Below are 57,671 nucleotides of genomic sequence, written 5' to 3'. Positions count from 1 at the left end.
ACGAGAACATACCAAGGATGCTTCCGGAGGGGTTGAGGGCAAAGGTTGATATTGGAACAATAGATACTCCTGCCATCTTCAGACTGATCCAGTCTTGGGGTAACATTGACGAGGAAGAGATGTACGGAACCTTCAATATGGGCGTAGGGATGGTTCTTGCAGCATCACCAGCTGAGACTGAAGGGATCATTGAATTTCTAAAAAGAAGAGGAGAGGAGTTCTATGTCCTCGGAGAGGTAATAAAAGGAGAGAAGGGTGTTGAACTATGGAGAAAAAGCGAATAGGAGTCCTGATCTCCGGAGGAGGCACCAACCTCCAGGCCTTGATAGATGCCTGTAAAGCTGGCGAGATAAACGGTGAGATCGCAGTAGTCCTTTCAAATAGGGAGGACGCCTTTGGTCTGGAACGGGCAAGAAAGGCTGGGATCCGTGCCGAATATGTCAGGTGGCTGGGAATGGCACCTGAAGAGTACGACGAGAAGCTGGCTGCAATCCTAAAGGATGAGGGAGTTCAGTTGGTTGTGCTTGCAGGATGGCTGAGGGTGCTTACCAGGTATTTTATCGAGCACTTCAGAAACAGGATCATAAATATCCATCCTTCGCTCATACCAAGCTTTTGCGGCAAGGGCTACTATGGAGAGAAGGTGCATCAGGCCGTCCTCAAAGCTGGCGTAAAGGTAACAGGGGCAACCATACACATGGTTGATGAGGGCACAGACACCGGGCCGATACTCTTTCAGGAGGCTGTTAACGTGCTTTCCGAGGATACGGTTGAGACACTTCAGAAAAGAGTTCTGGAGGTCGAGCATAGGCTGCTGGTAAAGGCAGTCTCTGATTTTTGTGAAAGGTAGGAGATTTAGATGAAGCGAGCTCTTATCAGCGTATATGATAAAACTGGGATCGTAGACTTTGCAAAGGGCCTTGAAAGCCTTGGCTGGGAAATCGTATCGACAGGAGGAACCTATAGACTGCTTAAGGAAAACGGAGTTGAAGCATTGGAAATAGACCAGGTAACCGGATTCCCCGAGATACTGGACGGAAGGGTCAAAACACTGAACCCGCTAATACACGGAGGGATACTGTTTAGAAGAGACCTGGAGTCCCATAAATCAGTAGTAGACTCAATGGGTATCGTTCCAATAGACATAGTGATAAATAACCTGTATCCTTTCGAGGAGACAGTTTCAAGAGCTGATGCAACTCCTATGGAGATAATAGAAAACATAGACATTGGCGGTCCATCAATGATAAGGGCTGCAGCAAAAAACTACAAGGATGTTACAGTAATAGTAGATCCGGCTGATTACGGCACTGTTCTCGAGGAGCTTAGAATTAATGGGATAACGACCCTAGAGACAAGAGCAGCTCTTGCCAGGAAGGCCTTTTCACTGACCGCATACTACGATGCCCTTATAGCAGGATATTTCAATAGCAGTCAGGAGGTTTCCTTCCCTGAATTATTGACTCTGCCCTACAGAAAGAGGGATAGCCTTAGGTATGGTGAGAATCCTCACCAAAGAGCTGCCTTTTATGTTGAGAGTTCAGGGACATTAGGAACCATAGCAGGGGCCAAGCAGCTCCATGGAAAGGCACTTTCGTTCAATAATATAAATGATGCAAATGGTGCGATAGCCTTGATAAAGGAGTTTGACGAGCCTGCTGCTGTTGCAATAAAGCATGCTAATCCTTGTGGAGTAGGCAGCGCCCTTACATTACTGGAGGCATTTGAAAAAGCATACTCAGCTGACCCGGAGTCAATATTTGGAGGAATAGTCGCTCTGAATGGTGAGGTTACAGAGCAGATCGCAGACAAGCTTAAGGATATATTCCTTGAGATAATAATCGCACCTTCCTTCAGCAATGAAGCCCTTGAAATACTGACAGCCAAAAAGAATTTAAGGCTGTTGGTCATTGAGGGATTAAATAATACTGAGCAGAAAAGACTCCAGCTGAAGCAGGTACAGGGTGGACTGCTATTACAAGACTCAAATCAACAGCTTCTTGGTGAGGAAATGCCATCTGTCACAAAGAGATTTCCCGAGAATGAAGAAATCGAGGATATGCTCTTTGCCTGGAAGGTTTCAAAGCATATCTCCTCAAATGGGGTAGTCCTTGCAAAGAACAAGATGACTGTAGGAATAGGTCTTGGTGAGGTGAACAGATTCTGGGCAGTTGAGGAGGCAATAAAAAGATCAGGAGACAGGGCCCCAGGCTCAGTTCTTGCATCTGATGGCTTCTTCCCATTCAGAGACTCCGTCAAGGCTCTGGCAGCGGCAGGAGTTACCGCAATTATTCAGCCTGGAGGATCCGTAAAGGATAATGAGGTCATCGAAGAAGCAGATGACAACGATGTTGCAATGCTTTTCACTGGAATAAGGCATTTCAGACACTAGGAGGTCGATCATGAGAATACTTGTTATTGGAAGTGGCGGCAGGGAGCATGCACTTTGCTGGAAGCTTTCACAATCTGAGCTAATTGAAGAGCTGTACTGTGCACCTGGTAATGGCGGGACCTCACTGGTTGCGACAAATGTTGGAATAGCAGCTAACGATATAGACAGGCTGCTGGATTTTGCCCAGGAGAATGAGATAGACCTTACTATAGTCGGACCCGAGGAACCATTGGTACTTGGCATAACCGATTCCTTTGAGGAGGCTGGACTTAATATATTCGGACCAAATGCATTCAGCGCTCAGCTGGAGGGGAGTAAGGATTTTGCCAAAAGATTCATGATGACCCACGGTATCCCCACTGCGAGATACAGAACCTTTACGGAGTTCAACGAAGCCCTGAAAGGGATAGAAGAGTTTTCCTATCCTCTAGTGGTAAAAGCAGATGGACTTTGCCTTGGAAAGGGAGTAACGATCTGCGAGGACAGACAATCAGCCGAGAAGGCACTTAGGGAAAGTCTCCAGGATAAGGTATTCGGCAAGGAGGGAGACAGGGTAGTGGTTGAGGAGTTCCTGTCTGGAACTGAGGCCTCCTTACTTTGCTTTGTATCACATAACAAGCTGTTCCCTATGGAAAGCGCCAAGGACTATAAGCAGATCTATAACGGTGACAAAGGACCAAATACTGGCGGAGTTGGCTGCTTTTCTCCAAGTCCACTGTTCACTGCTAAGATGAAGGACAGTATAAGAAAGACAGTTCTAGATCCAATTGAGAAGGGTCTGGGGGAAGATGGCCATGACTTTACAGGGATATTATTCATAGGCTTCATGATAGAAGGGGTTGATCCAAAGGTTCTGGAGTTCAACGTCCGCTTCGGAGACCCTGAGACCGAGGTAGTGCTTCCAAGATTAAAAAGTGATCTGGGAGAGATATTTTTCAAGGCCTTGTCGGGCGACCTTAAGGAAGAAGACATTCAATGGGAAGAGAGTTCGTGCGTCACGGTGGTGTTGACATCTGGAGGTTACCCTGGTTATTACAGAAAGGGGTATGAGATATCAGGAGTTGAAAAGCTGCCGGAGGATTTAATGCTGTTCCACAACGGGACAAGACTTGAAGCAGGTAAGCTGCTTACCAATGGCGGTAGAGTACTAAGTCTTACAGCAACAGGATCCTATGAGGATGCCAGAGCAAGGATCTACAACTCGATAGACCTGATAGAATTTAAGGATAAAGGTTACAGAACTGATATCGCAAAGCTGTGATTATTTAAACAGAATCAGCCTGTGACAAGGCATAGACAGGAAAGCCTTTGCCTCATAAAAGATATAATATTAACGATGTTTATGGTTGAAATGAGGCTCATATTTGGTATACTAGATACCAGTATGAGCTTTTATTGTGATTTAAATCGGGCGTAATTTGGGTATCAATAATCGAAATTACTTTGTTAGGAGGAGATTACTTGAAAACAGACGTGCAAATAGCTCAGGAAGCGAAAATGCTGCCAATCAAGGATGTTGCTGAAAAGCTGGGGATCTCAGAGGATGAGATCGTAAATTATGGTAAGTACAAAGCTAAGGTTTCTCTTGACGTATTCAAAAGACTTGAGGGTAAGCCAGACGGAAAGCTTATTTTGGTGACTGCCATCAACCCGACACCTGCAGGTGAAGGCAAGACCACTACAAACATTGGCCTTTCAATGGGGCTTAACAAAATAGGTAAAACTGCAATAACAGCTTTAAGAGAGCCTTCACTTGGGCCAAGCTTCGGTGTAAAGGGCGGAGCAGCAGGTGGTGGATATTCACAAGTAGTTCCAATGGAGGATATAAACCTTCACTTTACAGGAGACTTTCATGCAATAACTACATCCAACAACCTTATTTCAGCACTACTCGACAACCACATCCAACAAGGCAATGCACTTGGTATAGATCCAAGAAGGGTTGTCTGGAGGAGAGTTCTCGACATGAATGACAGAGCTCTGAGAAACATAGTTGTAGGCCTAGGAGGAAAGCCTGACGGAATGCCTAGACAAGATGGCTTCGATATTACAGTTGCCTCAGAAATCATGGCTATTTTCTGCCTTGCAAGCGATCTTGAGGATTTGAAGGAAAGAGTCGCCAACATAATAGTAGCATATAAATTTGACGGAAATCCTGTTTTCGTAAGAGATCTTAAAGCTCAGGGAGCAGTTGCATTGCTAATGAAGGATGCCATTGCACCAAACCTGGTACAAACTCTTGAGAATACACCAGCACTTATCCATGGTGGACCATTTGCAAACATCGCCCATGGCTGTAACTCAATGCTTGCTACTAAGCTAGCACTTAAGCTTGCAGACTATACCGTTACTGAAGCTGGTTTCGGAGCAGATCTTGGTGCAGAGAAATTCTTCGACATCAAGGCAAGATTTGGAAACCTCAAACCGGATGCAGCAGTTATCGTTGCAACAGTAAGAGCTCTTAAGCATCACGGCGGGGTCAAGAAAGAGGATTGGGGCAAGGAGAACTTTGAGCTTCTTGCAAAAGGCTTCGAGAATCTTGAAAAACACATAGAAAACGTAAATAAATTTGGCGTGCCAGCTGTAGTTGCATTCAATAAATTCCCAACTGACACCCAGGCTGAACTGGATTTCGTAATAGAAAAGTGCGAGGCTCTGGGCGCTACAGCCGTTATCTCCGAGGTCTGGAACAAAGGCGGAGAAGGCGGAGAGGAGCTTGCCAGAAAAGTAGTAGAGGTAGTAGAGAAGGGAGAAGCCAACTTCAAGCCTCTATATGACGTTGAGGATTCTATCAAGGCCAAGATCGAAAAGATTGCCAAGGAGATATACGGAGCAGACGGAGTAGACTTTACCAGCGCATGTTCAAAGACAATAGCAAATATAGAAAAAATGGGCTTTGACAAGATGCCGATCTGTATGGCTAAGACTCAATACTCAATGACAGACGACCCGACGATCGCTGGAAGACCAAGAAACTTCAGAATAACCGTAAGAGATATAAAGGTTTCAAGAGGTGCTGGATTCCTTGTTGCATTGACAGGAGAGATAATGACTATGCCAGGACTTCCAAAGGTTCCGGCAGCGGACAGCATTGATATACTTCCAAGCGGAGAAATAGTAGGCTTATTCTAATAGCAAAATGGCTGGGTTAAAAACCCAGCTTTTTATTTACAAGAACGCTTTTATACTGTAATATATAGTTAAATTAATCTATAAAAGATGGGAGAGGGTAAAATGGTCTACAATTCAAAGATCAAAAGCAAACAAGCGGATAGTTTGTTTGAGGCTGTCCTTCAGCTTGAGACTATGGACGAATGTTACAGATTCTTTGAAGACATTTGTACTATCAAGGAAGTACAGGCGATTGCCCAGCGACTTGAGGTTGCAAAGCTCCTTAAATCAAACAAGACCTACAATGAGATAGAGGAGCTTACAGGAGCTTCAACAGCAACTATCAGTCGGATCAACAGATCTCTCAACTATGGAGCCGATGGCTATAAAATAGTGTTCGAGAAGCTAGGCTTGATTGAAAAGGAATAGTACTGCAGAACGGGAAAAGGATTTCTCAAATCGAGTGAGAAATCCTTATTTTTTTGGAACGAATCCTTCAAAGATCTGAATATCAAAAAATGATCTGTTTTTATCGTATTCCTCCGGAGTCATGACTGTGTAAGCTGCCATACAGCACTTAAATAATCTCTTGGAAAGCCAGAGGGATATCCCCCTTCTGTCTTGGTGCCTGTAGGCAATAAAGCTTGGTTTGACGACGAAATTGAATAATAGGTTATTAAGTAGAATGTCCATTGCCAGTCCATGAGATCTTTCCTTAATATAGTCCAGAGACAGCTGTCCCCTAAGTATCTGGGGTCTATTCTTTCTATACCAGACCATTGCAAATGGGTGAAAGGACTCTACACAATAAAGCCCCTTATAATCGTCCAGGATGCCTTGTGCTCTACCGCACACACTCATATCGTCCCCATGGTGCACCTTCAACTCAATTATCAATGGGACTCTGCCGTTTACAGCTTCCAGAGCCTCCTCTAAGGTAGGTACGGCTTCATCGCTGTTAAAAAGCCTCAAGGTTTTTATCTCCTGCAGGGTCATTTCCTTAACTGGAGTGTCAAGTCCGCAAGCCCTTTCAAGTGTCCTGTCATGGAAGACTACCGGGACTCCATCTCTAGTCAGCTGAACATCCAGCTCGATTCCAAATCCACTTTCAATAGCCAGCAGGAAAGCCCTTAGACTGTTCTCAGGAGAATTGCTGGCGTTGTCCTTCAAGCCTCTGTGGGCATAATCTCTTCCCAGAAATTGACGCATGTGCTTTAACCCATTGATCCTGGGAGCGGTGGCATAGATATATAAAATTATTAAAAAGAGTAATAACTCGACAATCATTGCATTCACCTTAATCATCCACGTCATAATGCTCCAATGCACTCCTCTTTTTAGGTGGCCTTGAGTCTCCATGTTTTACCTGAAGCATCGTAATCAGCGACAATAGAGAAAATATAACTGAGTATGGAAACAAGGTCCTATAGCTGACATTCTCAAGCAGGAAGCCTGAAAATATGGGAGTCATGATCTGGGCCGACATTGAGAAGGTATAATAGAGTCCGGTGTATTTCCCAACATCTCCGCTTTTGCTCATCTCGACCACCATAGGGTAGGAGTTGACATTTATCGCTGCCCAGCCTATACCTGTGAATGCGAAGACCACATTGATCAAAGGAGAGTACTCTATAAACATAAACCCTGCAAGATAGCTAAGGCTCATAAGAGTGATACCAGCTAGTATGGTCTTTTTCCTGCCAATGTGACTTGCGATGATACCTATGGGGATAAAGCTTATTATTGCTGCACCCATGGCAACCATCAACGCATTTGCAAAGCTTCCTCCCTGAAGCCCCCATACTCTGGATGCATATCTTGAAAATGCTGTAGTTACGGCATTGTAGGCAGTGAACCAAAGAAAGATCGAAGCGAGGATGAAATTAAGACTACGTCTTACATCAGGAGGCATATCTTTCGAGCCCTCCTCGACCTCATCCACATCATCTTCAGGATATTCCTCCTTGACCTTTTGGCCCAGCTTCTTTTCCTTTATAGTCAATAAAAGTATCGCTACTGCAGATATCATTAATACTGCTATAACAATAAATACGGGCAGATAACTTGGGTTTGATTCCTTGGGGACAAGCAGACTGATCGAAATAAGGGTTATTATCCCTCCCACTGCTCCCATCAGGTTTATGATGGAATTTGCCTTGCTTCTCAGAGGCTTTGGAGTCAGGTCAGGCATAAGAGCAACGGCAGGAGATCTGTAGGTGCTCATAGCAAAAAGAACTGCTCCTAGGGAAATGAAGAAAAGCGGGAAGCTTTTCATATTATCCGAAACCGGTATAAGGATCATGAATATAACAGATGCTATAGTACCGAATACAATAAAGGGTGTCCTCTTTCCGAGCCTTGTATCAGTACGGTCTGAGAGCGCTCCAAAGAAAGGTAATAAAAAAAGCGCCAGCACATTATCCATGGCCATGACCGTGCCAGTCATGGTCTCTCCTATGCCAAAAGTATTCTGCAGCATAAGGGGGATAATATTGTCATAAAGCTGCCAAAATGCTGATACAGATAGAAATGCAAGTCCTAAGAAAAACGTTCTTTTATAATCCAGCTTCAAGGCGCACCTCCAGTGTTGTATTTTGCCCTAATTATACCATAATAGAAGGGTTATGTAATAATTTTACATCGCAACAGCTGTTGCAAAATGACTTGCCCGGGTATATAATTAACAGTGTTAATAATTAACTATGCTAATTAAAGGAGGTCAGCATGGAGGCTTTGATTCTTAAGGATAGAATGATAAAAGCGCTTGGAAGCATCTACTATATGGAGGCATTTCATCAGGTAGTTGAGTTTTTGCAAGGGGAGCTATATATACTTCATCATATGCTGGAGCACGAGAATGAAGGGATAAATCCATCGGGACTGAGTGATATGCTCCACATATCCAGGCCGAGAGTTACTACTGCCCTTGCAACCCTTAGAAGGAAGGGATATGTGGAAACGAGGATAGACGAGGATGACAGAAGACGCCTTACAGTTTACCTCACAGAGTCCGGCAGGGAATTTATAACTGGCCGGCAGAATCAGGTCGAGGAGTACTTTACAGACTTTATTGAAAAACTAGGCGAGGATAAGGCTGAGGAGCTTATAGGTCTGTTGGATGTTATCGTGGATATGTTAGGAAAGAACGATATTGAGATGGTTCAAGGAAAGGGATCAGTAAATGAATGATTTTGTGGTTTTTGAAAGGGTCAGTAAGTATTATCATATGGGGCATCATAAAATTGCAGCTGCAGACGATATAAGCTTCTCAATAGATAAAGGTGAATTCTGCGTAATAGTAGGACCCAGTGGTGCAGGGAAGACAACTGTGCTAAATATGCTTGGGGGCATGGACTCCTGTGACAATGGAACCATAATGCTTGACGGAGTCAAGATAAGTGGATTGGGTGAAAGGCAGCTGACTGAATACAGAAGATACGAAGTAGGCTTTGTTTTCCAATTTTACAACCTGGTGCAGAACCTGACGGCTCTTGAGAATGTGGAGCTTGCATCAGAGATATGCAGGGAACCCCTGGATCCCAAGGAGGTTCTCAAGCTGGTGGGACTAGAAGACAGAATGTTGAATTTCCCGGCACAGCTCTCAGGTGGAGAGCAACAAAGGGTATCTATTGCAAGAGCTCTTGCAAAGAATCCGAAGATACTTCTATGCGATGAACCTACCGGAGCTCTTGACTACAATACAGGAAAGAATATTCTCAAGCTTCTCCAGGACAGCTGCAGACTAACCGGTAAGACTGTCATTCTCATAACCCACAATCTTGCCATCACGCCAATGGCTGACAGAGTCATCCATATAAGGAACGGCAAGGTTGCTAAAGTGGAAAAGAATACTGATCCGACGCCCGTAGAAAGGATTGAGTGGTAGTGAAAAGGACCTATCTCAAGGTAATCTACAGAGAAATTAAGGGGAGTCTTGGAAGATTTGCTGCGATATTTGGGATCGTCGCCCTTGGAGTTGGTTTTCTATCAGGTCTACTGGTGACAACCCCAGACATGAACAACTCGGTTGATATCTACTATGATGAAAACAATATGGCTGATATATTCATAAAGGCGACCATGGGGTTGACCGAGGAGGATTTTGAGCTGCTGAATCAGGATGGATCCATAGAGGATATAATGCCCGCCTATGTCACAGACGTCCTTCTTGACAGTGAAAGCAGTGAAGTTCTTACAGCCAGGATCTACGGACTTCCGCTATTTAATAATAAGGCATCCATAAACAAGCTGGTATTGCTTGATGGAAGATTGCCTGAAAAACCTGGTGAGGCTCTTGCAGAAAGGGGAGGCTCTTTTCTTGCTGAGTTCAAGCTTGGCGACAAGCTGACTCTTTCAGCTGAAAATGAAGAATTTGAAGACCTGATGGAGAATTATTCGCAAAAAGAATTCACTATAGTAGGTATAGTTGGCAACACCTTCCATTTCTCAAAGGAAAGAGAGACTACAAATATAGGCAACGGAAGGCTTAACACTATCATATACGTAGATGAGTCAAGCTACGAGATGGATGTATACACTGATTTCTATATAACTCTCAAAGGGTTTAAGGATATGGATTCATTTTCAGATGAATACGAGATCCGAGCTGAGAGGATCGTCGACAGGCTGGAGATTTTGGGAGAGGAAAGATCGGTTATCAGATATAAAGAGATCTATAATGATGCCAGATCTGAGCTGGACGATGGCTGGAAGGACTACGAGGAAGGCAGACTTGAGGCAGAAATTGAGCTGGCTGATGCCCTAAAGGAGCTTAAGGATGGAGAGATCGAGCTGGAAGACGGGAGGAGAGAGCTCTTGGACGGCCAGAAGGATCTAGCTGAGGCCAAAGTTACACTTAGAACTGAAACTGAGGATGCTAAAAAGGAGATTGCAGATGGAAGGATCGAGCTTGCTGACGCTCTGATCGAGCTACAGGATGGTGAGAAGGAGCTTAAGGATGCAAAGTTTGAGCTTGAGGATGGCGAAAGGGAATACTATGAAGGCTACCTGGAGTTTCTTGATGGAGAGAAGGAGCTGAAGGAAGGACAGGAAGAGTTTGACAAGGGAGAACAAAAATACCTGGATGGAGTAAGAGAGCTTGCTGCAGGCAAGAGAGAGCTCCGAAGGGGTGAGGAGGAGCTGGAGGCAGCCAGGCAGAAGCTTCTGGCTGGGGGAGTCCAGTTGGAGTCCGGGAAGAAGGAGCTTGCGGAAAATAGAGATGCTCTTATAACAGCGAAGGCAGGCAGAGAGCAGCTTGAGGCAGAGGAAGACAAAATAGAGAGTTCGATCTTACAAATCGAACAAGGAATAGAAGCTTTAGAAATCCAGCTATCACAAGCAACAACCGATGAAGAAAAAATCTATATACAAAGTGAGATAGATAAGCTAGATGGTCAATTATTTGAAGCAAAGGAAGGACTGCAATACGTACAGAACCAATTATCCCAAATCCCCTCCTACGCTGAAATTGAGGGAGGTCTTCAGCAAATAGAACAGGCAGAAGCTCAGCTGCCTGCACAGGAAGCTGAGCTGGCAGCAGGCTGGGAGCAGTACTATGCAGGTCTTGAGAAGATCAAGGCAGGCTGGGAAGAACTTAATGAGGGTGAAGAGACCCTAAAGGATGCCAAAAGAGAGATCGAAAGGAATAGAATTAAGCTTGAGGATGCCTGGGAAGAGCTTGAAGAGGGGCGAATAGAGCTCCAGGACGGAAGAAAAGAACTTGATGATGGGTGGAAGGAATATAACGACGGAGTAATAGAGCTTCAGGACGGCTGGAAGGAGTACAACGACGGGCTGGTTGAGCTGGCCGATGCAGAAAAAACTCTTGAGGAAGAGATAGCTAAGGCTAATAAGGAAATACGGGATGCCGAGATTGAAATAGCTGACGGCTGGGTGGAATACAACGACGGAGTAATGGAGCTTGAGGATGGCTGGAAAGAATATGAGGAAGGAAAGCTTGAAGCTGAGCAGGAGTTAGCCGATGGACTTAACGAGCTTCTCGACGGAGAGAAGGAGCTTAGAGAGCTTGGACAGCCTGAGTGGTATGTACTTGATAGAAATTCCAATACCAGCTACGTAAGCTTCCAGATGAACGCAGAGAAGGTAGCTGCAATCTCCAAAGTGTTCCCGGTATTTTTCTATCTTGTTGCGGCACTTGTAGCCCTGACCACCATGACGAGAATGGTCGAGGAGGAAAGAACGCAGATCGGGACTCTTAAGGCACTTGGCTACAATAAGGGACTCATTATGCTTAAGTACCTTGTTTACTGTGGCCTAGCAAGTGTTTTAGGAAGTACTGCCGGTCTGGCTGTAGGATTCAAGCTGCTGCCCGCGATGATATACAATGCCTACGGAGTTATGTTCCACCTGCCTGAGCTTGTTTCTGACTACAACTTTACCATTGCCTCAGTGTCATCCGGACTTGCGATCCTAAGTACGGTCGGTGCGACTGTATATGCAGTCAACGAAGCTCTTAAGGAAAAACCGGCAACGCTTATGCTTCCCAGAGCTCCTAAGGCAGGTAAGAGGATACTTCTCGAGAGGGTAGATTTCATTTGGTCCAGAATGAGCTTTAACCATAAAGCTACAGCAAGAAATCTCTTCAGATACAAGAAGCACTTCTTTATGACAGTAATAGGTATTGCTGGCTGTACCGGACTTCTTGTTACCGGCTTTGGTATGAGAGATTCGATAAATATGCTTGCAGGTTCTCAGTTCACTGATTTGTTTAAATATGAACTTGAGCTTCAACTGGAGGAAGAAGACAATATTTCAAAAGAACTGCAGTCGCTGTTAAATGACAAGAGTCTGATAACAGGAGCAATAGGTGTATTAAGCGACAAAGGATTGATTTACTTTGGTGATGAGAATATTGAAGCTACGCTGATTGCACCAGAGTCACCAGAAGACGTTAATGATTTTATAGGCTTCAGAGATAGACTATCCGGCGAACCTGTTATCTTTGGAAGGAGCTCTGCTGTTATTACCGAGAAGCTTTCTGAGGAGCTGGGAATAAAAATTGGTGATACCATTATTTTTGAAAATAGCGATGATAAAAAGGGTGAAGTATTAGTAACAGGGATCACTGAGAACTACCTGGGGAATTACCTGTATCTGGATCGAGAAGTCTATAAAGAGGTTTTTGACAAGACTGAAGATAATAATCTGGTACTTGCAAAAACAGCTTTTAATACAGAACAGGAAAAGGATGAACTCGCTGAAAAGCTGCTTTCCACAGAGGGAGTAATGAATACTCAATTCATATCTCAGACAAAATCAGCCTTCGACAAGCTTCTTAGAAACATAGAATATATAATAGTGGTCATAATTGCAGCTTCGGGAATGCTTGCATTCATAGTGCTGTATAATCTGACGAATATTAACATAAATGAAAGGAAAAAGGAACTTGCGACACTAAAAGTGCTTGGCTTTTACAATGAAGAGGTCAACATGTATATCTTCCGGGAAATTGGAATATTGACAATGATAGGCATTCTTGTGGGGCTGTTCCTCGGAAAGCTTTTACATGTATTTATAATCAAAACCATCGAGAACCCGGATATGATGTTCGGACGAGAGATATTCTGGCAAAGCTATCTTATGGCTGCAGCTATTACGATCGTATTCTCCCTCCTTGTGAACCTTGTAATGACAAGAAAGCTTAGAGGCATTAAAATGGTAGACTCAATGAAAGCGCTTGATTAGAAGCAATTCACAGATCACAATTCACAGATCACAATGCACAATTGAAAATATTAAAAAGTAGAATACAAGAGCAAGATTCTTCGCTAAAGCTCAGAATGACCGTTTTGAATGTCATCCTGAACGACAGTGAAGGATCTTTCTTCTTGCTGCCAATGGTCGCCCCTACTAACGCCTATCGCCTAACGCGTATTATTTTTATTGACTAAGTTGATCTATCCTGGGTATAATATGACCAAAGAGTCATGTGACTATTAGGTCACAATGCAGGGGAGGTACTAAAATGCCAAAGGAGACCTTTTTCAATCTTCCTCAGAATAAGCGCGAAAGGATAGAAGCTTCTGCGATAAAGGAGTTCAGGGACAACTACTTTGATGCTTCCAGCGTAAACAGGATCGTGGAGGAGGCCGGTATCGCCAAGGGAAGCTTTTATCAGTACTTCGAGGACAAGAAGGACCTGTACAAGCATGTTATGAGCATAATAATACAAAAAAAACTGGAATATATGTCGCCAACCCTTATAAATCCGACGGGCTTGGATGTCTTTTCTCTCATCAGGGAGATGTATGTATCAGGTCTTAGCTTTGCACTCAATAATCCGGACCTTCTTGAGATATCGAATAAACTGCTAAGTGATCCAAATCATGAGCTGTACAAGGAAATAGTAGAAGAGAACAAGGAAAAATCTGATCAGGTATTTCACCAGCTTTTGAAAATGGCTGAAAAGAGAGGAGAAATAAGGCCCGGCCTTGACCTCTCGCTTGTAGCATACCTGTTGACAGCTCTTAATATATCTGTATCTGATTACTACATGAAAAGAAAAGACCTTAGAACCTATAGTGAGGATATGCTTGATGCGGTTGACAGCTTCATAGACGTTGTAAAATACGGGATAAAAAGTTGAAGGGAGACATTTATATGGATGGAATGGCACTTCTGGGAGTTTTTCTTGTACTCTACGCAGGATCAGTAGTATTTATCGCAGCAAAGAAGCCAGAAGGGATATGGAACATGGCTAAGATAAGGATGTTCAGGAAAATTTTAGGGGAAAGCGGGACAGTAATATTTTTCTATATCTTCGGAGTACTTTGTCTTGCGGTCGGAGTCTGGCTGCTTCTTAGGTAGATGAATGCCTGGACGTATGTGATATGTCCAGGCATTATCATTCTAATCATTGAAGCCTATCCATATAAAGGCTATAATATAGGAAAAGGAGGGATCTTATGTACGGCTATAATGGAAAGCTATTGTTTATCGACCTTACTACGGGTGCTATAGACATTGAACCCCTGGAACAAAAAATGGTTGAGGATTACATAGGAGGCTACGGCTTCGGCGCAAAGATTCTATACGATAAGATGCCTAAGGATGCAGACCCACTTGGGCCGGACAATATCCTGGGATTTATTACTGGTCTTAGCAATGCAACAGGAGCCATGTTTGGAGGAAGGTTCACCATGGTTCATAAATCACCTGTTACAGGTGGATGGAATGATTCCAACTCAGGAGGATACTTTGGGCCTGAGCTGAAAAAAGCTGGATTCGACGCTCTGTTTATATCAGGGATCTCTGAAAAACCCGTATACATATGGATAAATGACGGAGCCGTTGAAATTAAGGATGCAGCTCATATTTGGGGCATGGATACCAAGGATGTCTGGGAAAAACTTAAGGATGAACACAATGATGATAAGGCGAAGATAGTTGCAATAGGACCGTCCGGAGAAAGACAGTCGCTGCTTGCATGCCCGATAAATGACGGACACAGAGCACCCGGCCGAGGTGGTGGGGGAGCCGTTATGGGCTCTAAAAAACTAAAGGCGATCCTGGTCAGAGGCACAGGAACAGTTCCGGTAGCTGATATGGAGAGGCTCCAGGGAATAACCAGAGATGTGGTAAAAACTATTAAAGGGTCTCCCGCTTCACTGGCATTTGGAGATCACGGTACAGGACTTGGAACTGCAGCTTCAGCTCTCAGTGGTGACAGCCCGGTCAAAAACTGGGGAGGAGTTGGAATTCGTGACTATGGCGAGGAAAATGCCGTTGCCCTGTCAGCAAAGGTAATGGATAAGTATAAAACCAAGAAGTATGCCTGCGCCAGCTGCCCGCTTGGCTGTGGAGCAGAATACGAGGTAAATGACGGGAGATGGCCGGTAGGTCCTACTGAGAGGCCAGAGTATGAAACTGCATCTGCATTTGGCTCCACGCTTCTCTGCGGTGACATGGATGCTCTTATCAAGGTAAATGAGATATGCAACAGGTATGGAATAGACACGATCTCTACCGGCATGACAGTGGCTTGGGCGATGGAATGCTACAGCGAAGGAGTGCTTGATAGGGAGGAGCTTGATGGAATAGATCTTAAGTGGGGAGACGGTGAAGCGATCGTTTCGATCACTCAGAAAATTGCTGATGGTGATGGAGTTGGAGCCATCCTTGCAAATGGATCGCTATATGCTGCTAAGCACTTTGGCAAGGGTGAGGAATATCTCCAGACGGCATCGGGAATAGAGCTTCCAATGCACGATCCAAGGTTTGCCCCAGGTCTTGCAAGAACTTACCAATACGACCCAACCCCCGGAAGACACGTAAAGGGCGGGGTAGGTTCCATACAAATGGGTGGAAAGGAAACCAGGCCAAAATATATATACGAGGGCACAGGAGATCAGGATGTGGATCTTACGGCTGCCAGAGAAATACTTAACGTCGCTGGCTTTTGCCTTTTCAGCAGATTCGGTACACCACCGGGCGGAATGATAGACGACTATATTGAAGCAATTACCGGAATGGAGTTCAAGGGTGAAAGAAGCCGTACCACAGGATTAAGGATCTACACCATGAGGCATGCCTTTAACCTCAGGGAGGGGATCGCTCCCAAGGACATGTCCATAACCCAAAGGGCGGTTGGGAAACCACCTTTGACTGAAGGACCACTAAAGGATGTGGAGATAGACAATATACTTCTTGGTCAAAACTTCTTTAGGGAACTGGATTGGGATCCGGAAACAGGAATACCGTCTATAGACTTTCTGAAGAAGATCGGGGGGCTTGATGGATTGATCCAGGATCTGCACGGAGAGGATGAGTGATCCCCATGAAGCTTCCAAACCGCTATCTTAGAAACCATTCCCTGATCTCCGAGGATGAACAGGAGCTGCTAAGAACCAAGACGGCAGCAATAGTTGGAGGAGGAGGTCTTGGTGGTCATCTTGCCGAACAGCTTGCCAGACTTGGAATAGGAAGGATCATTGTCATAGACGGTGACGTTTTTGAGGAGAGCAATCTTAACAGGCAAAGATTTTCAACCGAATCAAGACTTGGCTTAGGCAAGGCAGAGTGTATAAAAAACGAGCTCTTAGATGTGAATTCAGAAGTCGAGGTGATTTCACACCAGATGAGGATAGATGGGTCGAACGGTCTCCAGCTTCTGAAGGATGCAGATATTGTAATGGATGGAACAGACAATATCCCTACAAGACTCCTGCTCCAAAGACTATGCGAAGAGCTTCGGATCCCTTTGATCCACGGAGCTATTGGAGGCTGGTATGGTCAGGTATGTGTCGTAATGCCTGGTGACAGGACCCTTTCAAGGCTCTATCCAAAGGAGGAGATGACCGGTGTGGAGAAGCACTTGGGCAACCCTCCCTTCATACCTGCGCTTATTGCATCACTTCAGGTGGCTGAATGCATAAAGCTGATTTTTGGAAAGGGAGAGCTTATTAGAAACTCGATTTTATACGTGGATACCCTCAATAATCAGACCATAAAAATTGATATTTAATGGAGAGCCTTCGGGCTCTTTATTATTGGGAAAAAAATCTTGACATGTTTTCCCGAGAGGTTTAATATAGTAGAGTGTTAAAATTTACTGAGGGAGTTGATAGGATATGAAAGAAATGTGTTACGTGATTCCACCGCTGAATCACAATCAAAAGGATCTAAGGGAGATATTGGATAATAATCCCCAGATCAGGTTCGTCTCCCTTGGTGGAGTGGATTTAATAGGACACGAGACAGAGGCAAAGATACCTGTAAAGCTGTTCCTCGAGGACTTGGATCTGTTTCTTGGCGGCATAGCTGTGCAGACGGATGGCTCATCAGTATATCTTCCCCGGATCGCCAGCCTCGACAATGCCAAGATCGACATGAAGGCTGACATCGACGTCAACTGGTTCGTAGATTATAACTACGACAACCTTTATGAAGACTCGGGAAAGCCAGTTGGCATGCTAAAGATCCCATGTTTTTTGCTCCATGACGGAATCCCTGTAGATTCAAGGCATATACTGAAAAATGCCCTCGATTTTTTTGAAGAAAATGTAGAAATAATGATAAAGAACGACCACGAATTTGCAAAGCTTCACGGAATAGAGCCAGAGCAGCTTAAGAAGGTCCATGTTACAGCAGCCACAGAGCTTGAATTCTGGGTAAGGTCTCCAAATGATCCAAGAGACATTGAAGAGCTTTCAACCTCCCAGGAGCTAAATGAGCAATATTGGGCTAAGACAAGGGGAAGCGTGAGAACAGCCCTTGAAACCAGCCTTGAGCTTATGGGCAGATATGGCATGGAGCCTGAGATGGGCCACAAGGAGGTTGGCGGAGTAAAGGCAAGACTCCAGCATGACGGATCCTTTTCAGGCATAATGGAGCAGCTAGAGATAGACTGGAAGTATTCAAATGCAATGCAGGCAGGCGATAATGAGCTTTTTGTTAAGACCATAATCAAGGAATCCTTCAGAAGGAATGGAATGGATGTGACCTTCCTTGCCAAGCCTATCCCCGGAGTAGCTGGAAGCGGCGAGCATACTCACATAGGTGTTGCTGCGGAGCTTAAGGATGGCAGACGAGTGAATCTATTCTATCCGTTGAGCAAAGACCATTTCATGAGTCCAATAGGCTATGCATCACTTATGGGAATACTTAAGAACTACGAAATAATGAATCCCTTCATTACATCCTCCAATGAAGCCTTCAAGAGACTAAAGAAGGGATTTGAGGCACCTATCTGCATAGTTACTTCCCTTGGAAGGACTGTTGAGATACCATCGAGAAACAGGACGATACTTATTGGGCTTATCAGGGATTTAAATAACCCGATGGCCACAAGGTTTGAGCTGAGAGCTCCTAACCCGCACACGAATACATTCCTATGCATGGCGACCATGCTTATGGCTATGGAGGACGGCATCAGCCATGTATTTGAAAATAAAAGAGATGAAGACAGTCTTCTCTCAGAGCTGTCAAAGAAACCGGAAGACGAAGGCATATACCTGGAAACCGGAAGGGCATACAGAAGCGAAAATAACGTCTTTGATGATTATTCAGATGATGAGAGAGACAAGTTCTTTGGAAAGGTACCGTCCACTGTATATGAAAACCTTATGTCTTTCAAAAATTACCCGGAAAAGCTTCAGGTGTTAAAGAACGGTGGAGTATTTAGAGATGCTATAATCGAAAGCTATGAAGCGGCTGCTATCAATAAGTGGACAACTGAAATAGAGCACAGGATCATACCTGATATGACAAGGGAGATCATAGGTTTTAAGGCCCTTCATGGTCCGGCAAATGCATCTGATCTTGACATATCGAATTGGCTGGCCATAAGAGACCTCAGGCTTGAATTGATGAAGGACAGCCTAAACAAAACAAGCTTGTTTACTCAGATCAAGGAAGCGCTGGACAGAGAAAATCTCCAGTTGGCATCCGAGCTTCAAAAAACCATATATCAAAAGATGGACAATCTTAGAATGCTATACACTCATTACAAGCGAAATTTGCTGGACATTTAGCAGTATAAACCGGTGCCTATAAGGGAAACTCCCATCAAGGTACCGGTTATTTTATAAATCGAAGTTTTTTATTTAACAAATTACATTGATTAACTATCAGATAGAAGCATTGATATATCGAAATTCGATTAAGACATATGTCAATAATGCTGATAAATGCACATTTTTGAGATGTGACCTATTGAAAGCGTTAGAGCGGTATGATATATTGATATTAGGTTAACAACAATATTTTAACAATATTATAAGGAGATGAGCATATTGAAAAAAGCGTTGGTATTGGTTTTATGCTTTTCAATGGTTTTAGGCCTTGCAGCATGCGCTCCGAAAGAAGAGCCTGCAACACCTGCTGAACAGAAAACTCTTACAGGAGTAGGCGAAGGCTTTGGCGGAGAGATCAAGGCTACAGTAGTAATGGAGGGCGACAAGATTATAAGCGTCGAGGTAGTTGGCGAGAAAGAGACTGATGGCGTTGGTACTCCAGCTCTTGAGCAGCTTCCTGCAAAAATTGTTGAAGCCAATTCTACTGAGGTAGACGTAATTTCAGGTGCTACATATACAAGCGAAGGTATCATCTATGCAGTAAACAATGCACTTGACCCGGTTAAATACCCTGCACCAGTTGCTGAGGTTCCTGAGGAAACTGGCGACATCACCGCAGCTGAAGCATACATGGGCTTTGGATTCTCTAAGCTTGGAAGAAAAGGACCTGGCAAAGATGATAAGGATGTTCAGGTTTGGAGCTTCAATCAGGTATTTACAAGTGCAATATTCGATGGAGACGGAAAAATTCTTGATCTTCACATAGATCAGCTCGAAGTAGCGACTCCTAACTATGATGGAGACGGAATGCCCCATCTAAGCGGTTTCCCAGGACAAGGCGGCTACAACTATGACGAGAATCATGATGAGAAAGTTGATAGTAAGACCCCGGATACTGAAGAGCAGTTCATAGCTGAGATCGAAGGATGGATGACCAAGAGAGAGCGTGGAGAAGGCTATGTAATGGGTAATGGCAAGACCTGGACAGAGCAAATTTCAGGCTTTGAAAAGACTTTCATCGGCATGACGGTTGAGGAGGTTGAGGAATGGTTCAATAAGTACACCTCCGACCTTAATGGAAGACCATTGAAGGATGGATCCGACAAGCCAGAAGACAAGGCAAAATATGATGCACTAACAGCAGAAGAAAAGGCAATGCTTGCTGATGTTACATCATCTGCAACTATGAGTCTTAATGATTCACACGGTAATATTGTTGAATCTATAAAGAATGCATACGAGAACAGAAAGCCTCTTACAATAGAAGAAGCTAAGGGCTTTGGATTTGGAGTAGTCAGCTCGCCAAGAAAGGGACCTGGCAAGGACGATCAGGATGTTCAGGTTTGGAGTATCAACGAAGTGTTTGTAACAGCTTTGTTCGATGCAGACGGAAAGATAGCTGACATCCATATAGACCAGCTTGAAATAGCCACTCCTAACTACGATGGCGACGGCATGCCTCATTTCAGCGGCTATCCGGGACAAGGCGGATACAACTACGATGAGAACCATGACGAGAAGGTAGATGGGAAGACAGCTGACACTGAAGAGAACTTCTTTGCAGAGATCGAAGGCTGGAAGACCAAAAGAGAGCGTGGAGAAGCTTATGTAATGGGTAACGGCAAGACCTGGACAGAGCAAATATCCGGTTTCGAGAAAGTATTCATAGGAAAGACGGTCGAAGAAGTTGAGGCTTGGTTTACAAAGTATACATCAGATCTTAACGGCAGACCACTAAAGGATGGCTCAGATAAGCCAGAAGATAAGGCTAAGTATGATGCACTGACAGCTGATGAGAAGGCAATGCTGGCTGATGTGACTTCATCTGCAACAATGAGTCTTAAGGATTCACACGGAGATATAATCGCAGCTATTAAAGCAGCATACGAGAACAGCAAGGACATTCAGCTGCAAATAGGCAAATAACGATTTTCCCCTTTACAGTGCCCGAGGCGTTCATTCGCCCGGGCACTATATATACAAACTTAATGTATTTCAATAAAAAACAAAAAATATTTCAAAACCTCTTTACAAATCATTTAGCAAGGTATATAATCAAAAAAATCAAATATGATTAACTAATAAGCGTTGATGAGGAAAGTAACATTAGGATGCTTTTACAGCGAGTCCCGGCAGGTGGAAGGGGACAAAGCGGATCAAGGTGAAGAGGACCTCAGAGCATTGCACCGAAAATTTGAGTAGGCTGCAACGGGATCACCCGTTATAGTGATAGAGTATCTTATATGATTTATAACGTACTTGATGAGGCCAATATTGTGAGATATTGGCGAATTAGGATGGTAACACGGAGATTTACCCCGTTCCTAGGAATATTTATTCCTTGGAACGGGGTTTTTTATTTACTAAAACAAATAGGAGGAGAAAAATGAAGATTGTAAACTCATGGAACGATTTTGACCCGTTAAAGCACGTTATAGTAGGTAGAGCAGACAATACCTGTATTCCGCCTTCCGAACCAGCATCGAAGGCGAAGGTGCCGTTGGACAGCCCAATGAGGGGGATGACGGGACCAAGACCTCTAGATACTGTTGAGAAGGCTAATGCCCAGCTTGACAACTTAGTTAAGGTACTTGAGGGTCTGGGGATCAAAGTAGACAGACCGGAGGCTCTCCAATGGAATCAGGCAGTAGTTACTCCACACTTCATGACTGGTAGCATGTTCGGCTGTATGCCCCCAAGAGACGTACTACTGACCATAGGCAGCGATATAATTTGCGCACCGATGTCATTTAGATCAAGATACTTTGAACACTATGCCTATTCAAAGAATTTAAGAGAATACTTCGACAAGGATCCTGAGTTCAAATGGTTCTATGCACCAAGACCTGAATTGGGAGAAAAGACCTATGACATGCATTACTACGACGGTGAAATAACTGAAGATATACTTCTTGAGAGAACAGCAAAACTGCACATGGTAACTACAGAGCACGAAATTCTGTTCGACGCAGCAGATGTAATGAGACTTGGAAAGGATCTGTTCGTACAACACGGGCTTACTACAAATAGAAAAGGCATGGAGTGGCTCAGAAGAACTTACCCGGATATGAGAGTGCATGCAGTCAACTTCCCTGGAGATCCGTATCCAATACACATCGATGCGACCTTTGTTCCCCTTAAGCCAGGGTTGATCTTGAACAATCCTCAAAGAAAGCTTCCTAAGGAGCAAAGAAAGATATTCGAGGCAAATGATTGGGAAATAGTCGAAGCCGCAGCCCCTGCACATAAAACTTCTCCACCACTTTGTTACTCAAGTGTATGGCTTTCAATGAACTGCCTCGTAATAGACCATAAAACTGTAATAGTAGAGGAAAGCGAGAAGGCTCAGCAGGAGCAGATGGATAAGCTGGGAATGAACGTCATCCCCGTACCTTTCAGAGATGCATATGCATTCGGAGGAGGACTACATTGTGCGACTGCTGACGTATACAGAGAAGGCGATTGCCTTGATTACTTCCCAAATCAAATTGAGGATGATCCAACACTAGTAAAATTTGTAGAAAAATAAGAAAAAGGAGCCGGAGGTTCCTCCGGCTCAAAGAAATTCATTGAAGAAGGGAGGATATTATGACTGAATCATGGGCAATAAACACATTTATTATCGGATGTATCATATTAATGGCAGTTCCCGTTTTCGTTTACTTATATCAGGAGGGCTCCATATTCAGAAGAGGTGATATAAGTGACGTTTAATTGGATAGTTATGATTTTGGCTTCAGCCTGTATGATAGGAGTTGGAATCTGGTCAAATAACAAGATAAAAAAGCAAGCTGCTTCAGGAGGGGAAGGATTCCTTCTGGGTGGGAAACAGATAGGGGAGTTCGTTGCAGCAGGAACATTAATGGCCACAGGCTATAGTGGCTGGGGATTTATAGGATCACCTGGAACGGCATATGCCTTCGGTGCTATCGAAGTCCTGGCAAATTTCTTTTTTGCACCGGCGATAGTATTCGGAACTCTTTTCTTTGCTGGATTTATGAGAAAACAGGCAGAAAAAAGTGGTGGTCTTACTGTTCCTGATTACCTTGCAAAGACCCACAGCGGAACCGATAAGCAGCGAAGAACAGTACACTTTTTTGCAGGACTTGCAACCTTTATATTTCTCTCGGTGTATATGATTGGGCAGATAAGAGCTGTAGGCCTGGTCGCCTCCGAGTGGCTCCAGATCCCTGAAATTTACGCATCTATGCTGCTTTTGGCTGTAGTTGCAATATTCACAATGCAGGGAGGACTGCTTGCAGTTGCCTTGACTGATACAATCATGTGCATCGGGATGCTTATAGCTGCGGTGATAGTGTTTGCAGTGATCCTAAAGGATATATCTCTTGCAGAAATGGTCAAAACCCTGGGAACAATAAATCAGGAGCTTATAAATCCGACCAGCTCTGCACCATATGGCAATTCAAAGTTCAGTGTATATCTGGTATTCGTATATGCATTGCTATTTACTACCACGTTGCCATATATGTCGGTTAGATTTCTTTCGTTGAAGGAGGATATCAAGATCCACAAGCTGGCCTTGTACATGGCTCCTATGGGAATAATACTTAGTTTGATTCCATTTGTAGGAATGTATATGCTCCTGAAAAATCCAGGACTTGTGAACCCTGACAGTGCAATGCCAGTCTTCCTTAACACCTATCTGTCGCCTGCAGTTGGCGGGGTCATTACCCTTTTCATACTCTTTGCAATGCTTTCTACAATAAGCTCGATCCTTCAGGCTCTGGCATCAGCTTTATCCTACGACATGTACGTATCGTTGGCTAAGAAGCATCCAGGTGGAAGCGATAAGCTGAACAGAATAGTTGTTGGCTTGGTGGCGGTCCTGGGATTATTCCTTACATTCTTCGCTCCACAGGGTATGCTCAACCAGATAGCTTATATAGGAACAGGCGGGCTGATATCGATGTTTGTAGGACCTATAATAATGAGAACTATAGTAGAGGCTGACCTTAAGGCATGTCTGGCTTCGATGCTGGTAGGCTTTCTAACAAACGTCCTACTCGTATTTGTAATAAAGGCGGGATGGGTCGAAGCTCCGATACTTGCGGGCATAGCAGGCTCAATAGTATATTTATTCATGGGATTTTCAGCAAATGGATGGAAAAGAAAACCTAAAGCAGCATAAAATAACACGTTGCCGGTACCTGACACGGGAAGCTTTCCGAAGGTACCGGCATCCTTATGCTCTAAATCCTCAGCATTTTTGTGGAAATATAAGTCTGCATACTATATAATTATCAGTAGATGATAGTTAGGATGGTGAGTAATGGACTACATTAGCGGCTTGAACGAAAGACAGAGACAAGCGGTTCTTCACACTGAAGGACCTTTACTTATTATGGCAGGTGCAGGCTCTGGAAAAACCAGGGTAGTTACACACAAGATAGCATATCTTATCGCTGATAAAGGGGTATCCCCATATGAGATCCTTGCAATAACCTTTACCAACAAGGCAGCAAATGAGATGAAGGAAAGGGTGTCAAGCCTTATAGACGTCGACGTGGATGCAATGTGGATGGGCACCTTCCACTCCATATGCGTCAGGATGCTAAGACGCCACATTGACCGAATAGGCTATGAAAGAAGCTTTACCATATACGATAGGGACGATCAGAAGACCCTTGTAAAGGAGTGCCTGAAGGAATTAAATCTTGACAAGGAGACCTACAAAGAGAACTCAATGCTTGCGATAATAAGTGAGCAGAAGAACCTTATGGTTCCTCCTGATGAATATATAACCATGAACTACGGCAGCTTCTATGAGAGGAATGCCGGAGAGGTCTATGCTCTATACGAAAAGAAGCTTAAGTTCTATAACGCCCTTGACTTCGATGACCTGCTCATTAAGGGAGTGGAGCTTTTAAGACAAAATCCAGCGATACTCAAGCAGTATCAGCAAAGATTCAGATACATTTTCGTGGACGAGTACCAGGACACCAACAAGATCCAATACCTGTTCGTAAAGATGCTGTCCGGATACCATAACAATATTTGCGTAGTTGGAGATTCAGACCAGGCGATATACTCTTGGAGATATGCTGATATATCTAATATCCTGGATTTTGAAAAGGACTTTCCGGGTGCTGAGGTTATTCTTCTTGAAAGAAACTACAGATCCACAGATGCGATATTAAGAACAGCAAATCAAGTCATAGCAAATAACACCCAAAGAAAGGACAAGAACCTTTGGACTGACAAAAAAGGCGGTCCACCCGTGACCCATATAGAGCTGGAATACTCCGAGGAGGAGGCGCAATTCGTTGCAACCAGGATACAGCAGCTGGTTTACAGAGGAGCAAGTTTATCTGACATAGCTGTGCTTTACAGGACCAACGTTCAGTCAAGACCCTTTGAGGAAGCTTTCATGGCAGAGGAGATCCCCTATAAGGTGGTTGGAGGCATTAAGTTCTATGACCGTAAGGAGGTCAAGGACATAATCGCTTACCTAAGGTTCATACAAAACCCGAACGACAATATTGCCTTGAAAAGGATAATCAACACGCCTAAAAGAGGTATTGGCAATACTACTATAGAAAAGCTGGAGGCCTATGCGCTTGAAAAAGAGGAATCTCTGTATTCTGCAGTTCTGGACTGCGAGATGGCTCCTGGTATAACCTCAAGAGCAAGGGGTCTGTTAAAGCCCTTTGCTGAATCCATGTCCCTTTTGATGGCAAAAAGGGAGCTTATGGGGATAAAGGATTTCATGGAGGAAGTAATGGAGTCCACCGGATATATCGCAGAGCTTGAGAGGGAGAGGACAATAGAGGCAAGGACAAGGATAGACAATATCAGGGACTTCCTTTCCGTTGCACTCCTATTCGAGCAAAAGGATCCCAATGCTACGCTTGAAGATTTTCTCGCGACAATAGCATTGCTGTCCGATGTTGATAAGACTCAGGAGGATTCAAGCGTTGTTTCTCTAATGACAGTCCACAGTGCTAAGGGACTTGAATTTCCCATTGTCTTCCTCGTTGGGATGGAGGAGGGATTATTTCCACTTTCCAGAGCTAAGGAGTCGCCTGAGGAACACGAGGAGGAAAGAAGACTTTGCTATGTAGCGGTTACCCGTGCTGCGGAGCAGTTATTTATAACCAGTGCAAGAAAAAGGACACTTTACGGAAATACAAGCTACACCATGCCCTCTACATTCCTTGAGGAAATGGGGGACACAATAGAGCATGAGTACAGCGAAGCAAGGAAGAGGATCATGAACCAGCCCGAAGCGACAAAGACGCAGAACCTTCTTTCGATGGACCACATGAGAGATAATTTGATGCCAAGAGTCCCGGAGAGAAGACCTATCACCAATGAAAATATAACTATAGGTACAAGGGTAAAGCACGAGAAATTCGGCAATGGAATGATCGTAGCCATAGAACAAAAAGAAGATGACAACAAGCTTACTATTGCCTTCGACAAGAATGGCATCAAGTTTCTGATGCAGTCGATGGCACCTCTTACAATAGTAGACTAGAGAACGGAGGGAGATCATGACTGACAGGGACAGGCTGGAGGAGCTTATTAAACTTATCGACGAACTGAACTACCAATATTATACTCTGGATGATCCCAGGGTCAGCGATGCTGAATACGATAAGCTCTATGACCAGTTGGTTGAGCTTGAGAATAGCCTTGGGTATCAGCCGGATTACTCTCCCACAAGAAGAGTTGGAGGAGAGCTGCTGGAGGGCTTCAAAAAGCATAACCACCTGGGTAGACTTTGGAGCCTGGATAAGGTCCAAAGCGAGGAGGAGCTTAAAGCCTGGGCTGTGAAGCTTGAGAAAGCAGTCTCAGACTACAACCTTAATGCTGATGAGAAGCTTCCAGACCCTGAATATATTCTGGAGCTGAAATTTGACGGACTTACTGTGAATCTTACCTATGAGGATGGTAATCTGGTACAGGGTGCAACGAGAGGAACTGGTGTGCAGGGAGAAGCGATACTTCCTCAGCTTAAGACCATCAGGTCCATACCATTGAGGATACCATTTAAGGGCAGGGTCGAGATACAGGGAGAGGGAGTAATGCCCCTATCCATCCTGGAGGAATACAACCGAACTGCAGATGAACCTCTTAAAAATGCCAGGAATGCTGCAGCAGGTGCCCTAAGGAACCTGGATCCAAGGCTTACTGAAAAAAGAAAGCTGTCAGCCTGCTTTTACAATGCAGGATATATCGAAGGGAAAGTCTTCCAGACTCATATGGAGATGGTAGAGTTTCTAAAGGATAACAGACTACCGGTATTTCCATATATAAAGAAGTTTTCAAACATAGACGATGTGATAGATGAAATCAGGTTAAGAAGCGCCGAGCGATCAAAGCTGGACATCCTTACTGACGGAATGGTGATCAAGATCAACCATATGGAAACGAGGGAAGTCCTAGGATACACAAGCAAATTCCCAAGATGGGCTATAGCCTTCAAGTTTGAGGCAGAGGAGACCACTACGAGGGTGATCGGAGTCCAGTGGAACGTAGGAAGGACTGCAAAGGTAACTCCCTCGGCTATACTAGAACCTGTGGACATTGGAGGAGTTACAGTCCAAAGGGCAACTTTGAATAATTATGACGACATACTTCGGAAAAAGGTCAGGCTGAACTGCAGAGTACTAATAAGGAGATCAAACGACGTTATACCTGAGATCCTTGGGAGCATCGAGGAAGAGGGAGTGGAGACATACGAGATCGAAAAACCAACCCACTGCCCATCCTGCGGAAGCGAGCTTATACAAAACGGAGTACACATATTCTGCCCCAATACACTGTCCTGTAAGCCCCAATTAGTGTCAAGGCTGGTGCACTTCGCCAGTAGGGATGCGATGAATATTGAGGGCTTCAGTGAGAAAACAGCAGCGCTCTTTGTGGAACAGCTGGATATAAAGGATCTTCCTGAGATATATGAACTTAAGTACGAAGACATAATAAACCTTGAAGGCTTTAAGGAGAAGAAGACGAACAACTTCCTGAAAGCGATAGAAAATAGTAAAAGACCAACTCTGCAGGCATTTATCTATGCCCTTGGAATATCAAATGTTGGAAGCAAGACTGCAAAAGATCTTGCAGACACATACAAGAGCCTGGAGGCTCTGAGGGGTGCGAAGTACGAGGAGCTGATAGGGATACCCGACATTGGAGATACAGTGGCAAGGAGCATTCTGGAATTCTTCCACGACGAAAGGATATCGCAGGCAATAGACAAGCTTCTCTCAGAGGGAGTAACTCCGGTCTATGAGGAGCAGTTGGTCTCTGACAACCCATTCAAAGGCAATACTGTAGTCATTACGGGGACCATAGAAGGATTGACACGTGGAGAAATTAAGGATAGGATTGAGAAAATGGGAGGTGTAGTCTCAGGCTCCGTCAGCAAAAAGACGAATGTGGTCATCGTCGGAGTTGAGGCAGGCAGCAAGCTTGATAAATCTAGAGAGCTTGGGATCCCTGTAATGGAGGAAAAGGAGCTTAAGGAAATATTCGATAGATATCCTGAATAGGGAAGGAGAGAGAGCAATGATAACAAAGGATCAGGTAGTCCACATCTCAAGCATTGCCAAGCTAAGCTTCAGTGATAAGGAATTGGATGGATTTACAGAAAAATTCGACCAAGTAATCGGCTTCGTTCAGAAAATCACGGAGGTAGACACTGAAAACGTAGAGCCAACCTTCGGTATAAACGACGATGACGGTTTTATGAAGGAAAATGGTGAAAGTCAGACTCTGACAAGAGACGAGGTATTAAAGAATGCCCACGAGACCCAGTACGGATACTTCAAAATACTTAAGGTAGTGGAATAGGGGGGATATGATGGAACTTACGCGACTTAGTGCGTGGGAGATGAAGGAGCTCCTGAAAAAAGGGGAGGTTTCCTCTGAGGAGCTTGTAAAAGCCCACCTGGATAGAATAGAAGCCATGGATAAGGATCTGAACGCATTCATTACAGTAAACGGTGAAAATGCTCTTCAATCAGCCAGGAAAGTGGACAAAAAGATAAAGAACAGTGAAGAGACAGGCCTCCTGGCAGGGATCCCGATCGGAATCAAAGACAACATTATGACTAAAGACCTTAGAACTACATGCGGATCAAGGATGCTGGAGGATTTTGTTCCACCATTTGATGCAACGGTTATCAGAAGGATACTAAACGAAGACGGAATAGTAATAGGGAAGACCAACATGGATGAGTTTGCCATGGGAGGATCAACTGAAACCTCCTATTTCGGCATAACAAGAAATCCCAGGAATCTCGAGGTAGTCCCGGGAGGAAGCTCAGGTGGTTCAGCTGCAGCTGTCGCCTCAGGCGAGGCAGCCCTTGCACTGGGAAGCGATACTGGAGGCTCGGTAAGACAACCTGCCAGCTACTGCGGAGTAGTCGGGATAAAGCCAACCTATGGAATGGTATCTCGCTACGGAGTAGTACCTATGTCCAACTCCCTCGATCAGGTCGGAACCTTCGGTAGAGACGTAAGCGATGCATATCTGCTGCTTAAGGCCATAGCGGGCTTTGATCCTCTGGATGCAACATCGTCAAAGAGGTCTGGAATTGAGTTTTCGCTGGATGACAAGGACTTTCTTAAGGGACTAAAGGTAGCACTTCCGATAGAATACAGAGACCTTAAATTCAGCAACTTCGAAGGTATCCAAAGGCTTTATGACGATGCCGTAAGAGTTTTCGAGAATGCCGGAGCAAAAATAGATTACGTATCGCTTCCATACTTGAAATATGCCCTTGAAACCTACTATATAATATCCACATCAGAGGTAAGCACTAACCTGTCAAGATTCGATGGTATAAGATATGGCCACAGAACAGACGATTACGAAACCCTCGATGAGCTGTACACCAGATCCAGGACTGAAGGCTTTGGAGAAGAGGCAAAGAGAAGGATCATGATGGGTACCTATGCCCTTAGTGCCGGCTATCAGGAGGAGCATTACAAAAAGGCTTTGAAGGTCAGAACTCTCATCAAACAGGATTATGAGAAGACCTATGAAAAATATGACGTAATACTTTCATTGGCATCACCTATACTACCATTCAAATTGAACTCTCTTGTGAATTCACCTGTGGAAATGTATATGTCTGACCTGTTCACAGTACCTATCAACCTAGCGGGATTAGTATCGATGTGCGTACCGATGGGAGATGTGGACGGACTTCCAGTAGGAATGCAGATAACAGGTAAGCGCTTTGGCGAGGAGACTGTGATAAAAGCAGGACTTGGCTATGAAAGGGCGGTGAAATAATGATCTGGAGAACACTTATAGGTCTTGAGATCCACGTTGAGCTGATGACGAAAAAGAAAATATATTGCAATTGCAAGAATGAATTCGGCGGAGAGGTCAACACTCACGTCTGCCCAGTATGTCTTGGATTGCCCGGAGCACTGCCTGTAATAGACAAGGAGTGCCTTGAGTTTGGTATCAAAGCAGGTCTTGCCTTCAACTCGGAGATCGCCGAAGTAGTAAGGATGGACAGGAAGAACTACTTCTATCCTGATCTTGTAAAAGGATACCAGATATCACAGTCTGACCTGCCATTGTGTGATGGAGGTTATCTTGAGATAGATCTTCCAGAAGGTCCAAAGAGGATTAACCTTGAGAGGATCCATATTGAGGAGGATACAGGTAAACAGATCCACAACGATGATGGAACGACTCTTCTTGACTTTAACCGATGTGGAGTCCCTTTGATCGAGATCGTATCAAAGCCTGATATTGCATCAGCTGAGGAGGCAAGATCATTCCTGGATAAACTTAGATCCACCATTAAATACATCGGGATCTCTGACGTGAGGATGGAAGAAGGATCGCTTCGCTGTGACGTAAATATAAATGTCGTCGACGATGAGCGAGGATTAAAATCCAAGATAACCGAGATAAAGAACCTCAACTCGTTCAAGTCAGTCGTTAGGACTATAGAATTTGAAGAGAAAAGGCATATAGAGCTTCTGGAAAAAGGGGATAACACAGACAAGGAAACAAGACGCTGGGATGAAGTAGCAGGCGAGACAATACTTATGAGAAGAAAGTATACCGCTGAGGACTACAGATTTTGCTACGATGGAGACCTTCCGCCGCTAAAGTTGGACAGAAGCTGGCTGGATGAAATAAAAGCAGCAATGCCTGAACTGCCGCATGCAAAGAAAGTAAGATTCATCAACGAGTACAGCTTAAGCGAGTACGACGCAGCAGTCCTTACACAATCCAGGGAGCTGGCAGAATTCTTTGAGGAGACTGTTAAGCATGTAGGTGACGGCAAGCTTGTTGCCAACTGGATGATGGGAGATGTCCTAAGAAGACTTAAGGAAGAAGAAAAGGAGATACAGGAGCTCCACCTTTCCTCAAAAGACCTTGCAGAGCTATTGATACTTGTTAGAGATGGCAAGATCAATAACAATACAGGCAAAAAGGTCCTGAGGGATATGTTTGAAACCGGAAAATCTCCTGAGACGATAGTTTCTGAGCAGGGACTGATACAAATAAGCGATGAGGGTGCCCTTGTTGAGGCAGTAGATAAGATCCTTGATGCCAACCCACAGTCTATTGAAGACTTTAAAAATGGGAAGGACAGAGCGGTAGGGTTTTTAATGGGGCAGATAATGAAGGAGACCAAGGGTAAGGCCAACCCACAGCTGGTCAGCACTATCCTGAACGAAAAGCTTAAAAACAGGTAATTACTAGACAGAGCCGGAGGCTCTGTCTTTTTCTATTTAATTGACAGTTGTCTATCGGTATAGTTATAATCTAGTAAAGAGCGTTTTCACAGGCTCTTAAACCAAACAAAGGAGGCGAATAAATGAAGCAGGGTAAAATGAGTCTCACAACAAAAGTACTTTTAGCGCTGGGAGTAGGTCTTGTAGTAGGGATCCTGGTGCATAACCTGCCTGCAGGAACCTTGAAGGATACCATCCTGATAAACGGGATATTCCAATTCCTCGGCCAGGTCTTCCTCAGAGGTATCATGATGCTGGTAGTTCCATTGGTTTTTATTTCACTGGTAAATGGTGCAGCAAATATGGGCGATGTAAAAAAATTAAGCAGGGTCGGCTCAAAGACAATAATCTTCTACATGTCTACAACCGCGGTGGCAGTTATTATTTCTTTAATTCTTGGTGTAGTTCTTAAGCCTGGGGTAGGTCTCGACATGGGAGCCATACAAACCGTTGAGACTACTATCAACCAAAAGGCACCTCTTGTGCAGATATTGTACGAAATGGTTCCAAACAACATAATAAGCGCAATGGCAAATGGAAGTATGCTTCAGATCATTGTTTTTGCACTGCTAACTGGCGTCGGGCTCTCTCTGTTAGGAGAGAAGGGCGAGTATCTTACTAATCTTTTCCAAAAGCTGAATGACCTTATCATGAAGCTGGTCGAGATCGTAATGCTTTTCGCTCCGATAGGAGTATTTGGTCTTATAGCAAAGACCTTCGCCACTGTGGGTTATTCCGCACTCATTCCACTGATGAAGTATGTTGGTATAGTCTATCTCGGTCTGCTGATCCATGCAACGGTGGTATACGGATCACTATTTAAGGTATTCGCCGGTCTGAGTCTTAGAAAATTCTACAAGAAATTCTCCCCGGCAATGTTCGTTGCGTTCTCAACAGCCAGCAGCAACGCAACAATTCCCTTCTCCCTTGACATATGTGAGAAGGAGCTTGGGATATCAAAGGAAATATCTTCCTTTACAATTCCTTTGGGAGCTACGATCAACATGGACGGTACAGCAATAATGCAGGGAGTTGCATCGTTATTCATAGCTCAGGCATACGGGATAGAAATGACTCTGCCGATGATGCTCACAATTATTCTTACAGCGACATTGGCATCAATAGGTACGGCAGGAGTCCCTGGAGCAGGTGCAATAATGCTTTCGATGGTACTTCAATCTGTTGGTCTTCCACTTGAGGGTCTTGGGCTTATCATGGGTATCGACAGACTTGTTGATATGGGAAGGACCTCAATCAACGTTACAGGTGATGCTGTATGTACATCGATCATTGCAAAAATGGAGAATGCAATGGATCTGGATTTATTCAATAAATAAAGTTATCTCTATCTACCCCCTTTCCAATTGGTCAGGGGGTTTTCTTATGTCCTTCAATCTGGTAGGATATATCTTGGGAGGTTGATGGAATTGGAAATTGGAAAGGTACCTAATGAGCTTCTGGAAAAGCTTGTTTTCAGCAATATTACATATAAAAGAGATGAGGTGCTTGCACGGCCGGGAATAGGTGAAGACACGGGAGTTATGGACCTAGGGGGAGAGCTTTGTGTGGTAAGCACAGATCCTATCACGGGAGCTACAAAAGGACTTGGTGCCCTGGCTATACACGTATCCTGCAATGACGCAGCGACAAGGGGAGCAGAGCCGATTGGGATACTCCTAACCATATTATGCCCTCCTGGGACAACAGAGGAGGAACTTGAGCTGATAATGAAAGATGCTGGAAGAGCAGCAGGAGGAGCAAGAGTCGAAATAATCGGAGGACACACAGAAGTAACCGACGCAGTCACAAGGATAGTGATAAACTCAACCGTAATCGCTAGAATGAAAAGGGAGCATTTTAAGGGTTATAAGGGTATAAGCTCAGGAGACAAGGTCGTACTAACTAAATGGATCGGTCTGGAAGGAACCCACATCCTGGCATCAGAACTGGGAGTTAAGTTAAAAGAGCACATGACTGAAGAGGAACTAGAGGAAGCTAGAGGGCTATCCCAGCATCTAAGTGTGGTCAGAGAGGGATTATTAGGAAGAAATCATGGAGTACTGTATATGCATGATGTGACAGAGGGCGGCATATACGGAGCTATCTGGGAGACAGGAGAAGCGACGGGGAAGGGAGTTACTCTTTATGAGGATATACTGCCAATAAAAGACGTAACAAAAAAGCTATGCGATGTACTTAAAATAGATCCAAGGAAGCTGATATCAAGCGGCAGCATGATAATGGTCGTTCCGGAGAGAAATGCAGATGCTCTTCTTAGTGACCTTGAGAGTAATGGTATAAAGGCGACTATAGTGGGAGAAATCACCCACAGGGGGGTCGAATCGATAATTAGAGATAGGATTACACTGATTCCACCACCCGGAAGCGACGAGCTTTACAGAGCTCTTCAACAATAATTTCACATATTACATTATGGTTACATTATCCGCCCTTTCGTTGAAAGGGCGGTGATATTTTGATATAAATATGCTAATAGGACACGATGTGTTTTGAAAGGAGGGCCCTATGAAGCGAAGCTTGATTTTACTGACGCTATTCATGATTGTTATTGCATCCTTTAATATATCCTTTGGAAGTTCGAATATACCTCAGGTGGACGTTAAGGTCGACGGAAAGACGATGAAGGTTCCGAAGGTTTCTCTATTGCTTGATGGCAGCAGTTTATCCACTGTTGTCCCGCCGGTTATAATGGGCGACAGGACTCTTGTGCCCATAAGGTTCATGGAGAGTCTGGGAGCTAAGATCGGGTGGGATAATGCGACCCAAACTGCCACAGTTGTACATAACTCGGCAGTAGTCAGCATGAGCATAAATAGCGATAAGGTACTGGTGAATGGTCAACCAATGCAACTTGATCAGGGTTCAATTCCAAAACTTGTGACCTTTACAACCATGAACAACGACTCCAGGACGATGGTTCCTGTAAGATTCGTATCCCAGGTGCTTGGATATAATGTGAACTGGGATCCTAACAGCTATACAGCTATTATTGATTCACCAAAGTCTGAGGCACCTCAAACAGCAGGCACTGCAACAATCACTGCGATATCCTCGGTAAAAGGAAGTACTGGAAAGCATAGGATAAAAATAACCAGCGATAAGCCGCTGCAGTACGATTCTATGTATCTTGAAGAATCTGGCAAGCTGGTACTGGATTTCAAGGATGCCAAGCTTAATATCCCAGGAAGAGTCGATGCCCCCGGAGACTTTACTCTGGAGGACGACCTTATAAAAAGGGTACAGTACTCACAGTTTACTATTCCACCGAATCCTTACACTACGAGACTTGTGCTGACCTTAGGAGAAAAAGCCGAGTTCAGTTTTGTAACGTCAGAGGATGGTACATCCTCTGTCATAGCCTTTGACGACAATCAAATCATGGGGATCTACGAAGATGAGGAAGACAACAGAGATTTTATACTTGTTGAGGGAGTAACGATACCTGAGTACAATGTAATTGAATTAGCAAATCCAACCAGAGTAGTTATAGATATCATGGACGCAACGCTTCTTGGCGAGCAATACCAGACCTTTGATTACAGTCTGGGAATAATAAAGCAAGTTAGAGCCTCACAATTTGTAGCTGACAAAAACTACAGCTCCAATGACAGAATAGTAAGGGTAGTTCTGGATATTAAGGATGGGGTAGACAACCCAAAGGTCCTTATAGTCCCAACTGAGGAGGGATTGAGGATATACCCTGAGGAAAACATATGGGAGGATTTCGCCTATGAGAACCTGGGTAGAGAAGCAAAACTTCTGTTCAGGCATCTTGAAAGGGTTGAGGCAGACTTCGAATACGATGAAGTAACTAAGGAGCTTCTTATAGAGATCCCTTCCGATTCGACCAATCTACCGGAAGGTAGCTTCGTCATAAAGGACAACCTGGTTAACCAGGTCGTGGTCTCAAGAGGAAGATCCACGACTGAAATTACCGTGGGCTTTAGGAGAAGTGTAAACATAGAGCTTATATCCAGAGAAAGAGATTATACCCTTGAGCTTCTTGCTGCCAGAAATGAGAATATCGATCCAAATGCTAGAACCATCGTAATCGATGCAGGCCATGGTGGCAAGGATCCCGGGGCGATTTCAATCACCGGCCTTCATGAGAAAGCAATAAACCTTACAATGGCTCTTCAGCTAGAGGAGGTACTTAAGGCACAAGGCTACAATGTCATCCTCACTAGAAATCAGGATTCCTTCGTTGATCTGTATGATAGAGCCAGGATAGCGAATAGTCTTAATGCAGACCTCTTCATAAGCATGCATGCGAACTCAAACATAAAGAGCAGCATAACGGGTCTTGAGGTCCTGTACTGCCCTGCCACATCCAGTGAGTTCAAGCTTGAAGATCAGTATCCATTTGCAGACAACGTATATTCAAGCATTATCAGAAATACTGGAATTACAGGAAGAGGCGTGATCAAGAGACCGGAGCTTGTGGTTCTAAGAGAGACTATTATGCCGGCGATCCTGATAGAAATAGGTTACTTGTCAAATCCACAGGATGAAGCTCTGGTAAGAGATCCTGTATATCAAATGAGAGTAGTGCAGGGTATTTCAGAGGGGATAGCACAGTATTTTCAAATGTATTAATGCTGGTATGGACTAAATTTTATTGATAGAGTATATTAAAATAAGAGTATTTATCGGGGGAAGGCTAGCCTTCCCTTGTATATATTGAAAGGAGATAGTATATGGAGGCACTTATAGGCTACGCGCTGATATTTATGGCAAGGGTTGTTGACGTATCTATGGCAACTACACGGACACTCATGGTGGTCCAGGGCAGAAGGCTGCAGGCTGCTGCCATAGGTTTTTTCGAAGTAGGTATATATGTCACGGCACTTGGGAAGGTCGTAAGCTCTTTGGATAACCCGCTTAACCTATTGGCTTACTGCGCGGGCTTTGCAGCAGGAAATTTTGTAGGTATAACAATAGAAAACAAGATAGCAATGGGAAACCTGTCTGCTCAGATCATATTGAAAAGCTCCAATGAAAGCGATCTTGTGGATGCGCTTAGATGTAACGGTTTTGGTGTAACGATCCTTGAAGCCCAGGGTATCGAGGGGCCAAGAGAGATACTAAACGTTGTCCTGAACAGGAAGGATATGCAGAAGTTGAAATCAGTCGTTGACTCAATAGACACTAATGCTTTTATAACCATAAACAATATCACTCCTGTCAGAGGCGGCTATTTTGCGCCTATGAAGAAATAACAAATCCCCGTAAGGGGTTTTTTGCTGTCTTTTAACATAAGAGGACAAATTTTTGATAGAATGTAGATATCAATCTATCTAAGGAGAGAAAACAAATGAGAATAGACAACAGAAGCAATGATCAGCTCAGACCGATAAAAATCACCAGAAATTACCTTTTGCATCCATATGGCTCTGTATTGATAGAAATGGGGAATACCAAGGTGATCTGTACAGCTATGGTCGAGGAAAAGGTACCTCCATTTCTTAAGGGAACAGGACAGGGATGGGTAACCTCTGAATACTCTATGCTGCCGGGAAGTACTATGCAAAGAAAGATAAGGGATTCAACAAAAGGCAGGATAGATGGAAGAAATCAGGAGATCCAGAGGCTGATCGGAAGGTCATTAAGATCAGTAGTAGATATGTCAAAGCTGGGTGAGAGGACGATCTGGATAGACTGTGACGTCATCCAGGCCGATGGGGGAACCAGGACAGCATCTATCACAGGAGCATATATAGCCCTTGTAGATGCCGTATGCAAGCTGAGAGATGAAAAACTTCTCCATAAGTTTCCAATAACAGGATTTCTTTCAGCAATAAGCGTAGGGATATCTGAAGAGGGACCGATACTCGACCTATGCTACGAGGAAGATCATGTTGCTTTGGTCGACATGAATATAGTAATGGGAGATGGAGGAAACTTCGTCGAGGTACAGGGAACTGCAGAGGGAGCTGTTTATACAAGAACACAGCTTGACCAACTTCTGGACCTTGCTGAAAAAGGAAACAAAGAGCTTATCGCCCTTCAAAAGGAAATGCTTGGAACTGAGATCACTGTGCTTATCCAGGAGGCTTAGTATGAGAAAGCTTGTAATTTCAACCAGCAATATGAACAAGGTAAACGAGATAAGAGAGATCCTCAAGGAACTTCCGGTAGTAATACTATCTAAGGAGGAAGCCGGGCTAGGTCATCTGGAGGTAGTAGAAGACGGAGATACACTTGAGCTTAACAGCCTAAAGAAGGCCAGAGCTCTTAAGGAATTGACCCCTTACATGGTCATGGCTGACGATTCTGGCCTTTTCGTAGATGCTCTGGATGGTGAACCGGGGGTTTATTCATCCAGATATGGGGGCGAAGACGGCAATGATAAGCTTAACAACGAGACCCTGTTGAGGAATCTAAAAAGCAAAGATAGGGCCGCAGCATTTCGTTCTGTGATCGCTCTAATAGATGAAAATGGTAACGAATACGTTATGGAAGGTGTTTGCAGAGGCAGACTCCTTGAGGAAGAAAAGGGCTCAAACGGTTTTGGATATGATCCTCTCTTTGTTCCTGAAGGCTACGATAAAAGCTTTGCAGAAATGCCTTACGAAGTCAAGAATTCCATCAGTCATAGAAGAAGAGCAATAGACGGTCTACGAGAAGTATTGACAAGGTTATTGGGTGATGAGAATGAGAATACTGGTCGTTAGCGATACACACAGCCATATTCAGGGGATACTTAAAAAAATTAAAGAGGAAAAAGAGTTCGACATGTTGGTATTCCTTGGAGACTTTGCATCTGATGGTGAGAGGATCAAGGAGGCTCTTAAGATACCTTCGCACATTATAGCCGGAAACGGAGACTGGCAGACCAACTACCCCAGAGAGCAGCATATAACTGTGGAGGGAAAGAAAATCCTCCTTACCCACGGACATAAGTATAATGTGAAAAATGACCTAAACAGACTCTATTATCACGCTCTTGAATCAGGAGCAAACGTCGTTCTTTTTGGACACACTCATATTCCTATGAGAAGGATCGACGAGAATCTAATAATGATGAATCCAGGAAGCCCTTCACTCCCCAGAGGAGGACTTACCACAGGCAGCTATGGGATTCTGGAGATCGGGACGAAGATCGACGCAAAGATTTGCTACATGAGGTAGGGATAATAAATGGAAGCACCACTTAATTTTCTACACCTTGATATGGATGCTTTTTTTGCTTCTGTCGAGGAGGCAGACGACCCTTCGCTAGGAGGCAAGCCTGTTATCGTTGGAGGCAGAAGCCAGAGGGGGATCGTGACCACCTGTAATTACGAGGCGAGGAAATATGGCATCCACTCAGCAATGCCGATTTTTATGGCCAGAGAAAGATGCCCCCATGGGATTTACCTACCTGGAAGGATGAGTAGATATCAGGAGGTCTCCAGGAAGGTATTCTCGATACTTAGAGAGATTACACTGCGGATAGAGCCCTTATCCATCGATGAAGCATATATGGATATCTCCGACATCGACATGAAGCCGGAAGAGCTGGCAGCTATGATAAAGGAGAGGGTACTGGAGGAAACCGGACTGACCTTATCAGTAGGGGTATCCTATAATAAGTTCCTTGCTAAGCTAGCCTCGGACTGGAACAAGCCCAATGGCTTTATGAAGATAACCCAGGACATGATGCCTCAGATACTATTTCCACTGTCTGTGGGCAAGGTCTATGGTATAGGTGCAAAATCAAGAAAGAAGCTTGAAGATATAGGGATCTATACAATAGAGGATCTATACGGGCTCAGCGAGGAGTTCCTGATCGACTTCTTTGGCAAATGGGGCAAGGAGATCTATGACAGGATAAGAGGGATAGATCCAAGAGATATCGAGACAACAAGAGAGCGTAAGTCCATAGGCGTTGAGAGGACCTTCAGGCCAACAAGGGATAAAAAGCTTCTCGATAAGTTTCTGATGGATTATGCAGAGGAGCTCGAGGGTGATCTTATGAAGAGAAATCTCCATGGACGCACGCTTACAGTAAAGATAAAGGACGAAGACTTCGAAAGCCATACAAAATCCAGGACCTACCATAGATACATCAGCGAAAAGGATGAGCTTTACAAGCTTTCCAAGTCACTCTTCGATGAAATGGAATGGGACAAGAGCCTGAGACTTTTGGGGATATCTCTCAGCAATCTGATGGATAAAAACCTCCATCAGCTGTCATTTCTTGAGGATGAAAATTTCCAATGAACCATAAAGGTTATATTGACATCACAAATCAACCCTGCTATAATCATATAAGTCAGCACAAAAAGTGCTGGGAGTGCGGCAGTAAATTGGGATCGGCAGCAAAGATTTTTTCATTGTTGCGGGTGTAGCTCAGTGGTAGAGCACTGGCTTCCCAAGCCAAGTGCGAGGGTTCGATTCCCTTCACCCGCTCCATAATTATATGGTGGATATGGCCTAGCTGGTTAGGGCGCCAGATTGTGGCTCTGGAGGTCGTGGGTTCGAGTCCCATTATCCACCCCATTTACCAGATCCATTAGCTCAGTCGGTAGAGCACCTGACTTTTAATCAGGGTGTCCCGCGTTCGAGTCGCGGATGGATCACCATTTTTTTACGGTTCATTAGCTCAGTTGGTAGAGCACCTGACTCTTAATCAGGGTGTCCAGGGTTCGAGTCCCTGATGAACCACCACCTGCGGGAATGGCGGAATTGGCAGACGCGCTAGACTTAGGATCTAGTGTCAACGACGTGGGGGTTCAAGTCCTCTTTCCCGCACCAAAATCAAGATGCTCCGAAGGCTTCAAAGAAGGCCATCGGAGCATTTTTTTGCTTATATTAAAAAGAGTAAGGAAAGATTTTTTATTGTGGAGATTTCGCTAGATTGGACAGTACAAAACTGACATCAAATAATTACGAGACGGTCACAATGTTCAATAAGTTCGAATTACAAAATATCCCCTAATTGATTTGTCTAGCTTAATTATCTTAGTTTTTTGTGATATAATCACACAGTAGATCAAGAATTGCGATAGCAGGTGATAAGATGAAAAGGTTAAAGGTATTGATATTGCTCTTGGCAATGATTTTATTGTCATTTTTATATATAGATGATCAGATTTCTAATTTTAAGATAAACAAAGTAGAGCTCCAGACTGAAAAGCTGGAAGATGAGATAAGAATAACCCAGATAACTGACTTTCACTCAAATAGTAAAGTAGACTTGAGTGAAATAGTAGAAAGCGTAAAACTCTTTGACCCTAATTTCATTGTACTGACAGGAGATATCATAGATTTTAAGACGGTTGATTTTTCGCTTTCCTTTGAGCTTGTTGAAAGACTTGTAGAAATTGGGAAGCCTGTTTATTTTGTCTATGGAAACCACGAGCATGGCAATCAAAACTTCAGAGAATTCATTCATGGAGTTGAAGATAGGGGAGTAGAGTTACTGGATGAAATGTCAGCTGAGCTTCCACTGGGGAACAACAGTATAATGATCTACGGCTCAGACTTCTATACGACAAGTGATGATTATGCAAAGCTATTTTCTGGTGTTGATGCCAAATATTATAATATTCTTCTTGCTCATTCACCTAACAGACCAATACCATACCTGCATGAAGACATCGATCTACAGCTATCAGGCCATACCCATGGCGGGCAGGTAAGACTACCTATTGTTGGCGGGGTAATTTCGCCAGGAGAGGGATTCTTCCCAGATTATGATAAAGGTTTGATGAATGTTGGGGATACAATACTATATATTGACAGCGGTCTTGGAAACAGCGTATTGCCGATCAGGATTTTCAATCCAGTGCAAATTTCAGAGATAACAATAAAATAAAGGGAAGGTCTACAAATCAGACCTTTCCTTTATTTTTTCCTGTATCCGGTTATACCATTATTATCCATCCAAAGCTTTTTACTTTGTATCAAAAGATCCAGGTCTGGATCTCTTTGACCTTTTAACCTGAGCAGATCATCCTGGACGTTTAATAGATCATTGTATGTCAAGTAATCGTAGTCCTTAAAACCCATTTCACCATTTTGTAAATATGCATACTCAAGATTACCATCCTGTTTTACCCACATTGAGGTGGTATTTTTTATACCTTGAAGCATCTTATCCGCAAATTCGAGGAATCTTTCATCCTTTTCATCCTCATATAGCATATAAAAGGCATGTATGGCTTGAAGTTGATGGTTTAAGGATATATGCGTAGGCTCTCCATCTAAACCATAGTAATCCTCGACCAACCAGCCCTCATTTTCAAATTCGTCATAGTTAACAAGCTTTCTTGTCGTCCCATGCATTAAATAGTACTCAGCGAGCTTAAGGCTTGAATCTCTAAATACTGGGTCACCAAACTTCCTATGGGCAACTATATTCGTCTCAAGTGTGTCCGCATTGAACCTTGTGTCGAAAAATCCACTATCGATACCATAGTCATTATACAGCCAAAGACTTCTAGGAAGGGTTGGAAGGTAGCCATCATCGTTGATATTAGAATGTGCTGATCTTAACAAAGCATTACCAAGGATATCAGATGCTAAGCTGCCTCCAGTTTTAATCAATGAATTAGTTAAATAATCGCTTGGGATCCTCCAAAAAGATCCTGGAGAGTAGGGGAAATATGAAGGGGGGCTCTCATAATGATAGCCATCGTAAAGAAGTCTGGCAGCCTCGTCCAGGTCGTAATTTGACCAGGTGTTATGATGTCCATTTTTATCAAAATCAACCAAAGTACTAGTTGAACCAACTCCCCACATTATCCCAAAGCCACCAGGAAGAAGATTAAATCTCTGCGTTACGAGCCATTTCCCATCTCTCTTTGATACAGAGATCGTATTAGCACCGAGGCTTTGAACAGTACCAGATCCTAGGTCTTTGTACGAGTAGGGCTGACCAAGGATATAATTGTACCTTTCTGTGGATATAAAAAGCAAGCTCCCGCCTGGTAACACTCCATCCGTAAGGTCGCTTTCTATCAAGTTCTTGCTTGAATCGAAATATCTAAGAATCCCATTGTCCCCAGGGATTTCAAAGCTTGTAAAATAGATACCATCAGCAGAACTATCTATTTTTCTTATAAAAAACCAGCCTTTGTCATCCAGCCTGAATTCCTTCTGAGAATATGAAAAACTATCATTCACCCGCACTTTGCGTTCGGTCATTCCTGATGAAGCATTAGCAGGAGATAAAGGTAGTATGATAAAAAGCATAAGTGTTAAAAATATCAGTCTGAAAAATTTCATATTGCCTCCTTTAGTACTGACCTCAAATGAGTTGATACCCCATGTTTTAACTTTGACACTGCTTATTACTGAATGTAATCTTATTGTAACCTAAAGAAATTTGTCTTAAAACGTTTAGTCAGGGTAAATACAAAAAAATATGCAGTGGAATGCAATAAAAATAATGCATTAATCATTATCTTATCAAAGGGGAAAGAAATATGCTGATGTTTACATTCGTGTACGATGAACAGGTTCCTGCGCCTGAAAAAAACAATTATATAGATATAGATGAAACATTGCTCAATAGAATCGGGCAGGACGACATGGATGCCTTCGACAAGCTATATAGGTTGACCGAAAGATCAATGTACGCGTTTTGCCTGTCATTGACCAGAGACCATCAGGTTGGCCTTGACCTTATGCAGGAAACCTATGTCAAGGTATTGTCCGCTGCACATCTTTATAAGCCTATGGGCAAGCCCCTTGCCTGGATGTTCACCATAGCCAAGAATCTATACTATACATCAGTTAGAAGAGAATCCAAAACAACCCATCTTGAACCCGAGAAGATCCAGGATGACAGCAGATTCTCGTACGTCACGGATATGGATGACAGAGTCGTGCTTCAGGCGGTGTTGGACAAACTCACTGAAGAGGAGAGAGAAATAGTGCTGCTATATGCAGTGACAGGTCTAAAGCATAAGGAGATAGCTGATTCCATTGGATTAACCCTATCAACGACGCTATCCAAGTATCACAGAGCCCTTAAGAAGCTTAGGGGATATCTTGAGGAGAAGGAGGTAAGGACATGAAGGATAATGATATACTCCAAAGTATAAAAAATTCAATAGAGAAAGCACCTATCGATCTTCTCGAGGATATCAAAGCCAATCCAAGGTCAAAGATGTCAAAGCACGATGATATAACGGCGCAGAGCAGCACTTTGGGAAGAATCAAAAGTCTTGTTCCTTATGCTTCGATCGCAGCGGTATTCTTTGCAGTATTCATCAACTGGCAATTAGCAAATATAAGGGTCGACAGTCAGATATACTTTGATGTAAATCCAAGCATTGCTATTGAAACCAACAGCAGAGACAATGTTATCTCTTTGTCAGCAGGGAACGAAGACGGAGAAAGGATAATCGAAGGTATCGATTTTAAGGATGGATCGATTCTCGCTGTTTCAGAAGAGATACTGGAACGACTTCTTGATGAAGGCTATATAGGCAAAGATAAAGAGTTCCTTCTACTTTCAGTTTATAACAAGGACAAGATAAAGGCTGAAGAAAAGAAAAAAATGTTGGACCAATCGATACGTGAGTTCCTTAATAAAAATGCAGTCGAGCCAATCGTTTTGACCCAAAGCCTGGAGAAAACCTCCACATTGATGGAGTATGCAACGGAGTATGGAGTTTCTGTTAGCAGGATGACCTTTATCCGGAATTTAATGGTCCTTGATCCCAAACTGAAGATAGAGGATTTGACGGCTCTTACGATTGAAGAACTCGTTAGATTAAGCCAGGGTATTGGACTTGACCTCGAAAAAATAATAGAGACAAAAGATATGGATAAAATTAAGAAGGAAATACCTTTGACTCAGCCAATGATCGATGAAGACGATGACTATGATGATGATGACGATGATGATTATGATGATGACTACGATGATTATTATGATGACGACGACTATGATGATAATGACTTAGAGTATGACGATAAATCTGAAGTCGAGGAGTATGATGATATAGACGGTATCGACGAAAAATCCGAAGATGACAATGAACCTGATGACGACTCAGACTATGACGATGGCAATGAAGAATCAGAAGATGAAGAATCAGAAGATGAAGAAACTGACGAGGACTAGTATGTGGGCTGAAAGAATTTAATTGATCAATGCAATAATTTCGACCTCTGGAGAGTTATAGTATCAAACAAGACTAGGAGGGATAAAGATGTCAAAGCTAAGAAAAAACTTGGTTTATATATTACCCATAATAATGATTGGCGTTATATTTGGTGGATTCACCTTAATTCAACCAGCAAACAGCATAAGGTTGGATGTCAATCCAAGCATAGAGATCATCACAAATCGTCTCAATCGAGTGGTTGAAATCAAACCACTTAATATTGATGCAGAGAGATTGCTGGAAAACTTCGATCTTGAGGATAAATCACTTGAAGGCACTGTAAATGATTTGGTAGATTTAATGATTTTAACAGGATATATTTCTGGCGGAAAGGATAATACGGTAACTTTAACGGTAAAAGACGAGAATACAGATTCAAAGCTGGTAGATAAAGTGAACGAGGCCATCAAGGCTATGCTGGAAAACAAACAAATTGAAGCAAAGATAATCAAACAGACGATAGATGATTCCTTGACTGAGAGATCTTTTGAAGATGAAGATAATGATGACGACGCTTCAGAGGACAGAATGCCAATAGATATTATTAGTAAAGAGCAGGCTGAGAGAATTGCACTATCTAAAGTAGATGGTCAGTTAATTGAAACTGAGTTAGATGATGATGATCTGGAATACGAGATTCATATAGTTAAAGATGGGTTAGAATATGAGTTGAAAATTAATGCAGAAACCGGAGCAGTTACAAAGCAGGAAGTTGAAGATAAGGATGACGAACAAGAGATCGATATTGAGGATGATATCGACGTAGTGTCAATGTCCACTCCAAAACAGCCTAAACAAGATTCCAGACCATCAGAACAGGACACAAAACAACCTATAAGCGATTCAAAAGCTAAAGAAATAGCATTGAATCTTGTAAGCGGCCAAATAGTTGAATTGGACTTCGATGATGATGACAAGGAGTATGAGGTAAAAATTGTTGGCAATGGTATAGAATATGAGATAAAAATCAATGCATTTACAGGTGAGGTTATCGAGTTTGAATCAGATGATGCAGATGATGATTATGAAGAGTGGCTCGATGATGACAGGGATGATTCTGTAGACTACGATGATAACGATGACGAAGATGACGAAGATGACGAAGATGACGATGATGAATACGATGATGAATACGACGATGAAGATGATGACGATGACGATGAAGATGAGAGAGATTAATGTATGATATAATGCCAATATCATATTGTTTATAACAATAAGTACCGGGAAGGAAATAATGTCCTTCCCGGTTTCTCTTTGCCTTTAATAGTGCTGAGAAGAACTTAGGGTTTCTAAATATCAAGCTAAAGTGATATAATATTAAACATAATATTCCTAATAGGGATCGGGGAGGAATACATATGAATTACAGCGAAGTAAGGGAAAAAGCAAAGGAGATAATGTCTCCAAACTGCCTTGTGTGTAAGGAATGCAATGGTGTTGCCTGCAGGGGATGGGTACCTGGAGTTGGAGCAAAGTGGACAGGAAATTCATTTATCAGGAGCTTCAACTACATTAATGAAGTAAAAGTGGTAATGGATACCATCTATGAAGGTAAAGGTCAGGATATATCCATAGAGCTTTTCGATAAAAAGTTTTCAGCTCCAATTTTTGTAGCTCCGATAGGCGGAATGGACATAAACTACGGTGGGAAGCTGTCGGAGGAGGAATACCACAGAAGAACCTTAACGGGAGCAAAAGCCGCAGGAATAGCTGCATTTACAGGAGACGGAGCTAATGACGACTATTTCAATTCACCATTGAAGCCTTTGAAGGAGGTAGGTGGATGGGGTATACCTACTCTTAAACCTTGGTCTCAGGAAAAGATATTTGAGAAAATAAAAATAGTTGAAGATCTTAATGTACTTGCTCTTGCTATGGATATAGATTCTGCAGGCTTAGTCCATCTGGCAGCATCAGGCAAACCTGTTTATTCAAAGACTGTAGACGATCTAAAGGCAATAGTTGATTCAACAAAGCTGCCCTTTATAATAAAAGGTATAATGAGCAGCAAAGGCGCTGAAAAGGCTGTCCAGTCAGGAGCATACGGGATAGTTGTGTCAAATCATGGAGGCAGGGTTCTGGACAATACTCCTGCTACAACTGAAATGCTGCCTGAAATTAGAAAGGCTGTTGGAAATAGGATAAAGATATTTGTAGACGGCGGTATCCGAACCGGAGCTGACATATTTAAATCTCTTGCTCTAGGCGCAGATGCCGTTTTGATTGGCAGGACCTTTACCATATCAGCTTTCGGCGGAGGAGCAGATGGAGTTCAGCTCTACACCGAAAAGCTTATGACGGAACTAAGAGATACCATGCTAATGACAGGATGCTCTACTCTTGAGGATATATCCATAGATAAGATAAGATTCTAAAAAAGGCGGGCCACTGTAAACGGCCTGTCTGACTACACTACCTGGAGAAATATAATGACCTATTTCAGTTATCTGTTTATCAACGTTATATTGCCAATTTTCTTGATCATAACTGCCGGTGCAGTTGTAAACACAATATTCCACATAGATATAAAGTCTTTGACTAAGCTTCAGTTTTATATACTGATACCATGCATGCTGTTCGTCAAGGTTTACGAAAGTGAGCTTAGCAGCGAGATAATTTTGACCACTGCAATCGTCACAGTAAGTGCATTGCTTGTTCTTGTAACTTTTTCAACGATTATTGCTAGAATAAGAAAATACTCAAAGTCAGAATCAAGCGTATTTATCAATTCATCAACCTATTATAATGCGGGGAATTTCAGTCTGCCATTGGTCCAGCTTCTATTTAACGATCCAGTTGCAGTTTCAGTCCAAGCTATCGTAATGATGGCTCATAACATAGTTTTTTTTACAGTTGGGATTTTTACAGCCGGATCAGGCAACAGGGGAGCAAAGGACGCATTTTTATATGTTCTTAAGATGCCTCTGATATATGTTATATCAGGAGCGTTTGCAATGAAGTCTTCAGGAATAATAATACCTTCCCCAATATGGGGTTCCATAAACATATTGGCGTCTGGGTATATGGCAATTGCTCTTCTAACATTAGGAGCACAGCTTTCGGAAACAAAATTTGCAATAAGCAACGTTAGGCTTTATCTTTCAAACTTCATAAGACTTCTCATATCACCAGTCGTGGGTTATCTTATAGTTACACTTTTAGGTGTACAAGGGATGCTGGCGCGAATACTTGTGATCGGGCTTGGAGCGCCTACTGCAGTAAATGTCGTACTATCATCCATTGAACTTGATAATGAGCCAGAGTTCGCGTCACAGGCGGTTTTCACATCGACTATACTAAGTATGATAACAATAAACCTGGTCATTATGGCAGCCTTCGCTTTAATACCAGCTTAGTTACCCAGTTGAAAAATGAGAAGCGCGGTAGTACAATCCCATTATAGGTATATCCTAAAGGAGGTGAGAGGATGGAAAGAATCAAATACATACAAAGGGATCCAAACAGTTCTATCATGCTTGATGCAAGTAATATCGGCAATGATTCAGCCGTGAAGCACACGGAGTATATTTTGACTGAAGAAAATGGGAAGCTGATTCTCACTCCATCCATCCATTCGCTTTCGAGACTTTATATAGAACCAACATCGGCATGTAACCTTAACTGCGTTACCTGCATAAGGAGGACATGGAGCGAAACACCAGGCTTCATGGAAATGTCGATCTTTAATGCATTGGTTAGCCAGCTTAAGGAGTTTTCATCAGTTGAATCGATAATGTTTGGTGGATTCGGTGAGCCGATGCATCATCCTGAGATATACAATATGATAGCTGCCTTAAAGTCTCATGGACTTAAGGTGGAGATGACCACTAATGGTACTATGCTGAATAGAGAAAGCTTCGAAAAGCTATTTGCATCAGGATTGGATACCCTATGGGTCTCTATTGACAGCACTGAGACCTCGACCTTCAATGCTATTAGAGAAGGAGCTGATTTTGGCGGCATCCATGACAGCCTTAAGCTGTTCAAAAGAATGAACCAGGACAGTGACAGAAAAATGACCCTTGGTATAGCTTTTGTTGCAACGAAGGATAATGTAAATGAGCTATCAAATTTAAGAAGCTTTGCAGCAAGCATCTGGGCAGAAAAAATATCTGTGAGCAATGTTATTCCTTATGACAGAGAGATGGAAAGCAAGATGCTTTGCAGAAAGGTACTCTTCAAGCCGTTGGCTTACACAAAGGCAGAAGAGGAAAGGATAGGCTTCAAAGAGATAATAATCCCTGAGATAAGCCTCCCAAGGATAGATTATAATGAGACTACAAAAGATGCCCTACACGATATCAGAGGATCAATGATGAAGGTAAAACTTCTAAACGAGAGCTTTAAAGCATATGATGACCACTGCCGATTCATCAACGACCGGATATCCTTTATAAGATGGGATGGAATGGTCTCTCCATGTATGGGGTTGCTTCATTCATACACCACATTCTTGAATGGCAATGAACGCAGAATGAATGAATACACACTAGGAAACATAAAAGAAAAAACTCTGAAGAATATTTGGGATAGCAGTGGGTACAGAGAGTTTAGAGAAAACGTGTATAGATTTGAGTTTTCACCCTGTGTCTTATGTGGAGGGTGCAAGGATATAAATTCAAACGAAACAGACTGCAGAACTGACGGTTCACCAGTTTGCGGAGGATGTCTCTGGGCTCAGGGAGTAATACAATGTCCGTAGTAACAGTTGCTGGTGTGGCTCAGAGGTAGAGCAGCGCACTCGTAATGCGCAGGTCTGTGGTTGTTGATAAGGTAGTATAAAGTTAATATAATAAATACGAGGGTGGAAACCCCGCCCTCGCATACATGCTGGCATAGCTCAGTCGGTAGAGCAGCTGATTCGTAATCAGCAGGTCGGGTGTTCAAGTCACCTTGCCAGCTCCATTTAAGAGAAAATCCTTAGAATCATGATGGTTCTAAGGATTTTTTACTGTTTACTTTTTTACAGTGAAAACCTCATTTTTGAATGGCAGTTTCGGACATTCATACAGTTCCTGCGGAATTGCGCTTGTGACAATCAGGCCGCGCATTTTAAGGTATTTCAAAAGCTCAGTTTCGGACAGGCTTGATATGCCATCAGATATAAGGCTTCCTATGACTAAGTCCTCAAAAGTGTCGTAAAGGCTATCATTAGGGACAATTAAGCCTCTTTGATAACGCCGATCACGAATCTGCGGCGATATGATACGAAAACCCGTATCGTATTCAGTGATTATAGACTCCAAAAGGAAGCCATTCCATTTGTATGAGCACTTCGGGAACGATTCATAATCGAATATACTGTTGAAAGCAAAATACCCTGATTTACTGACAAGTCCATGCAGCAAGTCTGAAATTGAATTAATCAGCGATTGCGACACGCCGAAATAAGTCTTTCGTACATAATCATTTTCTGATACTCGAATAAAATCTTTTTCTAATTCGGAGAAGATGGAATATACCGTACCTCCTGCCCATCCAAGCGCGACGGCAAGACGGTTGTATTTTTCGTAATTTAAATCGGTTTCACAATGGAGCAGAACCTGTGCAATATTGGCCGCCGATATTTCCTGCACCGGGAAGTCCTTAGAAAGGATATGTGGTCTTTTGAATCGGTAATCACCTTCAAAGAGACATGATGCTACATAGTACAAATTTTGAGGATTGGCTATATTGTTTCTCGAAAGAAATTCTTTACAGGTGTCTTTTACTGCCGTGAATAGCAGGGCATCACTCGAATAACCGCTATGTAATTCATTTTGAGTCTTTATCGCGTCAGAGAGTATCGCTCGTTCTTCATCTGTTATTTTTATATTGTCTATGTGATTAAATTCATTATAGTCCCATTGAATAACCTCTGGCAGCCGCATCACGGAAAATGCGATAACAAAATCATTTATGCCGGGAATTGATTGCTTAATCTCTGCTTTGGTCATAGCACGGCCATTTTCAAGAAGGAGCTGACTCAAACGGTCATCGATATCCTGCCTGAGCTCGCCGGCTTTGGACATTAAGTCTCTTTCGTATGCAAATTCATTCGGATACAGACATTTAAGCATCCCATGCAGAAAATTCGGGTTATCAATATTCGTCTCTGCCAGGAAACGTCCTTGGAAATGTGAAAACAGTTCAGAATAATAAAACGAAGTCTGAGGGCTGTTTTTGATAAATCTGTAAATCTCCTCAAATAAAGAAACGCTGTATATAGCTTTCTCAATAGGACAATATCGCCCGCGGCCTGAGAGAATTAATTTTGAAGCATCACGAGTCATCCCGGCAGTTAATGCCCTATTATTAGGAGGCAGGGGTACTCCGTGATAATGTTTGGCTATGACCTGCCTAAGCAAGCGCATATCCTCATTATCTTCATCAGAATCTAGTTTGATATCAAGCCTGAAGAATTTACGAACAGCATCGTGACAGACAATTGCATACGGCTGAGCACCCTTCGTGACATAATCGCCGTAAAAACGGTATTTGTTATGTACAAGGAAATTCATAATATCTGAAGCATCAAAATAATCCAGATTATGCTTTTTAAGCTCAGATTCAATTAGTTCGAGATTATCATAAAAATTAATGCCTTCTCCGATGATTTCATCCGTATATTCTTTGAGCCTGCCCTTGATGTCAGCGCCGCATACAGAAGCCTTTATGAAGCTGTCGGAAAACTTGATATAGCGAACATATTCAGACTCCTGCAGAACAAGTTTACAATACATGGCTGACTCTTCAGAGCGGAAAAGGTTAATGAGATCTGTAAAGGAAAAGGCAGCCTTATCTGTTGAAAGCAGAACGCCTGCAGCTAATTCGGCAATGCCTGTAAGCTTACGGCACGTTTTAGCAAGGATTTGCCGCACTCTTTCGCGAGTTACCTGCAATTCTTTTCCGATTTCCTCCAACGTCGCTCCAGTACAACGCTTTGCCAAACTAATCTTCGCGCTGTCTTTAAGAGCTTCAACAGCGTCAGTAAAATGCTGAGTTACCGGAATAGAAAAGTAACTGTCAATCATACGGGCGAAAGAATATTCCTGCGGGGTCAGCTTCCGGTCACAAAGGTCACCGACAATAAAAAGATTGTTTCTTTGGAATAAATCAAGCCCTTGTTCAGACAGACCGATATTATGAAGCAAGGGAATAGGAATCGGCTTATTTTCAGAAGCGATGTTTTCAAGATAATACAGTTTGGATGAATCTGTTTCCGGCAATGATACTGTTTCTCGGAAAGCCAGAATCTCATGGAAGGTTTTCGCTCCCATGTTTCTGATGCGCATTAAATCCTCCTCGCCCAAGGATAATAGCTCCTCGAGTGAAGTGATTCCAGAGCGCATCAAACAGTTCCGCGCTCTTACAGATAGCGGAAGATGGTCTATCGAGTTTGAAAAATAAACTGCTTCACCAGTATTGGAGTTGACCGCTGAAGAAGGAGAGCTGATAAAATCATGATACACTTTTCTGAGATTCTCAGCCGAAACGATACCAAGCCCTTTTAGATTTGCAGCGTTATCAAAATCTGCCTCTGTAAGCTGGCTCATGAGTGATTTTCCGTCGGCAGAGCATTTTACAATAAAGGGTGCGCTTCGCGGCACGCTGAAATAGACATCGGTTATTAAGGCATCTTTTATTTTAACAGCTTGCTGTGACAGGTTATCGTTCTCATCAACATGCGTATCAGCATCGCCGATATCAGTATTTCCAACGGATTCTATCACATCTTCAAAAACGGGTGCTGCAGTGCTTGAGGTTTCTTCGGCAGTTAAAGAAGTCACATAGCAGAGAGAAAAAAGCTGCTTAGCTTCTAAAATCAGGGCTTCTGAAACTCCAGGCACAAACAGCAATTCATCGAAATCAAAGCGCGCTAAAGCGTCAAGAGTGAAAAAGCCTCGCTCTTTAAGGTAATACAGTATTTTCTCGAACCGTTCATCACTGTAAAGAGTTAAGATCGACTCTAACATCAGACGCCAATTTCCTTTCGGCTAAGAAGCCTTCATGCTTCTTGCTTTCTCAAGTATTTTATCATGGATTTTCGATTCCGGCAGACAATCCAAAATATATGTTCCGCCGAGGAGATTAAGATATTTTGATAATTCTCCGACAGTATCGGTATTGATGAGGCATCCTTCCTCTCTGGCTGTTAAGAGTGCAGATAAAAATGCCTTCGTAATAATGGGACTGTTTGACGTATTGCGTTCAAGTATGTGCATGATATAGTCAGCGTTTTCACAGACAAAACGAGTAAGCTCATAAGGGTCTTTCCGGGACGGGTCATGCGTCAGACGTCCTATCCACCATAAACGCGCAATAGCATTTCTTGTTAGAGAACGTCTTGCGCCGAAACCAAAGAAAAAATGCTGCTTTACGCTATCAATAGTGCAGTTTGAAACCATATCCCATCTGTACTGAGTATATTTCCAGAAATGGTTTATGCACAATCCTGCCCAAAGCCGTTCGTCTGAAGCTTGAGAGCCTGACAGAAAACTAAGACTGTTATAAACACGCTGCACATTTTCAAACTCAGTCAAGAACGGCTTATCTTGAGACATATCAAGAGAGAAATCGTCAACAGAGTACTTGGTTTCAATAAAAGGAGAACGGCCAAAATATTCTGTAATCCATTCTGCATCAGGCAACGAGAACTTGGTATATAGCTTGCTTAGATTGCTTTTAAGCGCAAACAGGCTGTCATCTTCTAAGAAAGTAAGTTTCATTCATCTTCCTCCTCGCTGGTATTTCCGTATCCGCTCGATAGCGTCTGCAGGGCATCTGAAAGAGGGACATTTATTAATTTCTGTGCTGTTTCAAGCATGTTGCGTTCAGAAAACTGTTCACTTTCGATGTCACAGCTGAATTTGCTGGCCAATGACTTTTTTACAGCCCGATACCATGCGTATGAACTATATTCATATCTTTCGGAGGGCTCCCTTTTTGATACCTCTTCAAGCACATATGTAAGTGCTGGTATTACTACTAAAGAATTAAGAACCGATTGGATCAGCGGCTGGCCTTTTAAGCTTTTGAAGTTGAAAAACTCCCGTTCCGGCAATTTGATAACTATTTTTTTATAGTTAAAGTCAACAACCATACCTAATGCCAATTCATCGTCATTTTTAATTATGCTGAAAACTGACGGAGTGTTTGATAAATCGCTGATATCCTTATCAACATTGATATTTACCTGTTTTCCAACAGCCATTACGCAGCCTTCTTCAATTGCAAACTTAAAGCCACGGTAGTCTTCGTGAAAATTTGGATTTACATATTCCGAAATCTCTGTTTCGGCGACAATGAACGGACAGACCTGCAGTCTGCCGCTGATCATTTTATTGACGATACCGTATGAAAGCTCGTTCTTCTCAGTTGATACTGCCACTCGGTATCCTGTCTGGGCACATTCTAGATGATAGACAATTTTCGCTTTTCCGGAAGACAGTAAATCTGATATTCCTGAATTATTTACTTCCGCAAGGAAGTCCAGGCGGATGTTATAGCCATCTCTTACCGGGGTAACAACCGTATCAAAATTACTGTCTACATAATCATCAGAATAGTATGACAGCACTGGGTAAGGATAAAGCTTAGGCCTTATTTCCATATGCTTTTACCTCCATAGAGCAGTAATCATGATAATCAATAGTAACTTTAAGGCGAACGGGAGTATTGGCGGTAAACGACAACCCTGAAATGCGGTTCTCATCTACGGTTAACGGCGGCTGCCCCATGCCTATAGCCGAGATAATCGGTGCGTTATAATCTTGTGATTCTGCGGAAAGAAATAAATCAAACCGTCCGTTTTCCGCAGAAGAAGTAGGTACAAATGTTATGGAATACTCACCGGCATCTTTGTTAAGGCAGACGACCCTGATTTTTGAGGTAGTGATGCCTACAAGTGATTTGTGGTGTTCTTTTGGGTTTTCGCCGTGCCCCTCGCCGTCAGATGAACCGCCGCCGGAGCCGCCGGAACTATCGTTGCCATCATTGTGTCCGGCACCCGAATCAGTGTCTTCTTCGACGATATCTCCCTGTTCATCATCTGTCGTGGTTTCATCTCCATCAGTAAACACGCTCGTCTTGGTGTTGCTGCGCGGTGGAATGGTCACCTCAATCGCCTTAATGGTATCAGGAAGCGACTCAGTTTCGTGTGCATCTTCACCGGAATCCATGTCGCCTTCATCAGGCAGATATTCCCCCACATCTGGGTCAATCTCATCAACATCGCTGTCCTGCTTCAATTTTTCCAGACAATCTTTTATGTAGTCAACTAATTCCTTGATGTAGGCGCGTGCATAGGGGACTTGGCTCTTAGGCTCCATGCGCTCAGGTTCCCATTTTGTATGCTGAGGATTTTCGAGATTGCGTAGGAAGTCATTTATCTTTTCGCCTTCAATAAGCATTACTCCGGCAAAAGGAATAATGCCGGAAATGTTGCCGCGATCCATGATTTTCATTCCGGTTTTTCTAATCATAGCGACTTTTCGGTGCATTTCGACCTGATGCTTGTCCGATTGAATTATAAGACCTAAGCGCACAGTCCCGTGATTTTTGAAGTCGACCTCATACCAAACGGTATCGTCAGAAGTTAAAACTGTATAGTATTTATCCGCATTTTCCGAAAGTGAGGTTTGGTATTCTGCAATCAGCGCTGAGAGCGTATCTTTATCTATTACGACATCGGAGACCCTTACTACAAGTTTGCCGGTATAGATGGCATATAAAAATCCATCAAGCACGGAAGTGATAATGCTGTCTTTCCAATCTGTTGAATAAAAACGAAACCCAGCTATAAATATATCTGTTCCTGTCTGATTCTTTTCGCGTCTGAAATGAGGGTCGAGTTTAAGCTGCGAATATACAGGCTGATTATTGTCATCGCCATAGTAACCAACACCTACTGTAATATCATCGTCATCTGTGCGAAAACTGGTTATTCTCGATATGCCTTGAAAAGCTGTAACATTTTCTATATCCAGCGTACTATAAAAAACGGTTCGAAATTCAGAACAGGCATAAGGGGCAAATTTGCCTATACCAAATGACCCGCCTGATGTTCCTGCTTTATCTGATGCTCCTGATGATTTGGTTAAATTGCACCAGGGGGTATTGTATTCGCTTTTTGAACCCTTGAGCCCTGTAGTGTTAAAATCACTTATTCTAAGGAATGGAATGCTCCCTGATTCCAGCATCTTAATAGCACGCTCAAAAAAGTCAGTAGCTTTCTTTACTGATTGGACACTCCAAAAGTCCAAGGAAGCCCTAAATGCTTTTTCAAGTGATTCCGCATCAGGGAATTCGCCGATATCAAGGGCAAAGGGCATAAGCTCCACTTCCACAGTTTTTCCTTCGAGTGCCGCATCAAGGGAGTTCTGACATATTTCACGAGCCAGCGATTTCAGGGGAGTTCCTTGAAAAGTTTCGACACCTGAATTACCGATACCGTTAATATCACCTTTGTTATTCGATGGAAACGACCATCTCATTGCACTACCTCCTATTCAAGCGTAAAACGGGTACTTTTCTTGCTCTCAATTTTGTTGAATTTTTTACGAGCCTCTTTAAGCTCATTTTCAATTGCAGAAAAAATCTTATCGATATCCCCGGAGGTATACTCATAAGCGGAGGCGTTGGAGCAGTTTCCGAGCAGCTGAATCATATCGATGATTTTGTTTGTGCGAGCCTCAACAATTCTAACGAATTTCTCGCGCTTTGTTTCCTGAGTCCCCATTTTATTCACTCCTTTCCAAGTGTAAAAATATTCTATCGCAAAATGGCGCACTCTGTCAATGATAATTTGTAATATACGAAAAATACAGATAACATTTTCAAAATGTTATCTGTATTTTTGAAATGTACGTGCCGTATTATTCTCTATTTATCGTCCAATGGCAAATATTTTAAAACATTTTCAGCGATAGCTTTTGCCATTAGTGGAGGAACGGCGTTGCCAACCTGTTGATACTGTGAATCCTTTGTGCCTTCAAAAATAAAACGATCTGGGAAAGATTGCAGCCGGGCAGCTTCTCTTACAGTAATTGCTCTGTCCAGTTTCGGATGAATCCACATGGATTTTCTTACATTAACAACAGTGCCAGAGTATTTTTTGCTGTCTAACCTTAAATAAATAGTGTTTTGTGTGCGTTCCGGCTTCTCATATGAACCGATGAGATTTTTCGGAAGTTTATGAAAGTTCTCGCCCTCTTTTAGCGCTTTGAAACGTTCTAAGGCTTCGGGTGTTGTTTCTGTGGCTATATTATTAAACAGCAAACCGTTATGTCTTAATGAACGAGCGTATTCTGAAATGGGCAAATCAGCTTCCGCATAATCAATACCGTGCTCTTCTCTGCTGTATGAAACATCGCAATTCTGAAGATCGGAAATTGCATCTTCAACTGTGATAAAAGGTATGTCAGCGGACTCCGATAGCAACGAAATCTCGTGTTCCCCAGCAATATCAGAACGAATTCCAATTCTTATATAGCGAAGCCTTTCCTGAGGAACACCAAACCAGCGTGCATTTACTGTTGTCCCTGTTTGTTTATAGTCATCTCCTAATACGGCATTTATATAATCAAGGACTGAATAGGAATGAACATGGGCAATTGTATGCTGGGTGTTTGCTTTGTGCTCAAATCTGTGCAATATACTATTGCAATAAATTTCCTGTGCGGTTAGCAAGGCTTTCTGGTATTCAATAAGCTCTGATAACTGTTCTGAATATGAAGAAATGCCCTGTGTACGGGTAAGAGAATCTTGTATGACTCTTAAGCGCACGGCATT

Annotated in this window: 47 protein-coding genes, 6 tRNA genes and 1 other annotated feature (2 of these 54 cut by a window edge); of the genes, 44 read left to right on the top strand and 9 right to left on the bottom strand. The window is 43.1% G+C overall.

The window, feature by feature from the left end; all coding sequences use genetic code 11:
- The 6 genes from purM to AC4PHB_RS08105 all read left to right on the top strand — a co-directional run.
- Positions 1 to 284, top strand: the 3' portion of a protein-coding gene (gene purM, locus AC4PHB_RS08130) for a phosphoribosylformylglycinamidine cyclo-ligase (RefSeq protein ID WP_492135948.1). 757 nt of this gene lie to the left of the window's left edge; the window shows 284 of its 1,041 coding nt (coding positions 758-1,041); its start codon lies off the left edge, out of view; its stop codon occupies positions 282 to 284.
- Complete coding sequence (gene purN / locus AC4PHB_RS08125; RefSeq protein ID WP_492135947.1) at positions 266 to 850, top strand: phosphoribosylglycinamide formyltransferase; 585 nt, start codon at positions 266 to 268, stop codon at positions 848 to 850. The genes purM and purN overlap by 19 nt, the downstream gene beginning before the upstream one ends.
- 9 nt (positions 851 to 859) lie before the next feature.
- The gene (purH, locus tag AC4PHB_RS08120; protein ID WP_492135946.1) at positions 860 to 2,392 is read left to right on the top strand and encodes a bifunctional phosphoribosylaminoimidazolecarboxamide formyltransferase/IMP cyclohydrolase; all 1,533 of its coding nucleotides are present in this window, start codon (positions 860 to 862) and stop codon (positions 2,390 to 2,392) included.
- A gap of 10 nt (positions 2,393 to 2,402) precedes the next feature.
- On the top strand, positions 2,403 to 3,653 hold the full coding sequence (gene purD, locus AC4PHB_RS08115; RefSeq protein ID WP_492135945.1) for a phosphoribosylamine--glycine ligase: 1,251 nt from the start codon (positions 2,403 to 2,405) through the stop codon (positions 3,651 to 3,653).
- 200 nt (positions 3,654 to 3,853) lie between these two features.
- Positions 3,854 to 5,524 carry a formate--tetrahydrofolate ligase gene (locus tag AC4PHB_RS08110; protein ID WP_492135944.1) on the top strand — a complete coding sequence of 557 codons (1,671 nt, stop codon included), beginning with the start codon at positions 3,854 to 3,856 and terminating at the stop codon, positions 5,522 to 5,524.
- Between the two features lie 102 nt (positions 5,525 to 5,626).
- The gene (locus AC4PHB_RS08105; RefSeq protein WP_128425352.1) at positions 5,627 to 5,932 is read left to right on the top strand and encodes a YerC/YecD family TrpR-related protein; all 306 of its coding nucleotides are present in this window, start codon (positions 5,627 to 5,629) and stop codon (positions 5,930 to 5,932) included.
- 45 nt (positions 5,933 to 5,977) lie between these two features.
- On the opposite strand, the gene AC4PHB_RS08100 is transcribed toward AC4PHB_RS08105, so the two are convergent.
- Entirely contained in the window at positions 5,978 to 6,808 is an 831-nt protein-coding gene (locus AC4PHB_RS08100; protein ID WP_492135943.1) for a glycerophosphodiester phosphodiesterase family protein, read from the bottom strand.
- On the bottom strand, positions 6,801 to 8,075 hold the full coding sequence (locus tag AC4PHB_RS08095) for an MFS transporter (RefSeq protein WP_492135942.1): 1,275 nt from the start codon (positions 8,073 to 8,075) through the stop codon (positions 6,801 to 6,803). The genes AC4PHB_RS08100 and AC4PHB_RS08095 overlap by 8 nt, the downstream gene beginning before the upstream one ends.
- 152 nt (positions 8,076 to 8,227) lie before the next feature.
- Between AC4PHB_RS08095 and AC4PHB_RS08090 the strand changes: the two genes are divergently transcribed.
- The 31 genes from AC4PHB_RS08090 to AC4PHB_RS07940 all read left to right on the top strand — a co-directional run bounded on the left by AC4PHB_RS08090 (position 8,228) and on the right by AC4PHB_RS07940 (position 41,593).
- Entirely contained in the window at positions 8,228 to 8,692 is a 465-nt protein-coding gene (locus AC4PHB_RS08090) for a MarR family winged helix-turn-helix transcriptional regulator (protein WP_492135941.1), read from the top strand.
- On the top strand, positions 8,685 to 9,389 hold the full coding sequence (locus AC4PHB_RS08085) for an ABC transporter ATP-binding protein (protein ID WP_492135940.1): 705 nt from the start codon (positions 8,685 to 8,687) through the stop codon (positions 9,387 to 9,389). The genes AC4PHB_RS08090 and AC4PHB_RS08085 overlap by 8 nt, the downstream gene beginning before the upstream one ends.
- Positions 9,389 to 13,207, top strand: a complete 3,819-nt coding sequence (locus AC4PHB_RS08080) for an ABC transporter permease (RefSeq protein ID WP_492135939.1) — start codon at positions 9,389 to 9,391, stop codon at positions 13,205 to 13,207. The genes AC4PHB_RS08085 and AC4PHB_RS08080 overlap by 1 nt, the downstream gene beginning before the upstream one ends.
- A gap of 280 nt (positions 13,208 to 13,487) precedes the next feature.
- Complete coding sequence (locus tag AC4PHB_RS08075; RefSeq protein WP_492135938.1) at positions 13,488 to 14,108, top strand: TetR/AcrR family transcriptional regulator; 621 nt, start codon at positions 13,488 to 13,490, stop codon at positions 14,106 to 14,108.
- A gap of 14 nt (positions 14,109 to 14,122) precedes the next feature.
- On the top strand, positions 14,123 to 14,329 hold the full coding sequence (locus AC4PHB_RS08070; RefSeq protein WP_492135937.1) for a hypothetical protein: 207 nt from the start codon (positions 14,123 to 14,125) through the stop codon (positions 14,327 to 14,329).
- A 98-nt stretch (positions 14,330 to 14,427) separates the two neighbouring features.
- Entirely contained in the window at positions 14,428 to 16,293 is a 1,866-nt protein-coding gene (locus AC4PHB_RS08065; protein ID WP_492135936.1) for an aldehyde ferredoxin oxidoreductase family protein, read from the top strand.
- A 5-nt stretch (positions 16,294 to 16,298) separates the two neighbouring features.
- Positions 16,299 to 16,985, top strand: coding sequence for a HesA/MoeB/ThiF family protein (locus tag AC4PHB_RS08060; RefSeq protein ID WP_492135935.1), 687 nt, complete (start codon positions 16,299 to 16,301; stop codon positions 16,983 to 16,985).
- Positions 16,986 to 17,091: 106 nt separating this feature from the next.
- Positions 17,092 to 18,993 carry a type I glutamate--ammonia ligase gene (locus tag AC4PHB_RS08055; protein WP_492135934.1) on the top strand — a complete coding sequence of 634 codons (1,902 nt, stop codon included), beginning with the start codon at positions 17,092 to 17,094 and terminating at the stop codon, positions 18,991 to 18,993.
- 261 nt (positions 18,994 to 19,254) lie between these two features.
- Positions 19,255 to 20,961 (top strand): FMN-binding protein, encoded by a 1,707-nt coding sequence (locus tag AC4PHB_RS08050; RefSeq protein ID WP_492135933.1) that lies wholly within the window; start codon positions 19,255 to 19,257, stop codon positions 20,959 to 20,961.
- A gap of 153 nt (positions 20,962 to 21,114) precedes the next feature.
- Positions 21,115 to 21,364: a binding site (T-box leader), on the top strand.
- Between the two features lie 57 nt (positions 21,365 to 21,421).
- A complete protein-coding gene (locus AC4PHB_RS08045; RefSeq protein ID WP_492135932.1) occupies positions 21,422 to 22,564 on the top strand; it encodes a hypothetical protein in 1,143 nt (380 codons plus the stop codon).
- Between the two features lie 59 nt (positions 22,565 to 22,623).
- Positions 22,624 to 22,749 carry a hypothetical protein gene (locus AC4PHB_RS08040; RefSeq protein WP_492135931.1) on the top strand — a complete coding sequence of 42 codons (126 nt, stop codon included), beginning with the start codon at positions 22,624 to 22,626 and terminating at the stop codon, positions 22,747 to 22,749.
- Positions 22,739 to 24,184, top strand: coding sequence for a sodium:solute symporter family protein (locus AC4PHB_RS08035; protein WP_492135930.1), 1,446 nt, complete (start codon positions 22,739 to 22,741; stop codon positions 24,182 to 24,184). Before AC4PHB_RS08040 ends, AC4PHB_RS08035 begins: the two co-directional genes overlap by 11 nt.
- A 141-nt stretch (positions 24,185 to 24,325) precedes the next feature.
- Positions 24,326 to 26,533: a DNA helicase PcrA gene (gene pcrA / locus AC4PHB_RS08030; RefSeq protein ID WP_492135929.1), complete on the top strand. Its 2,208-nt coding sequence runs from the start codon at positions 24,326 to 24,328 to the stop codon at positions 26,531 to 26,533.
- A gap of 16 nt (positions 26,534 to 26,549) precedes the next feature.
- On the top strand, positions 26,550 to 28,550 hold the full coding sequence (gene ligA / locus AC4PHB_RS08025; RefSeq protein ID WP_492135928.1) for an NAD-dependent DNA ligase LigA: 2,001 nt from the start codon (positions 26,550 to 26,552) through the stop codon (positions 28,548 to 28,550).
- Positions 28,551 to 28,566: 16 nt separating this feature from the next.
- The gene (gene gatC / locus AC4PHB_RS08020; RefSeq protein ID WP_492135927.1) at positions 28,567 to 28,851 is read left to right on the top strand and encodes an Asp-tRNA(Asn)/Glu-tRNA(Gln) amidotransferase subunit GatC; all 285 of its coding nucleotides are present in this window, start codon (positions 28,567 to 28,569) and stop codon (positions 28,849 to 28,851) included.
- A gap of 10 nt (positions 28,852 to 28,861) precedes the next feature.
- Positions 28,862 to 30,301: an Asp-tRNA(Asn)/Glu-tRNA(Gln) amidotransferase subunit GatA gene (gene gatA / locus AC4PHB_RS08015; RefSeq protein ID WP_492135926.1), complete on the top strand. Its 1,440-nt coding sequence runs from the start codon at positions 28,862 to 28,864 to the stop codon at positions 30,299 to 30,301.
- Positions 30,301 to 31,731: an Asp-tRNA(Asn)/Glu-tRNA(Gln) amidotransferase subunit GatB gene (gatB, locus tag AC4PHB_RS08010; RefSeq protein WP_492135925.1), complete on the top strand. Its 1,431-nt coding sequence runs from the start codon at positions 30,301 to 30,303 to the stop codon at positions 31,729 to 31,731. The genes gatA and gatB overlap by 1 nt, the downstream gene beginning before the upstream one ends.
- 122 nt (positions 31,732 to 31,853) lie before the next feature.
- A complete protein-coding gene (locus tag AC4PHB_RS08005; protein ID WP_492135924.1) occupies positions 31,854 to 33,107 on the top strand; it encodes a dicarboxylate/amino acid:cation symporter in 1,254 nt (417 codons plus the stop codon).
- A gap of 84 nt (positions 33,108 to 33,191) precedes the next feature.
- A complete protein-coding gene (locus AC4PHB_RS08000) occupies positions 33,192 to 34,187 on the top strand; it encodes an AIR synthase family protein (protein WP_492135923.1) in 996 nt (331 codons plus the stop codon).
- A gap of 109 nt (positions 34,188 to 34,296) precedes the next feature.
- Positions 34,297 to 36,387 carry an N-acetylmuramoyl-L-alanine amidase gene (locus AC4PHB_RS07995; RefSeq protein ID WP_492135922.1) on the top strand — a complete coding sequence of 697 codons (2,091 nt, stop codon included), beginning with the start codon at positions 34,297 to 34,299 and terminating at the stop codon, positions 36,385 to 36,387.
- 101 nt (positions 36,388 to 36,488) lie between these two features.
- Positions 36,489 to 37,010: a DUF2179 domain-containing protein gene (locus AC4PHB_RS07990; RefSeq protein ID WP_492135921.1), complete on the top strand. Its 522-nt coding sequence runs from the start codon at positions 36,489 to 36,491 to the stop codon at positions 37,008 to 37,010.
- Positions 37,011 to 37,105: 95 nt separating this feature from the next.
- Positions 37,106 to 37,849: a ribonuclease PH gene (gene rph, locus AC4PHB_RS07985; protein WP_492135920.1), complete on the top strand. Its 744-nt coding sequence runs from the start codon at positions 37,106 to 37,108 to the stop codon at positions 37,847 to 37,849.
- Between the two features lies 1 nt (position 37,850).
- Positions 37,851 to 38,465 carry an RdgB/HAM1 family non-canonical purine NTP pyrophosphatase gene (gene rdgB / locus AC4PHB_RS07980; protein WP_492135919.1) on the top strand — a complete coding sequence of 205 codons (615 nt, stop codon included), beginning with the start codon at positions 37,851 to 37,853 and terminating at the stop codon, positions 38,463 to 38,465.
- Positions 38,440 to 38,922: a metallophosphoesterase family protein gene (locus AC4PHB_RS07975; protein ID WP_492135918.1), complete on the top strand. Its 483-nt coding sequence runs from the start codon at positions 38,440 to 38,442 to the stop codon at positions 38,920 to 38,922. Before rdgB ends, AC4PHB_RS07975 begins: the two co-directional genes overlap by 26 nt.
- 42 nt (positions 38,923 to 38,964) lie before the next feature.
- Positions 38,965 to 39,996: a DNA polymerase IV gene (locus AC4PHB_RS07970; RefSeq protein WP_492135917.1), complete on the top strand. Its 1,032-nt coding sequence runs from the start codon at positions 38,965 to 38,967 to the stop codon at positions 39,994 to 39,996.
- A 118-nt stretch (positions 39,997 to 40,114) separates the two neighbouring features.
- Positions 40,115 to 40,188, top strand: a tRNA-Gly gene (locus tag AC4PHB_RS07965).
- Positions 40,189 to 40,198: 10 nt separating this feature from the next.
- Positions 40,199 to 40,275, top strand: a tRNA-His gene (locus AC4PHB_RS07960).
- A gap of 7 nt (positions 40,276 to 40,282) precedes the next feature.
- Positions 40,283 to 40,358: transfer RNA gene (locus AC4PHB_RS07955), tRNA-Lys, on the top strand.
- A 9-nt stretch (positions 40,359 to 40,367) separates the two neighbouring features.
- Positions 40,368 to 40,443: transfer RNA gene (locus AC4PHB_RS07950), tRNA-Lys, on the top strand.
- Between the two features lie 3 nt (positions 40,444 to 40,446).
- Positions 40,447 to 40,530 (top strand) — tRNA-Leu (locus AC4PHB_RS07945).
- 265 nt (positions 40,531 to 40,795) lie between these two features.
- A complete protein-coding gene (locus AC4PHB_RS07940) occupies positions 40,796 to 41,593 on the top strand; it encodes a metallophosphoesterase (protein ID WP_492135916.1) in 798 nt (265 codons plus the stop codon).
- 29 nt (positions 41,594 to 41,622) lie between these two features.
- On the opposite strand, the gene AC4PHB_RS07935 is transcribed toward AC4PHB_RS07940, so the two are convergent.
- Positions 41,623 to 43,005: a hypothetical protein gene (locus AC4PHB_RS07935; protein WP_492135915.1), complete on the bottom strand. Its 1,383-nt coding sequence runs from the start codon at positions 43,003 to 43,005 to the stop codon at positions 41,623 to 41,625.
- A 200-nt stretch (positions 43,006 to 43,205) separates the two neighbouring features.
- On the opposite strand from AC4PHB_RS07935, the gene AC4PHB_RS07930 reads away from it, so the two are divergent.
- From AC4PHB_RS07930 to AC4PHB_RS07900, 7 genes are all read left to right on the top strand, one after another.
- Entirely contained in the window at positions 43,206 to 43,799 is a 594-nt protein-coding gene (locus AC4PHB_RS07930; protein ID WP_492135914.1) for an RNA polymerase sigma factor, read from the top strand.
- A complete protein-coding gene (locus tag AC4PHB_RS07925) occupies positions 43,796 to 44,854 on the top strand; it encodes an anti-sigma-I factor RsgI family protein (protein ID WP_492135913.1) in 1,059 nt (352 codons plus the stop codon). The genes AC4PHB_RS07930 and AC4PHB_RS07925 overlap by 4 nt, the downstream gene beginning before the upstream one ends.
- 133 nt (positions 44,855 to 44,987) lie before the next feature.
- The gene (locus tag AC4PHB_RS07920; RefSeq protein ID WP_492135912.1) at positions 44,988 to 46,076 is read left to right on the top strand and encodes a PepSY domain-containing protein; all 1,089 of its coding nucleotides are present in this window, start codon (positions 44,988 to 44,990) and stop codon (positions 46,074 to 46,076) included.
- Positions 46,077 to 46,258: 182 nt separating this feature from the next.
- The gene (locus AC4PHB_RS07915) at positions 46,259 to 47,275 is read left to right on the top strand and encodes an alpha-hydroxy-acid oxidizing protein (protein ID WP_492135911.1); all 1,017 of its coding nucleotides are present in this window, start codon (positions 46,259 to 46,261) and stop codon (positions 47,273 to 47,275) included.
- A gap of 54 nt (positions 47,276 to 47,329) precedes the next feature.
- Positions 47,330 to 48,256, top strand: a complete 927-nt coding sequence (locus tag AC4PHB_RS07910; RefSeq protein ID WP_492135910.1) for an AEC family transporter — start codon at positions 47,330 to 47,332, stop codon at positions 48,254 to 48,256.
- Between the two features lie 71 nt (positions 48,257 to 48,327).
- Complete coding sequence (locus AC4PHB_RS07905) at positions 48,328 to 49,602, top strand: radical SAM protein (RefSeq protein ID WP_492135909.1); 1,275 nt, start codon at positions 48,328 to 48,330, stop codon at positions 49,600 to 49,602.
- Between the two features lie 127 nt (positions 49,603 to 49,729).
- A tRNA-Thr gene (locus AC4PHB_RS07900) sits at positions 49,730 to 49,805 on the top strand.
- A gap of 50 nt (positions 49,806 to 49,855) precedes the next feature.
- Here AC4PHB_RS07900 and AC4PHB_RS07895 read toward each other — a convergent pair.
- From AC4PHB_RS07895 to AC4PHB_RS07870, 6 genes are all read right to left on the bottom strand, one after another.
- Positions 49,856 to 52,855: a DNA-directed RNA polymerase subunit alpha C-terminal domain-containing protein gene (locus AC4PHB_RS07895; RefSeq protein WP_492135908.1), complete on the bottom strand. Its 3,000-nt coding sequence runs from the start codon at positions 52,853 to 52,855 to the stop codon at positions 49,856 to 49,858.
- A gap of 21 nt (positions 52,856 to 52,876) precedes the next feature.
- Positions 52,877 to 53,608: a DUF6339 family protein gene (locus AC4PHB_RS07890; protein WP_492135907.1), complete on the bottom strand. Its 732-nt coding sequence runs from the start codon at positions 53,606 to 53,608 to the stop codon at positions 52,877 to 52,879.
- On the bottom strand, positions 53,605 to 54,492 hold the full coding sequence (locus AC4PHB_RS07885) for a hypothetical protein (protein ID WP_492135906.1): 888 nt from the start codon (positions 54,490 to 54,492) through the stop codon (positions 53,605 to 53,607). The genes AC4PHB_RS07890 and AC4PHB_RS07885 overlap by 4 nt, the downstream gene beginning before the upstream one ends.
- A complete protein-coding gene (locus tag AC4PHB_RS07880) occupies positions 54,476 to 56,374 on the bottom strand; it encodes a hypothetical protein (RefSeq protein ID WP_492135905.1) in 1,899 nt (632 codons plus the stop codon). Before AC4PHB_RS07880 ends, AC4PHB_RS07885 begins: the two co-directional genes overlap by 17 nt.
- 11 nt (positions 56,375 to 56,385) lie before the next feature.
- Complete coding sequence (locus AC4PHB_RS07875; RefSeq protein WP_492135904.1) at positions 56,386 to 56,619, bottom strand: hypothetical protein; 234 nt, start codon at positions 56,617 to 56,619, stop codon at positions 56,386 to 56,388.
- A gap of 143 nt (positions 56,620 to 56,762) precedes the next feature.
- A protein-coding gene (locus AC4PHB_RS07870; RefSeq protein ID WP_492135903.1) for a DNA cytosine methyltransferase crosses the window boundary here: on the bottom strand, positions 56,763 to 57,671 show its 3' portion. Its footprint extends 684 nt past the window's final position; only the last 909 of its 1,593 coding nucleotides appear in the window; the start codon falls outside the window, past its right edge — the gene reads right to left on this strand; its stop codon occupies positions 56,763 to 56,765.

The sequence above is a fragment of the Gudongella sp. QWL-04 genome, from assembly GCF_058683975.1.
The sequence above is the reverse complement of the archived record's forward strand: the minus strand, read 5'-3'. Positions and strand labels throughout refer to the sequence as shown.

Coding starts and splice junctions, on each gene's coding strand:
- purN (WP_492135947.1), top strand. CDS start 266: ATGGAGAAAAAGCGAATAGGAGTCCTGATCTCCGGAGGAGGCACCAAC.
- purH (WP_492135946.1), top strand. CDS start 860: ATGAAGCGAGCTCTTATCAGCGTATATGATAAAACTGGGATCGTAGAC.
- purD (WP_492135945.1), top strand. CDS start 2,403: ATGAGAATACTTGTTATTGGAAGTGGCGGCAGGGAGCATGCACTTTGC.
- AC4PHB_RS08105 (WP_128425352.1), top strand. CDS start 5,627: ATGGTCTACAATTCAAAGATCAAAAGCAAACAAGCGGATAGTTTGTTT.
- AC4PHB_RS08100 (WP_492135943.1), bottom strand. CDS start 6,808: ATGATTAAGGTGAATGCAATGATTGTCGAGTTATTACTCTTTTTAATA.
- AC4PHB_RS08090 (WP_492135941.1), top strand. CDS start 8,228: ATGGAGGCTTTGATTCTTAAGGATAGAATGATAAAAGCGCTTGGAAGC.
- AC4PHB_RS08085 (WP_492135940.1), top strand. CDS start 8,685: ATGAATGATTTTGTGGTTTTTGAAAGGGTCAGTAAGTATTATCATATG.
- AC4PHB_RS08075 (WP_492135938.1), top strand. CDS start 13,488: ATGCCAAAGGAGACCTTTTTCAATCTTCCTCAGAATAAGCGCGAAAGG.
- AC4PHB_RS08070 (WP_492135937.1), top strand. CDS start 14,123: ATGGATGGAATGGCACTTCTGGGAGTTTTTCTTGTACTCTACGCAGGA.
- AC4PHB_RS08065 (WP_492135936.1), top strand. CDS start 14,428: ATGTACGGCTATAATGGAAAGCTATTGTTTATCGACCTTACTACGGGT.
- AC4PHB_RS08060 (WP_492135935.1), top strand. CDS start 16,299: ATGAAGCTTCCAAACCGCTATCTTAGAAACCATTCCCTGATCTCCGAG.
- AC4PHB_RS08055 (WP_492135934.1), top strand. CDS start 17,092: ATGAAAGAAATGTGTTACGTGATTCCACCGCTGAATCACAATCAAAAG.
- AC4PHB_RS08045 (WP_492135932.1), top strand. CDS start 21,422: ATGAAGATTGTAAACTCATGGAACGATTTTGACCCGTTAAAGCACGTT.
- AC4PHB_RS08040 (WP_492135931.1), top strand. CDS start 22,624: ATGACTGAATCATGGGCAATAAACACATTTATTATCGGATGTATCATA.
- pcrA (WP_492135929.1), top strand. CDS start 24,326: ATGGACTACATTAGCGGCTTGAACGAAAGACAGAGACAAGCGGTTCTT.
- ligA (WP_492135928.1), top strand. CDS start 26,550: ATGACTGACAGGGACAGGCTGGAGGAGCTTATTAAACTTATCGACGAA.
- gatC (WP_492135927.1), top strand. CDS start 28,567: ATGATAACAAAGGATCAGGTAGTCCACATCTCAAGCATTGCCAAGCTA.
- gatA (WP_492135926.1), top strand. CDS start 28,862: ATGGAACTTACGCGACTTAGTGCGTGGGAGATGAAGGAGCTCCTGAAA.
- gatB (WP_492135925.1), top strand. CDS start 30,301: ATGATCTGGAGAACACTTATAGGTCTTGAGATCCACGTTGAGCTGATG.
- AC4PHB_RS08005 (WP_492135924.1), top strand. CDS start 31,854: ATGAAGCAGGGTAAAATGAGTCTCACAACAAAAGTACTTTTAGCGCTG.
- AC4PHB_RS08000 (WP_492135923.1), top strand. CDS start 33,192: ATGGAATTGGAAATTGGAAAGGTACCTAATGAGCTTCTGGAAAAGCTT.
- AC4PHB_RS07995 (WP_492135922.1), top strand. CDS start 34,297: ATGAAGCGAAGCTTGATTTTACTGACGCTATTCATGATTGTTATTGCA.
- AC4PHB_RS07990 (WP_492135921.1), top strand. CDS start 36,489: ATGGAGGCACTTATAGGCTACGCGCTGATATTTATGGCAAGGGTTGTT.
- rph (WP_492135920.1), top strand. CDS start 37,106: ATGAGAATAGACAACAGAAGCAATGATCAGCTCAGACCGATAAAAATC.
- rdgB (WP_492135919.1), top strand. CDS start 37,851: ATGAGAAAGCTTGTAATTTCAACCAGCAATATGAACAAGGTAAACGAG.
- AC4PHB_RS07975 (WP_492135918.1), top strand. CDS start 38,440: ATGAGAATGAGAATACTGGTCGTTAGCGATACACACAGCCATATTCAG.
- AC4PHB_RS07970 (WP_492135917.1), top strand. CDS start 38,965: ATGGATGCTTTTTTTGCTTCTGTCGAGGAGGCAGACGACCCTTCGCTA.
- AC4PHB_RS07940 (WP_492135916.1), top strand. CDS start 40,796: ATGAAAAGGTTAAAGGTATTGATATTGCTCTTGGCAATGATTTTATTG.
- AC4PHB_RS07935 (WP_492135915.1), bottom strand. CDS start 43,005: ATGAAATTTTTCAGACTGATATTTTTAACACTTATGCTTTTTATCATA.
- AC4PHB_RS07930 (WP_492135914.1), top strand. CDS start 43,206: ATGCTGATGTTTACATTCGTGTACGATGAACAGGTTCCTGCGCCTGAA.
- AC4PHB_RS07925 (WP_492135913.1), top strand. CDS start 43,796: ATGAAGGATAATGATATACTCCAAAGTATAAAAAATTCAATAGAGAAA.
- AC4PHB_RS07920 (WP_492135912.1), top strand. CDS start 44,988: ATGATTGGCGTTATATTTGGTGGATTCACCTTAATTCAACCAGCAAAC.
- AC4PHB_RS07915 (WP_492135911.1), top strand. CDS start 46,259: ATGAATTACAGCGAAGTAAGGGAAAAAGCAAAGGAGATAATGTCTCCA.
- AC4PHB_RS07910 (WP_492135910.1), top strand. CDS start 47,330: ATGACCTATTTCAGTTATCTGTTTATCAACGTTATATTGCCAATTTTC.
- AC4PHB_RS07905 (WP_492135909.1), top strand. CDS start 48,328: ATGGAAAGAATCAAATACATACAAAGGGATCCAAACAGTTCTATCATG.
- AC4PHB_RS07895 (WP_492135908.1), bottom strand. CDS start 52,855: ATGTTAGAGTCGATCTTAACTCTTTACAGTGATGAACGGTTCGAGAAA.
- AC4PHB_RS07890 (WP_492135907.1), bottom strand. CDS start 53,608: ATGAAACTTACTTTCTTAGAAGATGACAGCCTGTTTGCGCTTAAAAGC.
- AC4PHB_RS07885 (WP_492135906.1), bottom strand. CDS start 54,492: ATGGAAATAAGGCCTAAGCTTTATCCTTACCCAGTGCTGTCATACTAT.
- AC4PHB_RS07880 (WP_492135905.1), bottom strand. CDS start 56,374: ATGAGATGGTCGTTTCCATCGAATAACAAAGGTGATATTAACGGTATC.
- AC4PHB_RS07875 (WP_492135904.1), bottom strand. CDS start 56,619: ATGGGGACTCAGGAAACAAAGCGCGAGAAATTCGTTAGAATTGTTGAG.